This window comes from Microbacterium sp. B35-04, from assembly GCF_010634885.1.
Classification (GTDB): domain Bacteria; phylum Actinomycetota; class Actinomycetes; order Actinomycetales; family Microbacteriaceae; genus Microbacterium.
The window spans coordinates 1-56,769 of the sequence record NZ_MWLP01000023.1 but is presented as its reverse complement, the minus strand read 5'-3'; the positions used below and the strand labels follow the sequence as shown (position 1 = coordinate 56,769).

The window sequence follows — 56,769 nt, the reverse complement described above, 5'->3', positions numbered from 1 at the left end:
CCTGGTTGCGCGTGAGGAAGCCGCTCACACGATGCGCCCGTGCACTGCGCCGGGGGTGGATCAATCGCACCCCGGGCTCGCGCTGCTCCGCGGCCATCGTCTGGAGTGAGTCGAGGTAGCGCCGTGCGAGAGCGGCGACCCGATCGGGCACCGACGGGGCGAGCGCGGCCAGCGTGTAGTACACGGCGGGCTCGAGCTTCAGCACGCGGGTCGGTCCCGCGGCGCGACCGCTGGCGGGGAACGGCGTGCTCAGCGTCATCGGCACCTCGCCGAAGAACCGGCCGGGCCTGCGCGTCCCGATGACCCGCTCGTCGCCGTTCACGATCTTGGTGATCTCGGCGAGACCCTCGACCACGACGAAGAGCGACCGCTCGTCGCCCTCGTGCGCGAAGTACTCGCCCGGGACGAGCCGGATGTCCTCGACGGCGCCGGCGAGGTAGGTCAGGCCCTCCTCGGGCACCCCTTCGAACACGCGCATCGCGCGCAGACCGTCGACGGTGATCATGCGGCTCCCAGCAGCCAGGCGGGAGCGCGTGCGCACCCGGCGACGCGATGCGCCACGGGGCGAAGCTACCGGGGCCGTCGAGCGCCGGTCAACCCGAACCCCAGGCCGCGCAGACGCTCGCGTGGGGAACGAAGGCCTCCTGTTGCGTGACGCGGTGACCTGCCAGGTCCACTTCGCAACGGGAGGCCTTCGCGAACGGCTCAGCCGCTCGAGTATCGGATCAGCCCGGCAGCTGACCGCCTCCGCTCGCATGACCCGGCATCCCCGGAACTCCGGCGTGATCAGGCGGGCCTGGCACCCCCGCGTGGTCGGGCGCGTGGCCGTGGCCGCCACCCGGTCGCGACGGGTCGGAGAGTCCGCCGTGCGTGAGGCTGAGGTGCGGCGCCGAGTGGATCGTCGTCATGGCACCTTCCTCGGCGAGCAGAGCGTCGAGGATCGTCGAGGGGAAGTGGTTCGCGGCGAGCTCGAAGTAGCTCATGCTGTGGGCGGTGACGCCGACCGCTCGGAGATAGTCGATCGTCCGCACATTGGCGAGCTTCGCGATGTCGCCGGTGTAGTACGGGAAGCTCTCCGGCGCCGCGACCCACGAGCTGGCGGCCTCCACCGCGTCGCCGAGACCGGCCCCGTTGGCGTTGACGTACGAGTGCAGCTCGAATCCGTGGCCCTCGAGCGTCTCAGCCGTCAGCAGAAGCGGCAGCAGCGAGAAGTGCGTGTACCAGATCCCGTAGTCGCCCACGCCGTTGTTGCGCGTGACCTCCTCCGGCATGTGCCCGTTCGCGTCGATCTGGTGCTCGATCAGCTCGGTGGACCGCGTGTACGCCGCCTCGATCGCCGCCGAGTCGTCCAGGTACGCCGCGCTCGCCGTGGTCAGCTCGAGAGCCCAGCTGCCCCAGTTGTTCATGCGATGGAGGATGGACCCTGCGACCGGAGTCGCCGTCTCCGCAAGGAAGCCTGCGAACGCACGCTCTCCCTGCTCCGACCACGCCGGCGTGCCGCGGAGCAGCTCGGCGGCGAACACGAACGCGGGGAAGTGGTAGCTGAACGCCAGCGCGGAGTCCTCGCTGGTGCGCACGCAGTCGACCGTGCCCATCCACGCGTCGATGAACCGGGCGGCGTGTGAGCCGTAGCTCTCGTCGCCGGTGAGCCGGTACGCCAGCGCCAGCTGGTAGGCGGTGTTCGCGTCGTTCTGCAGTCCGTCGCGCGCCGCCCGGTGGGCGGTGGGGTTGTTGTAGAAGAACGGCACGAAGAAGACCTCCGGCGGTGCCGGCGTGCGCGCCATCCCGGCAGCGACGTCGGCCATGAGCAGATCGAACCCGGATGCCTGAGGCTCGACGCCGCGGTCCACGCGACGGGCGACCTCGGCGATGCGCTCCGGGCTGTTCAGGACGAGCCCGCGCTCGGCCGCCGCGGCGGGCTCGCCCGACCACGCGACGCAGTCCGCGGGTGCCGGCTCGTCGCGCTGCGCAACGCCGGTCAGCTCGACGGAGTCGACGACCATCCGAAGGTCGCGGTGCGCGGCGAGCGAGAAGCCGCCGTCGTCGAACGACGAGTCCGTCACGGAGAGAAGCGGCTGCGCCGCCCCGCCCAGCAAGACGTCCAGCCGGGCGCCGTCCAGGCGAGCCGTCACCGTGACCCAGTCGGTCCCAGGCCGTGCAGCCGTCGTTGTCGCGCCCAGGTACGTCACGCCCGAGTTGCCGGCCGCCTTGATCACCGCGAGCTCGCCGTTGTTGCGGAGCAGGACGGTGTAGCCCGACTGCGTGTAGTCGTCGGTGGTGCCGGCGCGGTGCACGGTGAAGCCCGCCCACGCCGTCGCGCCGCCGCCTTCGGTTCGGAAGGTCGCGGTCGCCGTGCTGACGGGCTCGAGGTCGAGCTCGGTCAATGCCAGCACCGATCCGCGCGTCGAGCCCGGCGTCACGACGCGGGCGGCGCCGTCGGCCGCCTGCCAGTCGCCGGCGGCGCTCGTCCACGCGCTGCTGAGCGTGTCGAAGTCGTCGCGGAACGTGCTGTCCTCGCCGGTCTGTGCGAGCGCCGGCTGCGCCGCTCCCACCAGCGCGAGCACGGCGACAGCGGCGAGCGAAGCTCGCCATCGAGCCTTCATCATCGGTTTCCTCCTTCTGTTCGGCTTTTCGAGCTGTTCGGCCTTTCGAGGTTGCGAGCTCGAGTACGCGGCGGTCCGCGCCGGTTCAGTAGACGCGGATCGACACCACCCGCGCCTGCGGGGCGCCGTTCGTGGCGAGCACGCGCAGGCGGAGCGCCTGCACGTCGTCGGCGGATGTCTCGTGCACCCGCTGCCGGCGTCGGTTGGCCTCGACACGCACGATCTCGCGCCAGGCGCCGCCGCGCTCACGCGCCTCGAGCACGTAGTCCCGCACGAGTTCGGGGAAGATGCGATCGGGCGTGCGGTGGTGGTGCAGGGTGTTGAGCTCCACGTCCGTGTCGTCGTCGAAGACGAGACGGATGCTGCGCACCCGCTGCGGCTCGGACCATTCGAGCGTGAGCGACTCCGCGGCCTCCGGCTCGGCGCCGCTCGGCAGCGACATCCAGAGGTTCGGGCCGCCGTAGAAGCGCTGATAGCCGGCGACGGCAAGGGACTCGTCGAACGCGGCGGTCGCGGGGCTCACCCGCACGCGGGGCGTGCGGCCGCGCAGCGGGATGGCGGGCCAGGCGATGACGCTCTCGGACTCGTCGACGGCGACGTTCGCGTCGCCGTCGGCCTGCGGGCGGTGGGGGAGAGCGAGCACGCCCGGAATCTGCGCCTCGCTCAGCACGACCGCCACGCCCTCGGCGGCCTCGAGCACCACTACGACGCTCTCGGGCTCATCCGGGTTCCAGCTGAGCGGGAGACGTACCCACTGAGGTTCGGGCGAAGCCGCGACCCCGACTTCGACGCGCGCGCGCTCGTCGATCGGCACCGCGTTCTGCGGGTGCCCCGTCGTCCACAGCGACGCACCGAGCGTCACGTCGCGCTCCGCGTGCAGCAGGACCTCGACGTGGTCCAGTCGAGGGTCGACGGGCAGCAGGATCCCGAGATCCCGCTCGAGCGCGAACGGCGCCTCGCCGGCGCCCGGCACCAGCTCTGCCGGGTCGAGCGTGCGGGCGGTGCTCGACGCGGTCACGACGGCACGGCGGGAGAGATCGGACGGATCGCAATTTCGGATGCCGAAGACCGAGGCATCCTGCCGCAGCATCGTCTGGCGGAGGGTCTCGACGTGCGCCGTCGCCAGCTCGCGCGGACGCACGCCGAGGTCGAGGGCCAGCGACGCCCCCGTGCCCGCCGCCTCGCCCCCCGCGCCGCAGGTCGCCATGACGCGCGTCGAGCCGAAGGCGACGTGCGTCGCCGAGATGTCGCGGCCGGCCAGGAGCAGATTGGCGATGTTGCGCGAGTAGTAGCTGCGGAACGGGATGCCGTAGATGCCGTTCGAGTAGCGCTGATGAGCGCCGGCCTTCGTGGCGTACATCCCCTCGACCGGGTGGAGGTCGATCGACCAGCCGCCGAAGGCGACGGCGTCCGGATGATCGACCTGGTCGAGGATGTCGTTCTGCGACAGCACGTGGTCGCCGAGGAAACGGCGGTACTCCCTCTTGCCCGGAAGCGAGCCGACCCACTCGAGGTCCAGGTTCGCGGCATCGAACTTCCCGGAGTTCTTGATGTAGTCCCAGATGCCGAAGATGACCGAGCGCAGCTCGTCGCGGATGATCTCGTTGTCGTGGACGGTGTCGAGATGACCGCCCCATTCGATCCACCAGTAATGCGCGCCCTTGTCGCCCGAGCGCAGGATGCGCGACGTGGGGATCGGGGTCTTCGTGATGTCCTTCGCGGAGTCCGGGGCGACGAAGTCGACCGGGCGGCCGAGATCCTTCGTGTAGAAGAGGATCGTCGAGCCGAGCAGCTCACCGTCCGCTTCCTCGGGTGCCCACGACTCGCCGAACTCGTGCGACGCCTCGCGACCGATCCGGTACTCGGCGCCGGAGAGGTGGCCGACGAGGCCGTCGCCGGTGCAGTCCAGGAAGTAGGGGCTCGTGAAGGTCGTGAGAGTCTCGGATCCCATCGTCCATCCGTGCACCGCGGTGACGACGCGCTCGCCGTCGATGTCGGCGGCATCGACCTCGCGCACGTCGGTGTTGAGGAAGACGGTGATGTTCGGCTCGGCTCGGACCGCGTCGAAGACGACCTCGTCCCAGATGATCGGGTTCCCCTCGGGGTTGCGGTACTGGTTCTCGACGTAGAGCTCGCCGATGACTCCGCTCTCGCGGGCGAACCGCTGCACCCCGTGTCCAGTTGCGCCCACGACCCAGACGCGCACCTCCGACGACGAGTTGCCGCCGAGCACCGGTCGATTCCCGATGAGCGCCACCCTCTTGCCGAGGCGCGCCGCGCTGATCGCGGCGCAGACGCCGGCAAGGCCGCCTCCGACCACGGTGATATCGGCTTCGACGTTCTGAGTGCGCATGGTTCCTTCGGCGGGTTGCGGGGCAGGGGAGGTCGCCGGCCCGGGGACGAGCCCGGGCCGGCGTGGAGGAGGGGTATTCAGATGAGGCCGTTGATCGTGTCGCCGGCGGTCTTCATGGCGTCGGATGCCGACTTCTGGCCGATCAGGACCGCTTGGACCTGCTCGGCGATCGCGGTCTCCATCTGCGCGTACGACGGGTACTCCCATAGCGGGCTCGGCTTCGCGGTGGAGGTGACGGTCTCGGTGAAGGCCTGGACGAACGCGTTCGCGGTGACCGTGTCGGAGGCGAGTGCCGCTTCGGTTGTCGGTGGCAGCCCGAGTGCCGCGAAGTAGTCCTCGCTCTGCTGCGGGTCGCTGGTGAGCCACTGCGCGAAGTCGGCGGCGGTGCCGGCACCCTCGCCGTCCACGACGACGACGAGATGGCCCCACAGCACGTGCTGAGGAGTGGACCCCGCCTTGACGACGGGCCGCGCGATGGGGGTCATCTTGTCGCCGAGCGTCGCGTCGGGTGACTGCGACACGACCGACGACTTGCCGACCGGCGCGTCGTCGTAGAGTGCGGTGGCGCCCTGCGAGAAGAGGGTGCGGGCTGCCGCGCGGTCGACGTCGGCCGCGATCAGGCCGTCGTCGTACAGCTTCTTGTACCACTCGACGGCTTCGACCGACGCGTCGTCTCCGATCGTCGACTTGCCGTCCTCGATGATCGGCGAGCCGAATGTCTGCATCCACACGACGATGTCCTTCAGCTGCGCGGCCTTCGTGCTCGCCGCGTAGGGGATCAACCCGATGCCCTTCAGTGCGCGGAGGCCATCCTCGAACTCGTCGATCGTGCCCGGCGTGAGCGAGGCTCCCGCCTTGTCGAACAGCTCGGCGTTGCCGATGAGGCCGATCGCTCCGATCGTCCAGGGGAGTCCGAGCTGCTTGCCGCCCGACGTGCCGGCCCCCAGTGCGGCATCGGTGTAGCCGCGGCCGCCGGTGTATGCCGACAGGTCGGTCAGCTTGCCGAGTGCCGCGATGGCCGACAGCCACGCGACGTCGAGCTGTGCCGCACCGGAGAACTGCCCGCCGCGAACCTGCAGGGTGAGCTGATTCAGATACTCGTTGTACGGGTACGCGCTGGTGTCGATCGAGATGCCCTCGGCGCTCGAGAAGCTCTTGAGCGCCGCCTCGATCGTGGGCTTCGCCGCCTCCTCGGACAGGCTCCACGACGCGAATGCGAAGTCGGTCGGCTCCGCTGTACCGGGAGTCGTGACCGGCGCGCCGGCGCCTCCGGTCGAGCAGCCCGCGAGGCCGAGCAGAGCGGCCCCGCCGAGCCCCAACACGGAGTAGCGCAGCAGAGACCGCCGCGAGATGTCGTTTGCCATGATTTCTCCTTCGAAACAGTGCGATCGGGTGGTGGTGGGAGAGGAACAGCAGGGAGATTCAGCCCTTGACGGCACCGGCGGTGATCCCGCCGACGAGGAAGCGCTGGAGCAGGATGAAGGCGATGCAGACGGGAACAGAGACCACGAGCGAGGCCGCCATGAGCGCGGGCCACGACGTGCTCGCTTCGGAGATGAAGGTGTTCACGAGGCCCGGGGGAAGGGTCTGCCGGTCGGGACCCGCAAGGGTGAGCGCGAAGATGAAGTCATTCCATCCCCGCACGAAGGCGAACAGCCCTGCCGCGACCAGTCCAGGAGCGGCGAGCGGAAGGACGATCGAGTGGAAGATGCGCCACGGGCCGGCGCCGTCGATGCGGGCGGCTTCGATCAGGTCGTCAGGAAGCGCATCGAAGAAGCCCTTCAGCATCCAGACGCACAGCGGGAGCGTGAAGGTGGTGAACGAGAGGATGAGTGCGAGGTAGGTGTTCAGCAGGCCGAACTGTGCGAAGACGAGATAGAGCGTCACGAGCAGCAGCGCCTGAGGGAACATCTGGCTCGACAGCACGAAGTACATGAGGGACTTGCGGCCGGCGAAGCGGTACTTCGAGAAGGCGTAGCCCATGTACATCGACACGATCACCGAGAGCACGGCGGTGATCACCGAGACGATCACGCTGTTGCGGAAGTAGACGAAGATCGCCTCGTTTCCGAACACCGTCGCGTAGTGGGCGAACGTCACCTCCTTCGGGAACAGCGTCGGCGGGAACGCGAACACCTGATCGCTGGGCGTGAGCGAGGTGGCGAGCAGCCAGTACACCGGCGCGAACCCGAAGAGCGAGATCACGGCGAGAGTGATCCAGGTTCCCCAGCGGATGCGACGGCGCCGACGCCGGGCGGCGGGAGGCGGCGTCTGCTCGGCGAGCACCGTGATGGGTGTGGCGGTGATGGTGGTCACCGGTGGGCTCCCTTCTCGCCTCGCTCGGAGAGCCAGACGTAGACGACGACGAGGACGGTCAGCAGCGCCATCCAGAGGATGCCCAGCGCGCCCGCGTGACCCAGGTCGTACCCCTTGAAGGCGGTGTCGTACACCTCGGTCGCGAAGGTGTTCGTCGTACCCGCCGGTCCGCCGCCCGTGAGGACGAAGATCGTGTCGAAGTGCTGGAAGTTCCAGATGAACTCGAGCAGCACCACCAGTCCTGCGACGCCGCGGATGTGCGGCCAGGTCACCGTGAAGAAGCGCCGCACCGTGCCGGCGCCGTCCATCGCCGCCGCTTCGTGGAGCTCGGCGGGGACCGTCTGCAGCGCGGCGAGGAGCATCACCATGATCCAGGGGAAGGTGTTCCACGTCTTCGCGACGATCAGCGCGACGCGCGCGGTATCGGTCTGGAACAGCCAGGCGATCGGGCTGTCGATGGCCCCGATGCTCAGGAGGATGCCATTGAGCACGCCGTAGTTCGCGTCGAAGATCCACATCCAGAGGAAGGACACGACGACGCCGGGGATCAGCCAGGGGATGAGGAACGCTCCGCGGAGGAACCGCTGACCGCGGAAGGTCTGGTTCAGCACGAGCGCGAGCGCGAGTCCGATGACGAACGGCGCCACCGTGGCCCCGACGGTGAAGATGAGGGTCTGCGTGAGCAGCGGGCCGAACTCGGTGGTGAGGACGCCGATGATGTTCTGCATTCCCACGAACGTCATGCCGGGGTACAGCAGGTTCTCGTCGAAGAACGCCGAGATCAGGGAACGGATGAGCGGGTAGAGCACGATCGCGCACAGCAGCACGATGCCGGGGAGCAGCAGGAAGGCCAGGAACGTGCGCTCGCTGAGCGGGGTGCCTCGCGTGCGCCGAGCGGCGGCGGGAGCTGCCACGCGGGAAGTGGTCATCGTCGTCCTTCGCAGAGTCGGACCGGTGCGTCATCTCTGAGCCGCCGGCGGGGCGTCATCCTTCGACGCCGCCTACAGAGTGCACGAGCCGCGCACTATTCGCAACTGCTGTGCACTATGTGCATGGGTGTGCTTTACTGAGCGCACGGGCCGACGACGAACCGGAGGACACATGGCTGCTGACAAGGGCGCGAACCAGAGCGTGGAGAAGGCGATCTCCGTGCTCGAGTCGTTCGCCAGCGGCGAGCCGATGCGCGTGGGCGATGTGGCCCGCGCGGCCGGCATCGGCCAGTCGACCGCCTCCCGCCTGCTCGCCACCCTGGAGGCGGGCGGCCTGGTCGAGCGCGATGCGCAGACGACGCTCTACTTCCTGGGTTCAGAGCTGCTGACGCTGGCGGGCATCGCCATCAACCAGAATCGCGTCCATCGGGTCGGTCGTCAGATCGCCCAGGGGCTTGCCGGCAAGCTCGGTCTCGGCGTCAATCTCGCGCTGTTGCGCGGCGCCGAACTCATCTACCTCTGCAACTTCGAGGGTCCGCTCTCGCCCAAGTCGCACACCCTCATGGGGCAGCGGGTGCCGCTGCACGCCACGAGCATCGGGAAGTCGACGCTCGTCGGCACATCGCGAGACTCCCGTCACGCCCTGCTCCGCGAGCTCGTCGGCTACACCGAGGCGACCATCACCACTCACGAGGCCCTCGACCGGGAGGTCGCCCTGATCGCCCGCCGGGGATACGCCACCGAGGTCGAGGAGTTCGTGCTCGGCCGGGCGTCGGTCGCGGCGCCGATCCTCGACCAGTCCGGACGCATCGTGGCCGCGGTATCGATCTCGGGGCCGCGATCCACCATCGATCTCGAGACCCGTGAGGCGGAGCTCGGCCGGATCGTCATCGAGACCGCGGACCGCATCAGCTCCGGCCTCGGGTACCAGGGCCCCGCCGGCTGAGTCCCGCCCGATCCCGGTGTCGCCGACCGGGCGTACATTGAACCAATGCGCGCCGAACCGACCACCCGGAGCGCGCGGGCACAACTCGCCGCTCTCGCCGATCCCGCCGGCGACCGCCGACCGTTGATCGACCTGCCGCCGGAGCCCCGCGCCCGGCCGGCCGCGGTGCTCATGCTCTTCGGTGTGCTCGACGCGTTCCCGAGCGGCCACGACGCCGAGGCGCAGGCGGTGTCGCGCGATCTCGACGTGCTGCTCCTCTCGCGAGCGACCACGCTGCGGGCGCATCCCGGGCAGGTCGCCTTTCCCGGTGGGCGCGTCGACCCCGGAGACGACGGCCCGGTCTCGGCCGCGCTCCGCGAAGCCCGCGAAGAGACCGGCCTCGATCCTGCCGGCGTCGACGTGCTCGGCGAGCTCACCGACATCTCTCTCGCGTTCTCGCAGCACCTCGTGACGCCGGTGCTGGGTTGGTGGCGGCATCCGTCTCCCGTCCGCGTCGTCGACGAAGCCGAGTCTGCCGCCGTGTTCCGGGCACCCGTCGCCGACCTCCTGAACCCCGCCAACCGCGGCGTGACGGTGATCCGCCGCGACGGGCGGGAATGGCGCGGCCCGGGATTCCTCGTGCGGCATGCGACGGGGGAGCACCTCGTCTGGGGTTTCACCGGAATGGTGCTGGACGGGCTGTTCGACCGCCTCGGGTGGAGCGAGCCGTGGGACGACACCCGCGAGCTGCCCCTCGTGCTCCCGGGATGAGGGCGCGGGTCAGCGGTACCGGTAGTGCTGCGCGCTCGTGTTGACCCAGGCGATGAAGCGCCGGGCCTCCGTCTCGTGCGCGGTGGGATAAGGCGCGACCCAGACCTGCGCACCCCCGATCACCACGTGCGGCGCCATGCGGTTGATCGCACGGTTGATGGTGCGGGGCGTGATGGGCCCGGCTGCGCCGAACATCCGCCGCTCGACGGCCGCTCGCGTGAAGGCGGGACGCCGCAGCAGCGCATCGCCGGAGTCGACGGATGCCTCGACCTCGGCGACCGGCTGGCTCAGGTCGCCGAAGTGGATCCACCGCCCATCGATGACGATGCCGGCGAAGTCCTGCTCCTGACCGCTGTACCGCACATCGGCCGTCCAGCGGCGTCCGTCCCACCACCGCGTGCGTCCGCGCTGGTCGTCGTACCAGCCGGGCAGCGCGGGTCCGGCCGCGGCGGGCCCGGCATCCGTCCGCAATTCGATGTCGGGCGCGCGCAGATCGATGTACTGCTCGGTCCAGTGCGTGCCGTCCCACCAGCGCTGCTTGCCCGAGCCGTCGTCGTACCACCCGGGTGCGGGTTGCGTCGCCATGAACCGAGAGTAGTTCGTGACACGGAACCTCGGCGAGCGGCCTCGAGGCGCCGGGGCACGCCAGACTGGACCCATGCCTTCCGTCGACGACATCCTCCCCGCTGACCGACGCCGTCTCCTCGATCTCCCGGTGTATGCGCACCTCGGAACCGTCCGGCCCGACGACACCGTGCAGGTGAACCCCATGTGGTTCGAGTTCGACGGCGAGCACGTCAGGTTCACGCACACGAACTACCGGCAGAAGTACCGCAACCTCCAGCACAACCCGTCGATGTCGCTGTCGATGGTCGACCCCGAGCACCCCTTCCACTACCTGGAGGTCGCCGGCCGGCTGGTAGAGGTCGTCCCCGACCCGGAGGGCGCGTTCTACGTGCGACTCCAGAACCGCTACGGCAACCCGAGCCAGACGCCGCCGCGCGACAAGGCGGACCGCGTGATCCTCGTCATGTCGATCGAGCGCGCGACGAAGCAGTAGCGACGAGGCGGTAGCGACGAGGCAGCAGCGGATCAGCCGCGGTTCTCGGCGGCCCCGTAACCGGATAGCATCGTCCGGTGTCGACGAAGACCCCACCCGAACCCTTCCACCCCGACCTGGCCGCCGCGAGATGGCTGCCGCTCTTCAGTGCCGGACCGCGCACTCTGTGGATGTTCCGGCTGACGCCACCCGGCATCCAGCCGGAACCCGACGTCGACGTCTCGACGGTGCCTTTCCGCACGCCTGCCGGCGAACGGCCGTACCGGGTCTTCCGGCCGCGGCAGGCGCCTGACTCAGCAGCGGCAGCACCGTTGCCGGCGCTGTTCTGGATCCACGGTGGCGGACTGATCCTCGGTACGCCGCAGCAGGACGACGGCACCAACCTCGCCCTCGCGCGCGACCTCGGGATCGCCGTGTTCTCGGCGTCCTACCGCCTCGCCCCCGAGCATCCGGCACCCGCGGCGCTCGACGACCTCGTCGCCGGGTTCCGCGAGGTCGTCGCTCGTGCCGCCGAATTCGGCATCGACCCGAGCCGCATCGCCGTCGGGGGTGCGAGCGCCGGGGGCGGCCTGGCTGCGGCGCTCGCGCAGCGGCTGCATGACGAGGGAGGCCCACAGCCGGTGTTCCAGCTGCTGGCCTATCCGATGCTCGATGACCGCACCGTGCTGCGCGACGACATCGACACGCGCCACCTGCGCATGTGGTCACCGGCGAGCAACCGGTTCGCGTGGTCGGCCTATCTCGGCGCGGACGCCGGTGCGGCGGACGATGCTGCGGGTGCCGGCATCCGCTCGTCCGTCGTTCCCGCGCGGCGCGACGACCTGAGCGGGCTGCCTCCGGCGTGGATCGGGGTCGGCACGCTCGACCTCTTCCACGACGAGGACGTCGCGTACGCGAATCGCCTGGTCGCGGCCGGTGTGCCGTGCGAGCTCTCCCTCGTGCCCGGGGCGTTCCACGGCTTCGACGCGGTGTTCCGCAAGGCGGGGGTGTCCCGGGCGTTCCACGCAGAATGGGCGCGCGTGCTGCGCGGCGCATTCCAGCTCGAGACGGAGACCGCCGGCTGACGTCGCGGCCGTTCAGGCGCACGACCTGACTGCATCTCCCCGTCGGTCGATGCGTCAGGAAGCCTGGCCGGGCTACGGTCGGGGGATGACCCCGCATCGGCTCACCCGCGACCAGGCGCGCCGTATCGTGGTGCGCGCGCAGCTGCTCGATGCCGAGCGGCCTGGTGACGTCGTCGAGGTCGCCGAGCAGCTGGGGTACATCAAGATCGACCCCACCGCGACGATCGCGCCGTGCGAGCAGACCGTGCTGTGGTCGCGCATCGGCTGGTCGTACGAGCCGGGTCAGCTGCGCAAGGTCGTCGAGGACGACCGTCTGCTGTTCGAGTTCGACGGCACCTTCCGCCCCATGAGCGTGCTGCCGCTGATGCTCCCGGGCATGCGGCAGTGGCCGCAGCGCGAGAGCAGCCGGCAGTGGCTCGAGGCGAATGCGGGGTTCCGCGCCGACGTCCTCGCCCGACTGCGCGCCGAGGGGCCCCTGCTCGCGAGCGACATCCCCGACACCGCGCAGGTGAGCCGGGCACCCGACGGCTGGTCCGGTGCGAACCAGGTGCCGCACATGCTCGACTTCCTGCTGCGCCAGGGCGAGGTGGCCATCGTCGGACGCGAGGGTCGCCGCCGCCGGTGGGATCTCGCCGAGCGCGTCTACCCGCGGAACATGCCCGAGTACGACGACGAGGAGGCCGCCCGGCTGCTCGCGGAGCGCCGCCTGCAGTCGGCCGGGCTGGCCAAGCCGCACTGGTACTGGAGCGGCGTCGCGAAAGACACCGGGGAGCCTGGCGTCGTCGAGGGCAGCACGACGGCGTACCGCGTCGATCCCGAGGCGCTCTCTGCGCTCGACGACGACTCCGGCGGGCGGGTGGCGTTCCTCAACCCCTACGACAGCCTGCTGTTCGATCGTCGACGCCTCGAGGAGCTGTTCGAGTTCACCTACGTGCTCGAGCAGTTCAAGCCGAAGGCGCAGCGCCGGTACGGCTTCTTCGCCCATCCGATCCTGATGGGCGATCGCTTCGTCGGGATGCTCGACGCCGAGGTCGACCGCGAACGCGAAGTGCTCAAGGTGAACGCGGTGCACGAGTTCCTGCCCCTCGAGCCGGAGGAGTCCGACATGGTGCGCGCCGAGATCGCCGAGCTGGCCGAGTGGCTCGGCGTATCGGTGACCGGACTGCCCTGAACAGGACGGATGCCGCCCCGCGGCGGCGAGCGGCAGACGCGGCGCGGGGGCGAGAGGTGCGGCTGCCGTCGCCCTCTCGGTACGCTCGAAGACGTGACTCCTCGTACGCTCGCCGGTGGCGCCATCCTTCGTGAGGCCCGCTCGGGTGACGAGCCGGGGATCCTGGCATGCATTCGTGCGCTCGCCGTGTACGAGCGCGAGCCGGACGCTGTCGAGAACACGGTGGGCGCCCTCGAGGCTGCGCTGTTCGGCGACGAGCCGCGGGTCTTCGCCCACGTCGTCGAGCGGGACGGCGAGATCGTGGGCATCGCGATCTGGTTCGTGACCTACTCCACGTGGACCGGGCGGCACGGCTTGTGGCTCGAGGACCTCTTCGTCGACCAGCACCAGCGCGCCTTCGGCTACGGCAAGTCGCTGCTCGCCTCGCTGGCGGCCGTGTGCGTCGAGCGCGGATACTCGCGCTTCGAATGGACCGTGCTCGACTGGAACGAGCCGGCGATCGGCTTCTACCGCTCGATCGCCGCCGAGCCGATGGGCGACTGGACGACGCAGCGTGTCACCGGCGAAGCGCTCGCCGCACTCGCGGCGACGCTCGACGCCTGACCGGCGCGCGTCAGTCGGTCACGGCACGCGGTTCGACACGGTCAGCAGGACGACCGAGTCCTCGAGCGCGGCGAGGCTGTGACGTTGCGGCGGCACGGTCAGGTGATCACCGGATGCCCCTTCCCACGCATCGTCGCCGGTGATCAGACGCACGTGGCCCTGGAGCACCTGCAACGTGGCCTCGTGCGGGCTGTCGTGCTCGGAGAGTTCGTGCCCGGCGAGCAGTGCGATCACGGTCTCCCGAAGGGCGTTCTCGTGGCCGCCGCGGATGGTCCGCGCCGCGCGGCCGCTGGACGCCACTCGCGCCTTCGCCATGAGGTCGTCGATCAGGTCGGCCAGATCCGTGCTGTGCATCGTCATGCCTCCATCGCCTCGGATGGCCGGAGTCTACCGGTGCGGATCGTCCCAATGACAGGGAACCGACGGAGCGGCTCAGCCGAGCATCTCGGATCCGCCGTCGTCGGGCGGCTCGGCGACGACCTGCAGCCCGACCGGCGAGTTGGCCGTGCGCATCAGCGCCTCGAGCCAGGTGCGGTTGATCTTGGCCGTCCGGCCGCCGTAGTAGGTGAAGACCAGGCTCGCAGCCGCGTGCACCCAGACAGTCGTCCGTCCGCCGCCCGTGCTGACGTCACCGTGCCACGTGAAGTAGAACGGCTCATTCCGGCGGAGCTTCGTGCCGATGGCGACCTGGAGGTGCGAGAGCACGCGATCGTCGAACTCCGTGCGGACGCCGCCCTCGTAGATGAACTTGCCCACGTGCCTCCTTCGGCGAGCGGCGTGCCCGCTCCAAGAGACTCTGCGACAGCCCGGTCGACGCCGGCTCCCCGCGGACCGCCCTGCGAAAGCGGAGCACGGAAAGCGAAACCTCACGCGGCCGCCGTGGAGGGACTTCAGCCGCCGTGCAGTGTCTGCCGCGGCGACCTCCCGTACGCGTCGCGGTAGTGCTTGGCGAAGCGCGAGGCGCTCGCGAAGCCCCAGCGCCGCGCGACCTCCGACACGCTCGCGGGCTTCGCGTGCTGCAGTTCGGCATGCGCCCCGGCCAGCCGTTCACGGCGGAGGTACTCCGTGGGCGTCTGATCGAGGGCGCGACGGAAGGCGTACTGGAGTCCCCTCGACGAGATCCCGGGTGCCGCGGCGACGTCATCGATCGTGATCGGCTCGTGCGCGTGCTGCTCCATGTAGGCGATGGCCCGCCGGACGCTCCGCGGGGCGGCACCCCGCTGGGACGAGCGTTCGAGGGCGGCGCCGAAGGCGGGTGAGAACGCCGCGAGGGTGGCGTGCAGCGCGTGGCGCCGCAGCTCCACCTCGATCATCGGAGTGCTGAGCCCCGGCACGAAGAACGACCCGGCGACGTGCTGGAACACGCGCTCCCAGTGCGCGGCGAGGTCCCGGTCGATCGGAGCGGAGCTCGTCGTCGCAGCGCGCAGCGTGAAGCGGTCGTCGCCGGCCAGACGCCGTGCCTCCTCCTCGGCCGAGGCACGGTCGAACACGAACGCGCGCACGTCGGCGCGCGTGTGCCAGCGCGCACTCGTCGGCCCGTCCAGCGCGAGCCACGGCAGCCCGGCATTCAGATCGCCGCGGGGTGTTCCCACCCAGCCGCCGCGGGAGGCCACACGACAGCCCATCAGCTGACCGTCCGGTTCGATGGCGGACTGCACCGAAGCGTTCAGCCGGTACTTCACGACTGAGAAGCCGGGTGTCGCGGCGGACGTCCACGAGAACGCGAACGTGCGAGGATCCACTCGCTGCAGGGCGGCCGAAGGCACGAACTGGCGCCACGTCGACTCGACATCACCCACGTCCCGCGACGCGAGCGTCAACACTTCGCCCAACTGCCCCTCCCGGCATCCCGGGCACATGTCGCCGTGTCCGGTCCGGACACTCTAACCTGCGCGCGCGGGACGACCGGAATCACCCTGAGCACGCAGCGGCAGACGCGACGCCGGGCCGCGGCATCCGGGAATCCTGTTGCTCCCGGTGCGGTTGGATGATCATTGCACCGAAGGGAGCCCGCATGAATGGACTCGAGGTCACCGTCCTGCTCGGAATCACCGTCCTCACCGGTGCGATCCTGGCCCCGAAGCTCAGAGTGGCCGTCCCACTGCTGCTCGTCGTCGCGGGACTCGCGCTGGGGTTCATCCCGGAGGTGCGCGAGATCGAGCTGCCGCCCGAGACGGTGCTGCTGCTCTTCCTGCCGGTCCTGCTGTTCTGGGAGAGCATGACCACGTCGCTGCGTTCGATCATCCGGGACTTCCGCGGCATCGTCCTCATGAGCACGGCGCTCGTCGTCGCCAGCGCTTTCGCCGTCGCCGGCGTCGCCTACGCCCTCGGGCTGCCCTGGAACGCCGCGCTCATCCTCGGCGCCGCGGTCGCCCCGACCGACGCGACCGCGGTCGCTGCGCTCGGGCGCATGCTGCCGCGGCGCAACTTCATGAACCTCAAGGCCGAGAGCCTCACCAACGACGGGACGGCGCTGGTCATATACGGGGTCGCCGTCGGTGTCGCCGCGGGCGGCCAGTACACCCCGCTCGACGTCACCGGCCTGGTGGTGCTGTCGTACGTGGGCGGTGCGGCGGCGGGTGTCGTCGTCGCGGGTCTCGCTTACCTCGTGATGCGACGCGTGCGCAACACGCTGAACCTCAACATCGCCCTGCTGCTCGTGCCGTTCACGGCGTTCCTGCTCGCCGAGCTCGTCCACGCGTCGGGTGTGCTGGCGGTCGTCGTGGCCGGACTCATCGTGGCGTACATCACGCCGCGGATCAGCACGGCGGCGTCGCGGCGTCAGGCGGCGTGGACATGGCCTCTCGGCTCGTTCCTTCTCAACGGCTCTCTGTTCGTGCTCATCGGCTTCGAAGTGCAGGCCGTCGCGCATGAGATCCCCGGGCGCGAGATCGGCTGGCTGGTGGTGGTCACCCTGGCGTCGTGGCTGGTGCTGCTCGTAGCCCGGTTCGTGTTCCAGACGACGTCGGTCATGATCATCCGCATGCTGGATCGCCGGCCATCTCAGCGACTGCGCCGGACCACGTACCGGGCGCGGATCGTGAGCGCGGTCGCCGGCTTCCGTGGCGCGGTGTCGCTGGCGATCGCGCTCTCTGTGCCCCTTACGACGACGGCCGGAGATCCGATGCCGGGGCGCGACGAGATCATCTTCGTCACGGCGGGCATCATCCTGCTGACCCTCCTCGTGCAGGGACCCATCCTGCCTGCGGTCGTGCGGTGGGCCCGCCTCCCCGAGGACATGGCGATGCAGAGGGAGCTCGAACTCGCCGAGCGTGCGATCACCGGCGCGGCGCTGACGGCGATGAAGGATCTCGCCCACGACCACGGTGTCAGCGAGGAGACGCGCGACCGCCTCACGCGCGACTACTATGACTACCTCGAGCGCAACAACGAGCGCGTGCAGGCGCGCGAGCAGGCCGAGGTCGACCGCAGGATCGTCGATCTCGACTCGATGATCGGGGCGACGGATGCCGAGGCCGAGGCAGCCGCGACGGCCACTGCCGTGCTGGATCCGCCCGCTCCGCTGCCTTCGCCGCGCGAACGCGACGAGGAGTACTCGCGACTGCGGATCGCGCTCCTGGACCGCAAGCGCGAGGTGCTGTATCGGCTGCGCCGCGAGGGCGCCGTCGACGATGCCGTCGTGACACAGATCCAGACCAGGCTCGACGTGGAGGAGCTGCGCATCACGGGCATCGAGGTGCTCGACTGATTCTGCGGCCGATGGCGCGGCCGCCCGCCGCGTGAGGAAGGAGTTCAGGCCGCGGGTTCGCGCAGGCCGGCCGAGATGAGATCGGCGAGTGCGGGCAGGTCGGCGGCATCGGCCGGGCCGGCGAGCTCGTCGCCCGCCTCGAGCTCCTCGTCTGCCGAAAGGGCCGCGAGCGTCGGGGTCGTGATGATCGCGACCCAGGCCTCCGCGGCGATCCGCACGCGCCGTGCGGCGATCGGATGCAGGATGCTCGCGCCGAGCACGCGTTCGACGATCGCCTGCAGCTGGCTGCGGTAGTCCCGCAGCCTCGCGCGCACCTCGGGGTGCGTCCGGTGCTCGCGCCACACGATGACGCGGCGCACCGCCGACTCGCCCTGAAGTTCGCGGAGCCTCCCCGTGACGTTGAGCAGCGACTGCGCCGGGTCACCCTCGGCGATCAGCGCGGAGGTGTCGATGGGATCGAGATCGAGCCGTTCGCCCATCAGCGCGCGCAGCAGATCTGTCTTGCTGGGGAAGTAGTAGAAGAGCAGCCCCTTGGGCACGCCGGCCAGGTCGGCGATCGCCCCGGTCGGGGTGGCGTCGAAGCCGCGCTCGGCGAAGAGGCGCTCGGCCGCATCGAGGATGAGGATCCGGCTCTCCCGGCTTCGCGTCATCTCGGATCCTCAGGAAAGGCGCTGGGGCCGCCGGCGGTGTCCGGCGCCCCCGTCTCGACGGCGCACGTCAGTGGGGAGGGCACCCTCAGTGCGGGAGGGAACGGTCGTGCATCTGCATGGCCGGTCGGATGGCGAGGGCCGCGACGATCACCGCGACCGCCCCGCCGATCCAGCAGATCCAGGCGGCTGCGGAATCCATGCTGGCGTAACCACCCAGCCACGGAGCGACGAACAGCACCGCACCGAGCGCGAGCTGCACGTACTCCATCGCGACCATCCCCGGCATCGCGAGGTTCATGACGCCGGCGGCGATCAGCAGGATGCCGACGATCAGCATCCATGGCATGGAGGCGCCCATCGGCGGCATGAACAGCGCCGCCACTGCGGCGACGAGGCCCACGACCACGGCGACCCAGTCCTCCCAACGAGTCCACTTGTTCATCGGAATCTCCTCCTTCGGAGGCGGTGATGGCTCCCGATCGGGGGTCGATTCCACGGTATTCCTGACTGACCGACCGGTCAAGATCCCTCCCGAACGCTCCCGTTGCGCTCCGTACGGCGGCGTCACACGCGGGTGGGCTGCCAGCCGAGCGCGGGGGCGACGTGCTTCGCGAACGACTCGACCATCCGCAGGTTGAACTCGACGCCGAGCTGGCTCGGGATCGTGAGCATGAGCGTGTCTGCCGAGGCGATGGCGGCGTCGTTCTGGAGTTGCTCGACCAGCTCGTCGGGTTCCCCGGCATAGGTCTTGCCGAAGGTCGAGCGGATGCCGTCGATCACGCCGATCTGGTCGCCGTCCTGGCGTCCGCCGAAGTACATGCGCTCCTCGGCGGTGGTGATCGGGAAGATCGAGCGGCTCACCGAGACGCGCGGCTCGCCGGCGTGACCCGCCTCCCGCCACGCGGCGCGGAATCCGTCGATCTGCTCCGCCTGCAGGATGTCGAACGGCCGCCCGTCCGCCGAGGTGAGCAGCGTCGACGACATCAGGTTCACGCCCGTACGGCCCGCCCACTCGGCGGACTCGCGGTTGCCAGCGCCCCACCACACGCGGGAGCGGAGCCCGGGGGAGTGCGGCTCGATGCGCTGCAACCCCGTGCCCCCGCCGCCGAACGGCGAAGAGTCGTCGCGCTCCGCCAGGCCTTCGCCCTCGATCGCACGCAGGAAGAGGTCGAAGTGCTCGCGGGCGGTGTCCGCGCCGCGGGGGTCGTCTGACCCGGTGTATCCGAAAGCCTCGTAGCCGCGCACGACGGTCTCGGGTGACCCGCGGCTCACGCCGAGCGCGAGCCGGCCGCCGGAGATGAGGTCGACCGCGGCGGCCTCCTCCGCGAGGTACAGCGGATTCTCGTAGCGCATGTCGATCACCCCGGTGCCGACCTCGATGCGCTCCGTCCGTGCCGCGATAGCGGCGAGCAACGGCATCGGCGACGCCTGCTGACGCGCGAAGTGGTGGACGCGGAAGTACGCGCCGTTCACGCCGAGCTCGTCCATGCCCTGGGCGAGGTCGATCGCCTGCAGCATCGAGTCGGCGGCAGTGAGCTGCCGCCCGCCGCCCAGCGGGCCGTAGTGTCCGAACGAGAGGGTTCCGAAGCGCTGCATGTCGACTGCAACGGTACGCGCGCAGCATCCATTCCGGTGAATGCAGTGCCGCGGCCTCGTCCCGCCGCGCACGTAACCGGGAAAGCCTTGTCGGCGCCTCGTGGTTGCCTGGACCTCAGAAGCGCACCGACGGAAGGACGAAGCATGGCACATCTCCTGGTGTTCGAATTCCCCTCGGCGGGGCCGTTCGGCGCGGAGGCGGTCGCCGCGTTCGGCGAACTGGCCGGCGACATCGCGGGTGAGAAGGGCCTCGTGTTCAAGGTCTGGACCGAGGATGCCGAGAGCGGCATCGCCGGCGGCGCCTACCTCTTCCAGACCAAGGAGGATGCCGATCGCTACCTCGCCTTCCACAGCGAGCGGCTGCGGGGCTACGGCGTGACGGACATCGAGGTGAGGAGCTACGGCGTCAACGACGGTCTGTCGGCGCTCACCGGCGTTCCGCCGCGTTGAGCGGCGCACGGGGTGCCGCGTCGTGTCAGTCCCGATGCACCACCTCGGCGAGCGCCCGCGTCAGCTCGGCGCGTGAGCCGATCCCCAGCTTCGTATAGGCCTTGCGCAGGTGGTATTCGACGGTCTTCGGGCTGAGGAACAGGGCGGCCGCAGCTTCGCGGGTCGTGCGGCCCTCTGCGAGCAGCACGCTGACCTGGAGTTCCTGCGGCGTGAGGTCCTCGACCGCGTTTCCCGACGTGGCGCGGACGTGTTCGCCGGTCGCGGTGAGCTCTGTCGCGGCGCGGTCGCGCCACACCGACGCCCCGAGCTCGGTGAAGTCGTCGAATGCCGCGCGCAGCTGAACGCGCGCGTCTTTCCGCCGACCCGACCGGCGAAGGCGCTCGCCGTACGCGAGGCGGGTGCGCGCCGTCTCGAACCGATCGAGCGTCTGCTCATGCCAGTCGAGCGCCGACGCGAACAAGTCGTCGGCATCGTCTTCGGCTGCGGCGATCCCCATCGCGCGGTCGCCCCGGGCGCAGGCCCACGGCTGCCCCTTCGCCGCGGCGCGCGTGCGGTACAGGGTCGCCGTCGCCAGCGCATCTTCGCGCCGCCCGATGCGCATGAGGGCGTCGCCGTACTCGGGACCGGGCCAGAGGTCGACATCGTCGAGCCCGAGGCGTGCGAGCAGCACGATGAGATCTGCGAAGAGCTCCGCCGCGATCCCCGGGCGACCCAACGAGAGCTCGAGGTCACCGAACGCGTGGCCCACCCAGGCCTCGCCCACGTGGATGTCGCGCGCCGCGCAGTGCGTCCGTGCCGCCTCACCATGGGCGCGGCACGCGTCCGCTCGGCCGGCACGGGAGTCGAGTCGCGCGAGCCCCGCCAGCGACATCGCGAGCTCTGTCGTCTGACCCGTTTCGGTGGCGAGCCGGATGGCCTCGGCGAAGTTCGCCTCTGCCCGCACCCAGGACGCGGACGTGGTGGCCTCGTCGACCGCGACGTGGAAGAGGAGCGCAGGCAGGGCTCCGATCCCGGCGGCGCCGCGCACCTCGTCGACGAGCTCCCGAAGCCGCACCCCGCTGGTGGCGTCGCGCAGGTACAGGGGCGCCAGCATGAGCCACGACAGGCGGCGAGGATCCCGCCCCAGCTCCGGATCGGTCTCGAGGAGCGGCACGGCGGCACGGATCTCGTCGGCTCCGCCGAGGCCTGCGAGCGTCTTCGCCATCCCGGAGGCCATCAATCCGAGTGCATGAGCACGCGTCGTCGTCACCTCAGGTCGGAGTCCGGCGATCCGATCGGCCAGCGCCGACGCAGTGCGCGCGTCTCCGAGGTAGTAGGTGGCGTGCACGGCGTCCGCCAGCGCGACGGTCGCTGCATCCGCCGATGCCGCGTGATCGGCCGCACGCAGCAGGATGTCGAGCGCCTCCCTCAGCGATCCGGTGCGCGCCGCCACCGACGCACGCAGTTCGATCTCTCGGACGTCGTCAGCAGCAGACCCGACCTCGACGCCGGCCGGGGCCTCGACGCGGCCGGCCACCTCCGAAACGGCGTCCCGCCCTCGCCGGTCCAGGAGCGAGACGGCGCGCTCGCCGTCGCCGGCTTCCCAGGCGGTGTCGGCGGCACGGAGCAGCCGTGCGGCGCGCGTGCCGGCTTCAGGAGTGAGACGTGCCGAGCGCTCGAACGCACCCGAGGCGACGGAGTACGCGGCCCGTGCGACGGCGTGGTCGCCGGCCTCGGCGAGGAGGCCGGCGATCGCGGCGTCGGGGTGCGAGGTCGCCTCCGACAGGTGCCAAGCCCGCCGGTCGACGTCGCCGGGTGACGCGGCTTCGGCGGCGGCGCGGTGCGCGGCACGGCGTTCATGTGCGGACGCCCCGGAGTACACGGCGGCGCGCAGCAGCGGATGCCGGAACCCGACGTGCCCGTCGCGCACCGCGATCAGGCCGGCGTCCTCCGCCGCGTCGAGTCGGGCCACGTCCACCCCGTGCGCTTCGCAGGCGTCGGTCACGAAGCGGAGGTCGGCGCCGCACACAGCGGCGACGAGGAGGGCTGAACGGCAGCCGGCATCCAGCGTCGACAGCCGCCTGCCGAACGCGTCTATGACCGCACGCGGCACCCGTAGGGGAAGCCCGGTGTCGAGGCTCTCGACCACACCGAGATCGGCGGCGCGCAGTTCGAGCATGGCGAGCGGGTTGCCTTCGGTGGCGCGGTGCAGCACGCGGACCCGTTCGTCGGCGACCGCGGCGCCGGGGGCATGCTGGAGGATCGTCCGCGCGGACTCGAGGTCGACACCGCCCAGTGTCAGCGTCCGAAGGCCGGCGACGAGCCCGTCTCCCTCTGGGCTCCGCGAGCCGAACAGCGCCACCACCGGGTCCGCGGCGAGCCGTCGGGCGGCGAAGACGAGGGCGCTCGACGAGGGCGCGTCGGCCAAGTGCAGATCGTCCACGACGACGGCGACCGGTCCATCCTCCGCGAACCGGCAGACCAGGCTCAGCACCGCCGCACCGATGGTGAATCGGTCGCGCCCGTCGGCTGGTCCTGACGCTCCCGGAAGCGCGAGCGCCGCCGCGAGGGCATCGGCCTGCGTCGAGGGGATGCCCCCGAGCGCCCCGAGCGCGGGTCGCAGCAGCTGCAGCAGCGTGGCGAAGGCGATCTCACGCTCGGACTCGAGCCCGGTCGCGCGCAGCACCTGCATGCCGTCCAGTTGCGAGACGGCGTCGTCGAGGAGTGCGGTCTTCCCCACGCCGGCCTCGCCGCGCACGGCGAGCACGCCGCTCGTCCCCAGACGCGCAGCCGCCCCGAGCCGAGCGATCTCCTGCTGCTCGGCCCGCCGACCCACCAGCATGGAGCCGAGTCTACGACCGCGGTCGGGACTAGGGGGGTCCCCGGATGCGGCGGCCGGCTCCGCATTCCTACCGTCGAGGTGACGGCGGATCACGCCGCACACCACCGACCGAAGGAGCCGCTGATGTCTCTCACCGCCCCACCCGCCCAGATCGACACCGACAAGCTGATGAGCTTCGTCTTCCGCGCCGTCGACGAGGTCGGCGCGACCCTCAACGCCGCACTCGTCGTGATGGGCGACAAGCTCGGGTACTACCGGGACCTCGCCGAGTACGGAGCGAGCACACCGGCCCAGCTTGCCGAGCGCACGCAGACCGCCGAGCCGTACGCGCGAGAGTGGCTCAACGCCCAGGCCGCGGGGGGCTACGTCACCTATGACCCGGCCACGAAGCGCTACACGCTGCCGCCTGAGCACGCGCTCGCGATGACCGACCCCGACAGTGCCGCGTTCCTTCCCGGGTTCTTTCAGATCGCGCTCGGCACGGTCCATGACACGCAGCACATCGTGGACGCCGCCCGCAGCGGCGCCGGCTACGGCTGGCACCAGCACGGCTCGGACGTCCACGTCGGCTGCGAGCGCTTCTTCCGCCCGAGCTATCACGCGAACCTCGTCGGGTCCTGGATCCCGGCGCTCGAGGGTGTCGAGGAGAAGCTCCGGACCGGCGCGCTCGTCGCCGATGTGGGCTGCGGGCACGGGGCATCCACGGTCCTGCTCGCGCAGGCCTTCCCCGACTCCACGTTCGTGGGCTCGGACTACCATGCCGAGTCCATCGAGACGGCGCGCGCCCGTGCCGCGGAGGCGGGCGTCGACAACGCGCGCTTCGAGGTCGCGTCCGCCCGGGAGTTCGGGGGCCGCGGCTACGACCTGGTCACGATGTTCGACTGCCTCCACGACATGGGCGATCCCGTCGGCGCCGCACGCAGGGTGCGCGAGGCGATCGCCGACGACGGCACCTGGATGATCGTTGAGCCGATGGCCGGCGACCACGTCGAAGACAATCTGAACCCGGTCGGCCGCGCCTACTACGGCTTCTCGACGCTGCTGTGCACGCCGTCCTCGCTCTCGCAGGACGTCGGTCTCGCCCTCGGCACACAGGCGGGACCGGCACGGATCCGCGACGTGACCTCGACGGCCGGGTTCACCCGGTTCCGCACGGTCGCCGAGACGCCGTTCAATCGCGTGATCGAGGCGCGGCCCTGACTCCGCGCGACGACAGGGGCAGACTGAGGGAATGGCCGCCATGGGCAACCGCCATACCTGGGTGCGGGCGCAGCGTCGTCCGCGCAGGGCACTGTTCCTGTCGTCCCCGATCGGGCTCGGCCACGCCCGCCGCGACGTCGCCATCGCGCAGGAGCTCCGGGCACTCCACCCCGATCTGCAGATCGACTGGCTGGCGCAGCATCCGGTCACGCGCGTGCTGGCGGATGCCGGGGAACCTGTGCACCCGGCATCCGCCCTCCTTGCCAACGAATCCGCCCACATCGAGGACGAGTCGGCCGACCATGATCTCCACGCCTTCCGGGCGATCCGGCGCATGGACGAGATCCTCGTGAACAACTTCATGGTCTTCAACGACGTCGTCGACGAGACCTACTACGACCTCGTGATCGGCGACGAGGCGTGGGACGTCGACTACTTCCTGCATGAGAACCCGGAGCTCAAGCGGTTCGCGTTCGCGTGGCTCACGGATTTCGTGGGATGGCTGCCGATGCCGAGCGGCGGGGATGCCGAAGCCGCGCTCACCGCCGACTACAACGCCGAGATGCTCGAGCAGCGGGCGCGTTACCGGCGGCTGCGCGACCGCTCGATCTTCGTCGGCAACCCCGACGACATCGTGGACGAGTCGTTCGGGCCAGGGCTCCCCGGCATCCGCGAATGGACGACGGCGCACTTCGACTTCGCGGGGTACATCACCGGCTTCGTGCCGCCGACCGACGAGGAGCGCGCCCGGACGCGCGCAAGGCTCGGCTACGGTCCCGATGATGTGCTGTGCGTAGTGACCGTCGGCGGTTCGGGTGTGGGCCGTGCACTGCTCGGCAGGGTCATGGATGCCGTGCCCCTCGCGCGCCGCCTGCTGCCGGCGCTGCGGTTCCTGGTCGTGACGGGTCCCCGGATCGATCCCGCGTCACTGCCGCGCAGGCAGGGCGTGCGGGTGCGCGGATTCGTCCCGGATCTCTATCGGGCGCTGGCCGCCTGCGACGTCGCGATCGTCCAGGGTGGGCTCACGACGTGCATGGAGCTGGCCGCGGCCCGGCGCCCCTTCCTCTTCGTGCCGCTCGAGAACCACTTCGAGCAGAACTTCCACGTGCGTCATCGGCTGGAGAACTACGGCGCCGGGCGTGGCATCCCTTATTCGGAAGCCAGCGATCCCGACGCGCTCGCCGCGGCACTCGTGGCCGAGGTCTCGCGCGACGTCTCGTATCGCCGCGTGGAGACCGATGGGGCGGCGCGCGCGGCCGCGATGCTGGCGGAGCTGATCTGATGCGCGCGCTCGAACCCACGACGAGCGGTTTCGTCGACCGCGACGGCATCGCCGTGCACTACGAGGTGTACGGCGACGGCGCGCCCACCGTGTATCTGCTCATGCCCGACGTGATCGTGCACAGCCGGGCGTGGAAGGCGCAGATCCCGTTCCTGGCGCGGCACTTCCGTGTGGTGGTGAGCGACCCGCCGGGCAACGGGCTGAGCGGCACGCCCACCTCGCCCGATCAGATGGACGATGGCGTGGTGATCGCCGGCCAGTGGGCCGTGCTGGATGCGATCGGCGCGGATCAGGCGGTGCTGGTCGGGGTGTGCACGGGCGCCGGGCACGCGCTGATCATGGCCGGCCAGCGTCCCGGGCGGGTGCTCGGGGCGTGCGCGATCAACCCGGGCGTGCGGCTGACGGAGCCGCTGCCGCACCGGATCGCGTTCGACTTCGACGCGCAGCGCGACTCGTATGAAGGCTGGCAGAAGCAGAACCGCCACTACTGGAAGCAGGACTGGGCCGACTGGTCGCAGTTCTTCTTCGGGCAGATGTTCCCTGAGCCGCACTCCACGAAGCAGGTAGAGGACTGCGTGGACTGGTCGATGGGGGCCGGCGCCGACATGCTGCTCCTCGAAGACGCATCGACGTATCTCGCCGCGGACATCCCTGCGTCGCGGGCGATCTGCGAGGCGGTCCGATGCCCGGTGCTGGTGATCACGGGGTCGCTCGACATGTGCCAGGACCCGCGGCGCGGGCCGATCGCCGCCGAGATCACCGGGGGCGACCTCGTCGTCATCGACGGCGGGGGACATCTGCCCCAGGCGCGCGACCCGGTGAAGGTCAATCTGCTGCTGCGGGAATTCATCACACGCCTGTGACCCCTCTGTCCGACTGCGGCCGGCCGAGCCTACGATGGCCAGACGAAAGATGACGCAGACGGATGCCGCGGCGAGAGGAGGCGCGTCATGGTCCAGGTTCGCGTGGCCGGCGTGGCGCTCGATGCCTCCGGGCAGCACGTCCTGCTGCTCAAGCCGGTCGATCAGATTCCGGGCGACGGGCTCGTGCTGCCGATCTGGATCGGGCAGCTCGAGGCGACCTCGATCCTGGTCGCCGTCGAGAATGCCGACGTTCCCCGCCCCCTCGCCCACGACCTGATGGGCCTGATGCTCACCGCGCTGGATGCCTCGGCGACGCGCGTCGAGGTGACCCGCATCGAGGACGGCACGTTCTTCGCCGAGATCACGCTGTCCACCGCGCTGGGCGACCGCATCGTCGATGCACGGCCGTCGGATGCGATCGCGCTCGCCTCGCGCGTGGGTGCGCCGATGTGGGTCGCGGACGAGGTGCTGGCCGAGGCCGGCGTGCCCGACGTGCTCACCGAGACCGACGCCTCGCAGCGTCTGGACGAGTTCAAGCGCTTCCTCGACGAGGTCGAACCCGAGGACTTCGAGAGCTGAGAAACCGTCGTCGCCCATGTATCTGGGGTGACGTGCCGTGCTCATCAGTGGGGTGGCCCGCGCCCGATGCGCCGGGCCCGACGACGGAGCCGGTCGATACCCTCCGTCGCGATCCGCTCACCGAAAGGCATCCCCATGTCCCTCAACGACCTCGCGATCGACGTCCCTCAGGCTGCGGCCGGAGCGGCGGCAGCCGAGTTGCGAGCCGCGCTCGGCGACCGGGTGCTGCTTCCCGGCGACGCCGGGTTCGACGCCGCGCGCACGCCCTGGAACACCGCCGTGGCGCAGCATCCGTTCGCCGTCGCGCTTCCGGCGTCGGCCGAGGACGTCATCGACATGGTGCACGCCGTGGCACTGTCGGGGCTGCGCATCGCGCCGCAGTCGACCGGTCACGGCGCCGGGGCGCTCGCCGGCACCGACCTGCGCCACACCGTGCTCGTCTCACTGCGGGAGCTGCGCGGCGTCGAGGTGGACGCCGCGGCGCGCACCGCGCGGGTGCTGGGCGGCTCGCTCTGGAACGACGTGCTCGAGGCGGCCGCGCCGCTCGGGCTGACCGCACCGCACGGGAGCGCCGGCGACGTGTCGGTCGTCGGCTACATGCTCAGCGGCGGTCTGTCGTTCTACGCCCGGGCGCACGGTCTCGCCGTCAACGCGGTGCGCGCCGTCGAGGTCGTGACGGCCGACGGCACGCTGGTGCGGGCGAGCGAGGACGAGCACCCCGACCTCTTCTGGGCGCTGCGCGGTGGCTCCGGCGCCTTCGGCGTCGTGGTCGCCATGGAGATCGACCTGCTTCCGATCGCCGAGATCTTCGCCGGCATGCTGCTGTGGGATGCCGCGCGGGCCGCCGAGGTGTCCCGTGCGTGGGCGGAGTGGACGAAGTCCGCACCCGAGACCGCGACGACGACCCTCCGCATCCTGAACCTGCCGCCGCTGCCTGACCTCCCGCCGTTCCTCTCAGGACGCTCGGTGGTCGTGATCGACGGTGCCATCGAAGAGACGGATGCCGCGGCATCCGCTCTGCTCGAGCCGCTGCGTGCGCTGCAGCCCGAGATCGACACGTTCGCGCGCATTCCCGCGCCCGCGCTGGTCGGCGTGCACATGGACCCGCCCGAGCCGACGCCGTCGGCCAACCACCACGCGATGCTCGGCGACCTCCCCGACGCAGCCGTCGAGGCATTCGTCGCTGCGGCGGCGACGCCCGGCATCTTCGTGCAGGAGCTGCGACACCTCGGCGGCGCCGCGGCCCGTCGCCCGGTCGGCGGCGGCGCGATCGCGTCGCTGGCGGGCGATTACCTGGTGCACGCCGTCTCGATGGTGCCGGTTGCGGAGGCGCTTCCCGCCGCCACGGCTGCGGTCCACGCGGGCGTCGCGGCGCTCGAGCCGTGGCGCATCGATGCCCTGGCGCTGACGTTCATCGAGGGGCCGGACGCTGACCGCTCGGCCGCCTTCGGCCCAGCATGGGCGCGCTTGCGTCAGCTCAAGCTCGCGTACGACCCGGCGAACCTGTTCACGGCCGCCCGCCCGGTCTGACCCGGGGCCCGCTGTGGAGCGGAGCGGCTCAGGCCGCTCCGCTCCGCACAGCGGCCGCGACATCCGCCGGCGAACCCTGCCACGGCGCGCCGTGGCCGGGAAGGACCCACGACGCCGACACGCCGGCGAGGCGGTCGAGAGACGCCGATGCCTCGTCGGGGTCGTCGGTGAACGGGGCGGCTTGCATGCCTTCACGACCCGTCAGAACGTGGCGGGTGGTGAGCGCGTCGCCGACGAAGACGGCGTCGACGAGGGGCACGTGGACGGCGATGCTGCCAGGGGAGTGCCCCGGCATCCCGATGACCACCGGGGACCCCGGCAGGTCGAGCACGTCGCCGTCGTGGACTTCGACGACCTCCGACACGTAGGTCGTCGGCATGGCGCGCTTGCGCAGCGCGTAGGCGAAGAAGCCGACAGTCGGGCCGAACTTCATCGGGCCGGCGGAGACCTTGGGCTTCTCGCCGGTGCGGGCCCGCTCGGCGTCGGCCTCGTGCACGTAGACGGGCACGCCGTGGTCGCGGCGCAGGCGCTCGGCGAACCCGATGTGGTCGCTGTCGCCATGGGTCAGGACCACGCCCTTCACGTCGTCGGGCGACAGGCCCAGACCGTCGAGCTCGCGCACCAGGTCCTTCCAGTGACCGGGAAGACCGGCGTCGACGACGGTGACCCCGTCGTCGGTGACGACGAGATAGGCGGCGACGATGTCGTTGCCGATGCGGTGCAGGTGGGGTGCGAGCTTCATGGCGCATCTTTCGGGAGTGAGGGTCCGGGTAGGCATGGCTACGATAGTTAGCTATGATGGCTATTGTCAATAGCCGATGGAAGGATGCCGCATGCCGACGCCGGTACGCACGTCATATGCCGAGATCGTCGCCACCGGGCGCGACATCCTGGAGGAGTCCGGACCCGCGGGGCTCACCATGCAGCGGGTCGCGGAGAAGGTCGGTGTGCGTGCGCCGTCGCTGTACAAGCGGGTCCGCGACCGTGACGCTCTCGTCGAGGCCGTCGCCGGCGCCACCGTCGAGGATCTGACACGCCGGCTCGAGGCATCCGATCGGTCCCTCGAAGGTCTCGCGCGCACCTACCGGGCGCTCGCGCACGAACGCCCCGAGGGCTTCCGCCTGATCTTCGCTGCGGCGGCGCCGCAGCAGCTGGTCGATCGCGCGGGTCTCATCATGGTGGACACTGCCGCCGGGGTCGCGGGGGAGGCGCACGCGCTCGACGCCGCACGCCTCGTCACGGCGTGGGCTACGGGCTTCATCCACATGGAGCTCGCCGGGGCGTTCCGCCTCGGCGGCGACGTCGACGCGGCCTTCGAGTACGGCCTCGCAGCGCTGCGGCGGGGGCTCGGCGGCTGACGGACCGGACTGTCAGCCGTGCGCGACGACCGGCTCGGGAACCGCGACCGGGAAGAGCACGCGGACGACGCCCCATCCCACGGCAGCGCCGAGAAGCTGTGCGGCGATGAACGGCAGAGCCGAGGCCGGGGCGATGCCCGCGAACGTGTCGCTGAACATGCGACCGACGGTGATGGCGGGGTTTGCGAAGCTCGTGGATGACGTGAAGAAGTACGCGGCACCGATGTAGGCGCCGACCGCCGGTGCCGCGAGCTGACCGCGGCCGGTGCGCACCAGAGCGAAGATCACGACGATCAGCCCCGCTGTCGCGACCGCCTCGGCGAGGAGGAGGTGCCATCCGGAGCGGTCGGTCGTGCTCCAGGCGACCGCGGGCTCCGCGAACATCAGGTTCGCCAGAACGGCGCCGGCGATGCATCCCAGCACCTGACTGGGCAGGTAGACGGCCGCTGTCGACCAGCTGCGGCGATGGAGGAGGATGTCCACGACCGTCACGACGGGATTGAAGTGGGCGCCGGAGACGGAGGCGAACACGAGGATCAGCACCATGAGCCCGAGTGCCGTCGCGAACGCGTTCTCGAAGAGCTGTAGTCCGACATCGCCGGGCGACAGCCGCTGTGCGGCGATGCCCGATCCGACGACGACCGCGGCCAGCCCCGCGCTGCCGAGGAACTCGCCCAGGGCGGCGCGCGCAGTGCCGCTCACGACGCGACGAGGAGCTGCGAGATGCGGTCGAGGGCGCCGGGCACGAGCTTGAAGTACGCCCAGGTGCCGCGCTTGCTGCGTGTCAGGAAGCCGGCGGTGGTGAGGATCTTGAGGTGGTGCGAGACCGTCGGCTGGCTGAGGCCGACGGGCTCGATCAGGTCGCACACGCAGGCTTCGGAGTCTTCGGAGGCGGCCACGATCGACAGCAGACGCAGTCGTGCGGGGTCGGCCAGTGCTTTCATGGTCGTAGCCAGTTGCTCCGCCTCCGCCGCGGTCAGTGGTTCGCGCACCAGAGGTGTGCAGCAGGCCGCGGCGGTGACATCGGTCACCTCGAGCGTCGTGGTCATATATCGAGGGTAGTCGATATTGACAGGTGTCGATAGATGGGCTCACAATCAGTATCGACGTTCATCGATATCCGTTGGAGGATGCTGTGACTCTGCTTGATCTGACACCTCGCGTGGTCGAACCCGATCGGCTTTCGACGCTTCCCGTCGCCATCATCGGCGCCGGCCCGATCGGCCTGGCGGCCGCCGCGAACCTCGTCGAACGCGGCATCGACTTCGTGGTCTTCGAAGCGGGCGCGGAGGCCGCGGCCAGTGTGCGTGCGTGGGGGCACACCCGCCTCTTCTCGCCCTGGAAGCACCTGGTGGATCCGGCATCCCGTCGCCTGCTGGAAAGGAGCGGGTGGGAGCTCACCGATCCGGAGCGCGCTCCGAGTGGCGCCGAGCTGGTCGAGAAGTACGTGGCGCCCCTGTCCGAGGTCGACGAGATCGCCGCGCGTGTGCGCCTCGGCGTCGAGGTGATCGGTGTCACGCGTGAAAGCATGGACCGCACGCGGACGCGATCGCGCGCGGCCACTCCGTTCTCCGTGCGCATCCGCACCGGGGACGGCGAGGTCGAAGACGTTCCCGCCCGCGCCGTCATCGACGCCTCCGGAACCTATCTCTCGCCCAACTCGCTCTCGTCGAGCGGGCTGGAGCTGCTCGGCATGACCGAGATCACGGATGCCGTCACCCCGGCGCTGCCTGACGTCCTCGGGCGGGACCGCGCCACGTTCGCGGGCCGCCACACGACGGTCGTCGGTGCCGGTCACTCCGCCGCCAACACCCTCCTCGCGCTCGTCGAACTCGCCCGGGAGGAACCCGGCACCACCATCACGTGGGTGATCCGCAACGCGCAAGCGGTCCGCGTGTCGTCCTCCGCCGATGACGAGCTCGCAGACCGCGCGCGCCTGGGCAGCAGAGTCGATCGGGCCGTCGCGGACGGCCGGATCACCGTGCTCGACGGCTTCGAGATCATCCGCGGCCGTCGCGCCGCGGGTGGCGTCGAGCTGGTGGGGCACCGCCACGGCGAGGTCGTTGTCCACGCCACCGACGTGGTGGTCAACGCCACGGGATTCCGCCCGAACCTCGACATCCTTCGGGAGATCCGGCTGGATCTCGACGAGATCGTCGAGGCGCCCCGACGGCTCGCGCCGCTCATCGATCCGAACGTCCATTCGTGCGGGACTGTCGAGCCGCATGGCTTCCGCGAGCTGACCCACCCCGAGCAGGGGTTCTTCATCGTCGGCATGAAGTCCTACGGCCGTGCGCCGACCTTCCTGCTGGCGACGGGTTACGAGCAGGTGCGCTCAGTGACCGCCTGGCTGGCGGGCGACACGGCATCCGCCTCGAACGTGGAGCTGGTCCTCCCTGCGACAGGCGTCTGCTCGACCGACGCCGGCAACGGGGGTGGATGCTGTTGATGATCGGTGTGCGCGAGATGACGCCGGCGGATTGGCCGGCAGTCGAGGCGATCTACGCACAGGGGATCCAGGACGGCGAGGCGACGTTCGAGACGGCTACGCCGGCGTGGGAGGCGTTCGATGCGGGCAGGCTTCCCGACCTGCGGTTCGTGTCCGTCGATGCGGACGGCATCGTGCTGGGCTGGATCGCGGGTTCGGCGGTCTCGTCGCGTCCGGCGTATCGCGGCGTGGTGGAGCACTCGGTGTACATCGACCGCGGTGCGCGCGGCCGGGGCATCGGCCGGATCCTGCTGGACGCGTTCATCGCCGCCGCCGAAGCGGCGGGCGTCTGGACGATCCAGTCGAGCATCTTCCCCGAGAACGGCGCGAGCCTGCGCCTTCATGAGGTCACCGGATTCCGGGTCGTCGGCCGACGCGAGCGGATCGCCCGTTCCGGAGCCGGCCCGCACGCCGGTGCGTGGCGGGACACGCTGCTCATCGAGCGTCGGAGCGCTGCGGTCGAGAGCGAGTGACGATGGATGACGCGGCGATGCGTCGCTACCCCAGCGGGCACGGACGCGGGCGATCGAACGCTCGTGCCTCGTTTCGCCGATTCCGCGCACGGGCGTAGCCTCGGCTCATGATCGAGGCCGGAGGTGGCATGGATCCCGCACACGCCGCCGCCGAGCAGTGACCATGAAGATCGCCATGCTCGGACCGATCGCGTGGCGCACGCCGCCGCGCCACTACGGGCCGTGGGAACGGGTCACCAGCCTCTTGACCGAGGGGCTGGTGCGCAGGGGCGTCGACGTCACACTGTTCGCGACCGCCGACTCCGAGACGTCGGCGACGCTCGACTTCGTGGCACCGCACGGCTACGCCGAGGATCCGCAGATGGATGGCCGGGTGTGGGAGGCGCTGCATGTCGCCCGTGCGATGGAGCGGTCCGCCGAGTTCGACATCGTCCACAACCAGCTCGATTGGCTGCCGCTCGCGTTCGGTGCGCAGTGGGCGGCGCCGATGGTGACGACGATCCACGGCTTCTCGGGAGCGGCGATCCTGCCCGCGTACGAACGGTCGGCATCCGCCTTCGTCTCGATCTCGGATGCCGACCGCTCGCCGGCCCTCGAATACGTCGCGACGGTCCACCACGGCATCGACATGGCCGAACTCGACAGCTCGGCGTCGACCGGCGACGACCTCGTCGTCTTCGGGCGCATACACCCCGACAAGGGCATCGCCGACGCGATCGAGATCGCCGCACGCGCTGGGCGTCGGCTGGTGATCTGCGGGATCGTGCAGGATGCCGCGTACTTCGCGCAGCGGATCGAGCCCCACGTCGACGGCGACAGCGTCGTGTACCGCGGATCGGTGGGCCCGGACGAGCGGGCAGACGTGCTCACTTCTGCCGCGGTGCTGCTGCATCCCATCCACTTCGACGAGCCGTTCGGGCTGTCGGTCGTGGAGGCCATGGCGTGCGGGACGCCCGTCGTGGCGTACCGGCGCGGATCCATGCCCGAGGTCATCGATGAAGGCGTCACCGGCTTCGTCGTCGACGATGTGACCGCGGCCGCCGACCGCGTCGCCGCTGCGGCGGCGCTCGATCGGCGCGCCGTCCGCGCGAGGGCCCGCGAGCGGTTCGACGTCGAGCGAATGGTGGACGGCTACCTCGAGGTCTACGACAGGGTCCTCGCTTCGCCCCGGAGTCCCACATGAGGGTGGTGTAGGGTGCGAACCAAAGCGCGGCCATGTTCACCGGTCGCGTAAACCGGACCGCGGCGACGCTGGCGTAGTTCCACGAGGGATGCCGTCGGCAGACGTCTCGAGTCCTCGGGGTCGATCGACACCGGGCCGATAGAGATGGTCATCATGACCCGATTCGGTTTCCTCTCCACCTATCCGCCCACCCGCTGCGGTCTGGCCACGTTCACCGAGGCTCTGGCCGGTGCGCTCGCTGTGGGCGAGCCGCACACGCCCACGATCGTTCGAGTGCTCGACGTCATGGACAGCCGTCGGGGTGCTGAAGAGATCGGCCGGATCCCGAGCACGGTCGAGCTGGTTGCACGCAATCGGGTGACCATGCGCGCGGCCGTCCGTGCGCTCGATGAGTGCGACGTCGCGATCGTCCAGCATGAGTACGGGATCTACGGCGGCCCGGACGGCGACGAGATCATCCCGTTGCTCCGGTCGCTGAACACACCGGCGATCGTCGTGCTGCACACGGTGCTCACCGCACCGACCGCCCATCAGCGGGTCGTCCTCGACACGGTGTGCAAGCTGGCCGCGATCGTCGTCGTGATGACCGACAACGCCAGTGAGATCCTGATGCGCACCTACAGTGTCAAGCGATCCAAGGTCCGCGTCATCCCGCACGGCGTGCCGGTGTCACGTGGGGCCCATGTGACGAAGGACGGCGGGCCGAAGCGCGTCCTCACGTGGGGGCTCCTCTCGCCCGGCAAGGGGATCGAGTGGGGCATCCGCGCCTCGGCCAGGTTGCAGGATGCCGGCGCCCCGGTGGAGTACGTCATCGCCGGTCAGACACACCCCAAGGTGCTCGCCCGTGAGGGCGAGCGCTACCGCGAAACGCTGCAGCGGCTGATCGACGAACTCGACCTCACCGACGTCGTCACACTCGACGACCGTTACCTCGACGACGCCCAGCTCGCCGAGCACGTCGCCCGAGCCGACGTCGTCCTGCTGCCTTACGACTCGCGTGACCAGGCGACGTCCGGCGTGCTGATCGAGGCCGTGGCTGCGGGAGTGCCCGTCGTGGCGACAGGCTTCCCGCACGCCGTCGAGCTGCTGAGCAGGGGAGCGGGCATGATCGCCCGGCATCAGGACCCGCAGTCGATGGCAGAGGCCCTCCGAACGATCCTCGGGGCGGAAGCGACGGCGCGGCAGATGCACGACGCTGCGCTGCGCGACACGCAGGATGCCTCGTGGCCGGCGGTTGCCGAGCAGTACCGCGCACTGGCCGACCGTATGGTGGCGATCGCGGCATGACCGGTCACGACAGCCACCGCGACGCGTCCGGCGCGCCGACCTTCGCCCACCTCCTGGCCATGTCGGACGGTCACGGCCTCTTCGAGCACGCGCTCCTGGATGAGCCCCGCCGGAATCACGGCTACTGCGTCGACGATGTCGCTCGCGCTCTCGTCGTTCTGCTGCGTGAGCCGGAGCGCACCCCGGAACTGGAGCGGCTGGTCAGCACGTATCTCCGATTCCTGGAGGCCTCAGTCGACGTCGACGGCCGGGTGCACAACCGCATGGATGCCGGTGGCACGTGGACAGACGATGCCGGGCTCGGCGATTGGTGGGGTCGCGCGGTGCGCGCGCTCGGCGCGGCATCCGTCGATCTTCCGACTGCCTCCGATCGCTCGCGCGCCCGGATCGCGTTCCACCGCGCCGCGTCCTCGAGATCACCGCACGGGCGGGCGATGGCGTTCGCGACTCTGGGAGCGGTGGACGTGCTCAGCGCCGACCCCGACGATCTCTCCGCTCGCGCCTTGCTGCTGGACGGGGTCGCTTCGATCGGAGTCCCGTCCGACCCCCGCTGGCCCTGGCCCGAGCAGCGCCTGCGCTACGCCAATGCGGCGCTCCCCGAGGCCCTCCTCGCCGGGGGTGCGGCCATGGACGACCCTCGGGTTGTGGCTCGCGGACTCGCGATGCTGCGGTTCCTGCTCTCTGTGGAGACACGTGACGGCCACCTGTCGGTCACGGGTGTCGGAGGCCGCGGCCCCGCGCAGAGGTCGGTGCAGTTCGATCAGCAGCCCATCGAGGTGGCGGCCATCGCGGATGCGTGCGCCCGTGCCTTCGACCTCACCGCGGACCCTTCGTGGCGGGACGGAGTCGCGGCGGCGTGGGCGTGGTTCACGGGCGACAACGACGCCCTCACGCCCATGATCGATCGAGAGTCGGGAGCGGGCTTCGACGGGCTGGAAGCAAGAGGGCGCAACGAGAACCGAGGGGCGGAATCCACACTCGCGGCCCTCGGCACGTACCAGCAGGCGGCGCGCCTCGGGGTGCTGGAACGGGTGGCGCCGTGACGATCCGCGAGCATCCTGCGGGCCTCGATCACGATCCGGCCCGTGTCGTGGCACGGTTCTTCCTCCCGGGCGAGGGACTGCGCTCGTCGCACTCGCGCGTCGCGCAGATCATCGCTCGAGTGCTCGCGGGACCGGCCGCCCTGACGGAGCGGATGGCGGCCGACGTCGTCCGGGAGCTCTCGGCCAGGCACGCTGGTGTCGCAGAACTCCTGGCCGCGAATGCTCGAGCTGTCGCCAGCCGCATCGTGGGCCACGCGGCTCTGACGGATGCTCAGGGAGCCGTGCTGGGGGCCGCCTTCACGGCGGAGTATGCCGTCGAAGGGGCGGCGCTCTGCAACCCCAGCGCCGTTGAGCATCCCTCGCAGGACGGGCTCGGTCCGAACGAACTGCGGGTGGCCATCGCCTTGCGCTGCATCGGAGAAGGGCACGTCTCGTCCATCGGGTTCGCCGAAGCAGTGATCGATGCCGATGGTGGCTGGACGTTCGAGGAACGCTCGACGCCCCTGACGCTTCCCCACGTGCGGGCCGCCGAGTGGTCGCGACAGCACTTCGGCCGCGCGCTCGAGCATGAAGGCCACCTCACCGACCTGGCCAGCGCGGTGCTCAGCAATCTTCCCGAAAGGTTCAGCGTGGCCGAGCTGGAGTACGCCCTCCTCGAGCTTCCGGACCAGCTCTCGACCCGTCCCGACAGTCGCTGGCCGACGCAGGCGATGCGCGACATGGCGGCGTCCGCATACCGGGCCGATTTCCCGTCCGCCACGCCGCTGAGCGGACGGATGCTCCTGCCCGTCGATGCCGAGGAGAACCGCGGCATGGAAGACGCGCGGTTCGTTCGCTTCACCGGTGCCGACGGCGTCACCGGCTATCGCGCGACCTACACGGCGTACGACGGACGCGACATCGCGCCTCGCCTGATCACATCGCCGGATCTCGGCGAGTTCACCATCCACCGCCTGACCGGCAGTGGAGCCCACAACAAGGGGATGGCGCTCTTCCCCCGCCTCGTCGGGGGCCTCCACCTCGCCCTCAGCCGCACCGACGGTGAGAACATCTCCCTCGCGACGTCGGTCGACGGCGTCATCTGGGACGATGCCGGCATCATCCATCGACCTACCGAGCTGTGGGAGCTCGTCCAGCTCGGAAACTGCGGAGCGCCGATCGAGACCGAGAGCGGATGGCTTGTCCTCACACACGGCGTAGGGCCGTTGCGCACCTACTCGCTCGGAGCGATCCTGCTCGACCTCGATGACCCGTCTCTGGTGGTGGGACGGCTGCGCGAACCGCTCCTGCAGCCGGCCCGAATGCTGCGGGACGGGTACGTCCCGCGGGTCGTGTACTCGTGCGGCGCCATCGCACATCGGGGAACGCTGTGGATTCCCGTGGGCGTCGGGGACGACCGCATCCGGGTCTTCTCGGTCGGGATCGATGAAGTGATCGCCTCCCTCCGTCCGTAAGCGCCTCCACGGCGCTGGGCGACCGCCCACCCACACGCGTGGGAGAGGCAGGAGTAGCCTGAGGGCATGCTGACGGTGATCGTGATCCTCCTCGTGGCCTGGGCGATCCTCGCGGTCGTGGGGTTCGCTCTCGAGGGACTGTTGTGGCTGGGCATCATCGGCGTCATCCTCTTCGTCGGCACCCTGATCTTCGGTTTCGTGCGACGCGCGGCAGGCCGCCGCAACAGCAGTCCCTGACCGACGGTCAGGGATCTGCGTGGCCGGGGCCGACCTGCCGGACCACGCCGCCGGATAGACTGCTGTCTATGGATCCGATGGGGAGCCTCACGTCGCTGGGCGATCCGACGCGTGCCCGCATCCTCCGGCTGATCCGCGAGTCCGAGGATGGGAAAGCACTGGTGAGTCGAATCGCCGATGCGCTGGAGCTCCGGCAGCCGACCATCAGTCACCATATGAAGTCGTTGCGCGACGAGGGCATCGTCGTCCGTGAGCCTGATGGGCGTCGGGTCTGGTACTCGATCGCTCCGGATTATGCGGCCCGTGTCGACGCCCTTCTCGGCGATGGGGCACGGCCGGCGCCGGATCCCGACCTGGGGCGGATCGCAACGGATCTCACCCTCAGATATCGCGGCGTCTTCGGTCCGGAGACCGTTCGCGCCAAGCTCGTGGAGAGCTACGAGCTGCTGGCCGGCCGGTCGCGGTCGCCGATGCTGGCTAGTCGGACGGCCGCGTTCACCGCGGCTCGACTCGACGCTCTGAAGCGGTCTCAGGGGACGCCGGGCGCCGTGCCCTCCGTCCTGTTCGTCTGCGTGCAGAACGCCGGTCGATCGCAGATCGCGGCCGGGATCCTTCGCCAGCTCGCCGGTGATCGAGTGCTGGTGAGGACGGCCGGGTCCGAGCCGGCAGGAGATGTGCGCAGCGCCATCGTGGGCGCCCTCGATGAGATCGGCGTCTCGCTCGGGGACGAGTTCCCCAAACCCCTGACCGACGAAGCGGTGCGCGCGGCGGACGTCGTCGTCACGATGGGGTGCGGCGACGCCTGCCCGATCTACCCCGGCCGGCGCTACGTCGACTGGGAGCTGGACGATCCGGTCGGCAAGTCGCCCGCTCAGATTCGCGTGATCAGGGACGACATCGACGGGCGAGTGCGCACGCTGCTCCAAGAACTCGTCGCCGAGCGTTCATCTGCCGGCCTCACCGAATGAATAGATGGTGGTCTATGCTTCTTGCAAGAGAAAGCGAGGCCACCGTGACCGAGAAGCCCACCGTCCTGTTCGTCTGCGTGCACAACGCCGGCCGCTCCCAGATGGCCGCCGGCTACCTCAGCGCCCTCGGCGGCGACGACGTCGAGGTGCTGTCCGCAGGATCCGCGCCCAAGGATGCCATCAACCCGGTCGCCGTCGAGGCGATGGCGGAGGAGGGGATCGACATCGCGGGCAACACCCCCAAAGTGCTCACCGTCGACGCCGTCCGGGAATCCGATGTCGTGATCACGATGGGCTGCGGTGACGCCTGCCCGATCTTCCCGGGCAAGCGCTACGAGGACTGGGAACTGGACGACCCGGCGGGCCAGGGCATCGAGGCGGTGCGCCCGATCCGCGACGAGATCCGTGGTCGGGTGGAAGCGCTCCTCACCGAGGTCCTGCCCGCGCGCGGTGCCGCATGACAGGCGGCGCGCAGGGAGTGCTTCTCTCACCAGTGCCGGTTCTGCACCGCGCCGCGGAACGTCTCGCAGCGGTTGAACAGCTCGTCGGCGAGCTCCTGCCCAGCTGATCGCGCACCGCTCCGCTCCGACGCGAGGTCGGCAGGGCACGCGGCCCGTCGTTGACCCGACGCGATCGCCGTCTGCGGCGGATGTGTCAAGGGAGCGCGTGGCGACCGGAGATCGACTAGTTTCGCTGATGCCCGCGTTCCGCGTTGCGCGGTGGGAGGAACGATGACAACCGACGACAGCCAGGAGGCGGCCGCGTTGCTGGATGGCCGATATCGGCTGGGTGAGTGCGTCGGCGAGGGCGGCATGGCGCGGGTCTACCGTGCGGAGGATGTCGTCCTCGGTCGGACGGTGGCGATCAAGCTCATCCGCCCCGGTGTCGACGGAGCCTCGTCGGAGCGGGCTCGCAGTGAGATGACCGTCCTCGCCTCGCTCAATCATCCGTCTCTCGTGACGCTGTTCGACGCTCGCCTGGTACCGGGCCAGCCGGAGTACCTCGTGATGGAGTTCGTCGATGGGCCCACGCTCAGTTCTCGGCTCGCGGCGGGTGGGCCGCTGCGGCCCGATGCGGTGGCGCACCTGGGCGCCGAGCTCGCGGAGGCGCTGCACGTCGTGCATCAGGCCGGTGTCGTCCATCGCGACATCAAGCCTTCCAACGTCCTGCTGAGTCCGGCTCAGCTTCCGGGCTCCCGTCCGCGCGCGAAGCTCGCCGATTTCGGCATCGCCTATCTGCTCGATGCGTCGCGACTGACGTCGCCGGGACTGGTGGTCGGGACCGTCGCCTATCTCGCTCCCGAGCAGATCCGTGGCGGCGAGCCCGCTCCGGCGTCTGACATCTACTCACTCGGCCTCGTGCTCCTGGAGGCGCTCACCGGCGAGCGAGCCCATCCTCACGGCGGTGGGATGGCCGCTGCGGTGGCGCGCGTCGAGAACCCGCCGGCGATTCCCCCGATGCTGCATTCCCGCTGGCGTGACCTCCTCATGCGCATGATGGACGCCGAGCCGCAGAGCCGGCCGACTGCGGCCGAGGTGGCGGCCGCGGCGGGCACGCTCACCGATCCGGCCGGCGCGGTCGCTGTGCCGGCGCCCGCCACCGACGTCACGGTACCGCTCACCGCTGCCACGCTGGTCGCGCCCGCGGCGGGGGTGCTCGCGGGTGGTGCGCCGGCCACCGCTGGCGCCCCGCCCCCGCCGGCCGCACCGGCGGAGAATGGCACGCCCGTGCGCGGCGGTCGGCCGGCGCGTCTGATGGCCATGATCGGCGGCGCACTCGCCGCCGTTGCTGTGGGGATCGCGGTGGTCATCGGTGCGACTGTGCCGGGCGGGCGGCAGGACACGCCTGCGCCCGTGCCCGCTGTCACCGACCCGTCCGATTCTCCGCCGCCGGCGGACGACACCGGCAACGACACCGTCGTCGATGACCCCGGCATGACCAAGGAAGAGCGCAAAGCGGCCGAAGAAGCTCGGAAGGAGGCTGAGGAAGCGCAGAAGAAGCTGGAGGAGGAGCAGCGCAAACAGGCCGAGGAGGAGCAGAAGCGCCTCGAGGACCAGCAGAAGCAGGGCGACGACGAACAAGGCGACGAACAAGGCGACGACTGACCGCCGCCACTCACCGCGCCCAATCTGTGGGGCGTGCGGCTCCACCGCCGTCCCCGCTGCCGCTCGGCCCGGACTCTCACGGGTTCGGACGCGCTCCGCGGTCCCTTACGCCGTATCGTGGTCCGGGCTCGGTGGGAGTGGGGCCTCGAAACTGAAGCGGTTCTTGCCGGCACCCTTCGACTCGTACATCGCACGGTCGGCGCGCACGAGCAGCTGCTCGGGTGTGGGGTGGGGGTGCGCCCCGGCGTGGAACATCGAGACGCCGACGCTGACGGACGCGGAGATCTGCCCCGCCGCGATCATGATGGGCTCGTTGGTGAGACGGAGGATGCGCTCGGCGATGGCGGTCGCCGCATCCTGATCCGCGTTCGCGCAGATGGCGACGAATTCGTCGCCGCCGATCCGTCCCACCACGTCTTCGGAGCGCACTCCGGCGCTCAGTCTGACAGCCAATTCCACGAGGATCATGTCGCCGACGGCGTGGCCGAACCGGTCGTTGATCGACTTGAACTCGTCGACATCGAGGAACAGGACGGCGAGTGGTTCGTTGCGCGCGGATGCCGCTTCCAGGGCATCGGCGAGGCTCTGCTCGAGAAGCTGTCGGTTGGCGACGCCGGTGAGCTGGTCGTGGAGGGCCAGGAACGCCAGTCGGCGCTGCAACCTCACGCGCACCAGCGTCTGCGAGGCTTGGCGCCCCAGCGCCTTCTGCAGGGCGAAGAACTGGTCGTCGAACCGCCGGGCACGCCCGAAGAAGCAGACCAGGATTCCCAGCCGCCGACGGTCGTCCAGCAGGGGCATCACGCTGACCGCCGCCAGCCGTGTCGCGCGCAACGCGACGGCGAGCTCGGGGAATTCGCCGGCGGCGGTCTCTTCGTCGACGACGACGACGTCCGGACTGTTGCGCAGGCTGACGATCGGCGGAACCAGGCCGGCGAGCGGGTTGGTGCCGCCGACCAGAGTGAGTTCGCCGTCGTCGTCGAGCAGCAGCACTCCGGCGTCGCGCGCGGCGAACGCGGTTCTGGCGACCTCGGCGAAGGAGTGCGCGACGTCCTCGTCGCTCGCGCTGACACCGAACGTGCGCGACACCTCTTGCAGCACCCGCACCTGCGCCTCGGACGATTCAGCCGCCCGCCGCGCGTGCAGGAGATCCCGCTCGTACTCGATGCGCCCGGACGCATTGAACACCGCGATCCGGATCATCCCCGCCGCCGCGTCGCGGATCGAGTTGATCAGAACGTGCAGCGGGGTGCCGTCGGCGCGGAGCATCGTGAGCGCGACCTCGTTGAGCCGACCTTGCAAGGGCAATGCCTGCGCGTGCCTGGTCTCGTAGAACAGCTGGCTACCCGGATCCAGGAGCGACGCGAACGATCGGCCCTCGACCTGCGCCGCGCTGTAGCCCGACCAGTCGAGCATCGTGCCGTTCGCCTCGAGGATCAGACCGTCGAGCGAGGTGGCGATCAGGCCGCAGGGCGCGTTGTGGAACCACCCGGGGTCGCTGGTAGGCGTCACTCGAGGTACCCGCGAATCTGAGCGACCACCTCATCGGGTGCGGACAGGATCGGCACGTGCCCGGTGGCCTCCAGCACCGACAGAGTGCTGCCCTCGATCGCCGCGTGCATGTATCGCCCGACCTCGAGGGGAGCGATCGCGTCCGCGCTGCACTGCAACACCAGCGTCGGCACGGTCACCAGCGGAAGGTCGGCGCGATTGTCGGAGAGGAAGGTGACGTGGGCGAAGTGCCTCGCGATCTCCGGATCGATGGCGCAGAAGCTCGCCGTGAGCTGATCGCCCAGCTCGGGCCGCTGCGGATTCCCCATGATGACGGGGGCGATGGTGCGGGACCAGCCCAGGTAATTGCTGTCTAGGGAGTCCAGCAGCGACGTGATGTCGCCGGGCTCGAACCCGCCGCGATACGAGCCGTCGTTCACGTACCGCGGTGACGGACCGACGAGCACCAGCGCGCCGAAACGTGACGGGTCGCGGTTCGCGGCCAGGATGCCGATCATCGCGCTGACGGAGTGTCCGACGAACACCACATCCGTCACGTTCAGCGTGTCGAGGATCTCGAGGACGTCCTCGGCGTAGCCGTGCAGCGAGTCGTACTTGCCCGGATCATAGGCCGACAGATCCGATCCGCCCGCGCCGACATGGTCGAACAGGATCACCCTGTGGTCCGCCTCGAAGTGCGGAGCGACGAGATCCCACGTCGCCTGACTGCACCCGAATCCATGCGCGAAGATCATGGCGCGGCCGCCGGCGGCGCCGGAAACCGTCACGTTGTTGCGCTGCAGCGCATCGCGCGTACCGAGGACCGACATGTGTGCTCCAGGTCCGTGTCGCCGTCGCGCCGGAAGGACGCGCCCAGCAGAATCGTAGACGCTTGCCCGTCGAACAGCCGCTTCGGTGTGCGACGAACTGCGTCCGGAGATCGAATCGGGGAGCGCCGTGAAACACGCGGACCGCAGGCCGACACTCGTTGTTCATGGCAGTCCGACCGGCCAGGGCGGCACAGCCTCGAGAAGTGACATCCGCAGGATTCGCTGCGGTCAGCCCGGTCTGCGCACGCTGAAAGGAGTGTGCGAGGCTACTGCTCGGTGGAGTTCGAGGGCGTCGGAGCAGGGCTTTCAACTGGCTCTGCTGGTGCGAGGCCCTCGATGGCCTGCCGCAAGGCGCTGACAGTGGCGGCGTCCACGGCGCCGGTGGGCTCCACGCCCAGCTCGATCTGGAACGCCTTCACCGCTTCGGTCAGGGCCGGGGTCCACACGCCGTCTACTGGTCCATCCCAGAAGCCGGCCAGCTTGAGGGTCTGCTGGACCGCTGCGGTGGTCGCGATCGACTCCTGCGCCGCGGCGCCACCGAGCGCCAGCAGCTCCGCCTGGAGGGCGGCAGAGGTCGCAGCGTCCACGGAGCCGGTGACCGGCAGCCCATTCGCTTCTTGCAGCGCTTCGACCGCTCCGACCGTCTCGGGGCCGTACACTCCGTCGATTGCACCCGAGTAGTAACCGGCGTCAGCAAGGTCTTGCTGCAACGCGGTCGTGTACGCACTCACCGAGGCCTGAGCGTGCACCGCTTGCTCATCGGGGATGCACCCGGCATCGGCGAACAGGCGCAGCCAGGCGAACTCGAGCGCGACGACGGCGCTGTTGAACCGCTCGGAGGCGTCTGCCAACGGTGTGTCGTCGGTGATCGCACCCTGCGCGGCCGCGAACTCCGATTCCGCCTGCTCCACCCGATCGACGGTCGCGGCCGGTGCCAGCGGAGCCGCGGTCGCTTGCGGTGTTGCGGGTGAGCTGGGCGTGGCTGAGGCGCTCGCCTTCACCTGCTCGAGCGCCTCCCGCGCCTCCGCCAATTCCTGCTCTGCGTCCACCACCTGCTGCTGGGCATCGACGGCCGCCTCGGCGCCCTCGAACGCGTCGTCCCGTGGGTCCGCGAGATCGGCCCCGGCCGCCCTGACATCGCCGACGGTGGGCGCTGTCTCATTGAGCACGTCCCCGTACCGATCGAGCGCCAGAATGTACGTGTTGCTCGCGTTGCAGAAACTCGCCGATGCGCTGGTCAGCTGTGTCTGGGCCTCAGCCAACGCCTTCTCCTTGGCGGCGACCCTCGACTCCGCCCGGTCGAGGCTGGTGGTCTCAGACGCGCAACCGGCGAGACCGATTGCCAGAATCGCCACACCCATCACGAACCCACGACGAAGACTCCGCCGCTGCGTGGTCTCGATTTTCACAGCAGCCTCCATTGAAGCGGTCGGTCGCATCTGGCCGCTTGCGCCGCGGCGGCGAACGTGGACTATCCCTGTCGCGGACCCGAAAGACTCGCCGAGTTCAGACGATATCAGTGAGTCCGCCACGCGCCTCAGTCTCTTCGTGTGATCGCAGCCCGCGGCGCCGATCGCATCTCGGGGGCCTATCGCGACAGCCATCTGCGATGCCAACATGAGTGGTTGATGGCGTGGATGCGCATGAACCTGACGCGCCCCTGGCGCAGGACTTTCCTGTGCGCCGCCGCCAGCGCGCCCCTCCTCCTCCTACTCCTCGGCGCCGACAGTCAGGCGACGGCATCCCCGCCTTCCGAGAACGGGGCCGCGCAGGTATCGCTCACCGTTCCCGGCGCGCCCGCTCCCTCGCCCACGCCCACGCCGACGCCGACTGTCGAACCGACGCCGACACCGGCGCCGACGCCGACGCCGACAGCGCCGGGCCCGGCTCCCACGCCCACGCCGACGGTCGAGCCCACTGCTTCTCCCGATCCGACGCACGTTCCCTCCGCAACCGCGACGCCGGAGCCGACGGTCACCTCTCAGCCGACGGCGCCCGCTGTGCCGGCGATCCCACCGGCAGCAGCGACCTCGACGACGCCCCTGCCGACGCTCTTGATCGCAGTGGGCGTACTCCTCGCCGCCGGCGTGATGCTGTTGCTGTTGCTGCGGCGGGAGCCGGCGCGAAGCGCGGCGGACGCGGGCAGCGGCCCGGTCGGCACAGATCCGGCACCGGTCGTGCTGGATGCGATGGCGTCCTTGGGCACCGCGATGATCGACAGCGGCTATCCGGTTGGACTCGTCCGCAGCGCGCTGGACGACATGGCGAAGGCGAGCGGTCTGACTGCCGCGGAATCCGTCGTCTTCCCGACGTCCATACTCGTTTCATCGGGCGATGCCGGGGCTGTGGAGACGCGCGCCGTCACCGCCGGCGACAGATCGTCGCTGCTGTACCAGGTGGATGCGGTGGATCGCATCGTCGGTGTGGCCCGCACCCGAGCGAGCAGCGCGCGCTGGGTGCGCCGGCAGCTCGCCCGCGTCGACACCCTGCCGCCGCCCTTCACCCGCGCGCAGCGGATCGGCGCGTATGCGCTGCTGTCGGCCGCGCTCAGTGTCCTCCTCGGCGCCTCGTGGACCGGTGTCATCGCCTCGGGGGTGCTCGGGATCGGTGTCGGGGCTCTGCTGCTGGCGACGGAACGGCTCGCCGCGGCATACCAGGCACTCATCGTCGTCACCGTTTCACTGGGAGTGGCGATCGTGGTTCTGGCCGTCGCGCATCTGTTCGATCCCGGCGCGCTGCCCGCGATCGTCGCACCCCTGATCATGCTGCTGCCCGGCGGCCTGCTGACGATCGGGGTGATCGAGCTGGCGACCGGGAACATCGTCTCCGGCGGTGCCCGCCTCGCTGCGGGAGCGATGCGACTGCTTCTGCTGGCGACAGGGATTGTGGCCGCCGCCGCGCTCCTCGGCGTGCCGGCGCTCACCGCGACTCGATGGCCGCTCGGGCCGGTCGCGCCGTGGGTGGCTGTCGCCGTCTTCGGCGTCGGCATCGGCATCTATCAATGCGCGAAGCCGTCGTCCATCGGCTGGATCATGATCGTCCTGTACGTCGCGTACGGCGCCCAGGTGATCGGCGATGTGCTCTTCGACGGCGTGCTCTCGGCACTGGTGGGCGCCGCCGCGATGACCCCTGTCGCAGTCGTCGTGGCCCGTCAGCGCACCGGACCGCCGGCGCTGGTGAGCTTCCTTCCAGCGTTCTGGCTGCTCGTGCCCGGAGCGCTCGGGCTCATCGGGGTCGCCAACGCCCTCGAGGGCGATTCGTCGGGCATGAGCACGATCATCACCACGATCGCCACCATGGTCTCCATCGCGCTGGGCGTGCTGCTGGGCCTGGTCGCGACGGGCTCAGCACGAGGATTTCGGAATGCACCCGCCGCCGACTGGATGCTCGACGATCTCGACGACGAACCGGAATGACGGATGCCGCGGCCGGCGAAGCCGCATGACGAAGCCGCATGACGAGGCCACCGCGCCGACACCGGTCGCGGGTCAGGTGGCAGTCCCGTAGGTGCGGAGGAAGATCGCTTCAGCGATGGCCAGCTTCTCGATCTCGCCGGGGTCCACGCTCTCGTTGGGTGCGTGAATGAGCGCGAGCGGCTCTTCGACGCCCATGAGGATGATCTCGGCTCCTGGGTAGGCGTCGGCGAGCACATTGCACAGCGGGATCGACCCGCCCTGTCCGAGAGTCGTCGGCTCCACGCCGTACGCCGATCTCAGCGAGTCGGCGAAGGTGCGATACGCCGGGCCGTCGGTCGCCGCGCGGAACGGCTCGCCGACGGCTTCTGTCTCGACCTTGACATGCACGTTCCACGGTGCGTGGCTGCGGAGGTGCGCGACGAGCGCATCGTGGGCGTCCTGTGCACGCGTTCCCGGTGGCACCCGCAGGTTCAGGCGAGCCGAGGCGCGCGGGACGATCGACGCGGTCGAGCCCACGACCGGCGGGCAGTCGATGCCGAGAATCGTCAGCGCGGGCCGCGCCCACAGCTCGTCGGCGACGGAACCGTCGCCGAGCAGGTCGACGCCTTCCAGCACGCCCGCGTCCCCGCGGAACTGCTCAGCGGCGTAGGACTCCCCGGTCCACGATTGAGTGCTGCCGAGCCCGTCGATGACGGTGCTGCCGTCCTCATCGCGCAAGGATGCCAGTATCGCCACGAGCGCCGCCAGTGCGTCGGGCGCCGGGCCGCCGAACATGCCCGAGTGGACCTCGGATGCCAGGGATTCGACGTGCACGATCACGTTCGCGAATCCTCGCAGCGAGATCGTGGCCGCCGGGCGCCCGACGGCGGCGTTGCCCGTATCGCATACCAGGATGACGTCGGCAGTCAGGACCTCGGGGTTCGCCTCCACGAAGCGTTCCAGCCCGCCGGTGCCCTGTTCTTCGCTTCCTTCGACGACCAGCTTCAGGTTCACCGGGACGTCGTCACCGAGTGCGCGCAGCGCGAGCAGGTGCATCAGGATGTTGCCCTTGCAGTCCGCGGCGCCGCGACCGGCCCACCGTCCGTCGACGTCGGTGAGTTCGAACGGGGGCGTCCGCCAGGCGGATTCCTGCAGTGGGGGTTGTACGTCGTAGTGGGCGTACAGCAACACGGTCGGAGCGTCCGGACGCGTCGTCGAACGCGTGCCCACCACGGCATCGCTGCCATCGGGGGTGCGTACCAGGTGCGCGTCGGCGAAGCCCACCTCTGCGAATCGCGCACGCACCCATTCGGCGGCCTTCGCGCACTCCTCAGGCGGGAACTGGCGGGCATCTGCCACCGATCGAATCGCGACGAGCTCGGCCAGCTGGTCGCGCGCGGCCGGCATCATCGCGTGGATGCGGTCGCGGATCTGCTCGGTCACGTTCCGTCGCTCACCGTGTCGAGGCTGTCGATGAACTCCTGGAACTCCTCCGCCTCCTCGGGACAGTACGTCTGGATGATCAGCAGCTGCCCCTGGAGCAGCCGCGACTCCACGATCGTGGCACGAAGTCCCGGCCCTCCTGCCCCATTGGACAGCCCCGCGAGGAGGGTCGAACGGGCCAACGCGGAGTTCGGGTCTGCACAGGTCGCACCCCCATCGTTGCCCAGCACCTGCGCGACCTGGTCGGGCGTGAAGGAGACGGCGATGCCGGCATCCGCGAAGGAATCCAGCAGTTGCTGCGCCTTATCCACGTCACGGGCTTCCTGCCGAGCACCGACGAACAGGATCGTCGCGATCACCGCAAGCACGACGAGGACGGTGATGGCCACGATTGAGATCACCGAGCGTTCGCGCGGGCTCTGGGTCTCGTTGGCGGTGCTCATGATTCACTCGCCTCCACGTGGGCAGGCTGCTTCCACGACGGCTTGCGGAAGCGGTAGAACAGGAACGGCACCAGCAGTCCGAGCCCCAGCGCGCCACCGCCCACGATGACCAGGTAGATCCACGGGCTCCCACCCGCGAACTGCGACGGCGGGATGAATCCGACCAGCAGCGCAGCGAGTGAGGCAGCGAAGCCGACCCCGCACAATGCCACCAGCATCGGCGCGCGGTAGCCACGCGGGTGCTCCGGATGCTTCCGCCGCAGCCGGACCGCGGCAACGAACATCAGCAGGTACATGATCAGGTACACCTGCGTGGTGATGACCGAGAAGATCCAGTACGCGCTCGAGACATTGGGGATGAGCGCATACCCCAGGGCGATGATCGAGGTGACGACACCCTGCGTGACCAGCAGGTTCTGCTGCACGCCGTTCTTGTTCAGCTTCTGCAGGAATGGCGGCAGGTAGCCCTCCTCGCGGGAGATGAGCAGCAGACCCTTCGAGGGCCCTGCGAGCCAGGTGAGCATGCCGCCGAGAGACGCGGCGACCAGCATGATTCCGACGATCGGCGTCAGCCACGTGATGTCGAACGTCGCAAAGACCGCCTCGAACGCCTGCATGATCCCAGCCGTGAGCGAGATCTGCTCGGCAGGAACGACCCAGCTGATTGCGAGCGCGGGAAGGATGAAGATGAGAAGCACCAGTCCCATGGCGAAGAAGATCGCCTTCGGGTACTCCTTCCCAGGGTTCTTCAGCGACGAAACGTGAACAGCGTTCATCTCCATTCCGCTGTAGGAGAGGAAGTTGTTCACGATCAGCACGAGGCTCGCGAGGCCCGCCCACTGCGGTAGGAGATTCTCCGCCGTCATCGGCGCAGCGGAGGGGTTCCCCTGCCCGAGGAAGAGCGCCCCGAGCAACACGAGAACGGCGCCGGGGATGAGTGTGCCGATGATCAGTCCCCAGCTCGCGAGGCCTGCGACACCCTTGGTCCCTCGTGACGAGACGAAGACGCCCGCCCAGTAGCAGACCATGATCACGAGCGCCGTCCACACACCGTTCGATGCGAGTTCGGGATTGATCACATAGGCGAGCGTCGAGGCGACGAAGCCGAGCAGAGTGGGGTAGTAGAAGATCGTCATCGCGAACTGGCACCAGATCGCGAGGAAGCCCATGGGCTTGGATATGCCCTCGGACACCCACTTGTAGACCCCGCCCTTCCATCCGGACGCCAGCTCAGCGGCAACCAGCGACGTGGGCAGCAGGAAGACGATCGCGGGGACGAGATAGAGGAAGATCGAGGCGAGCCCGTAGACGGCCATCGTCGGCGCCGGTCGCAGGCTCGCCACGGAGCTCGTCGTCATGAGCGCAAGGGCGATCCACGAGATCCAGACCGGCGCTGGAACTGCCGCCGCCCGCGAACGGACCGGCTTCGATCCGGTCCCCGACGAACTCATGATGGGCCACCGCGGTAGTTGACTGTTTTCGACATCACAACTTCCTTCCAGCGTCATTGCCTTCGTGAAACCCGATGAGCTCGTGATGAGACTAGCGCTGGTAAGGCCGGCGGCGCATCGGGTTCACGCCTCTGCAACGACGATGGCGTCGGCATCCCGGTGCGGCACCGTGATGCGTTGCGGAGCCGCGCCTCGTCACTCGACCATGACGAGCCCGCGATCCGTGTCGTTGAACCGCTGTCCGCCGTCCGCGGTGACGGTGACGATATCTTCGATCCTCACGCCGAATGCGTCCGGAATGTAGATTCCCGGTTCGATGGAGAAGCACATGCCGGGGACGGTGGGGCGCTCCTCGCCCTCGACCATGTAGGGAGGTTCGTGGGTCGTCATGCCGATTCCATGGCCGGTGCGGTGGATGAAGCGCTCGCCGTAGCCGGCCTCGGTGATGAGCCGGCGCGCGGTGCGGTCGATCTCCTGACAGGCGACACCGGGGCGTACGGCCTCGAAGGCGGCCTGCTGCGCAGCACGGACGATGTCGTGCACCTCACGCATCTGCGAAGTCGGCTCTCCGACGCACACCGTGCGCGACGTGTCGGAGCCGTATCCGTACATCAGCCCGCCGAAGTCCAGGACGACCATGTCGCCGCGGAGGATGACGCGATCGCCCGCTTCGTGGTGAGGGTTGGCGCCGTTGGGGCCCGATCCGACCACCGTGAAGTCCACCTGCTCATGTCCGAGCTCCCGGAGCAGCTGCGCAAGGTCTGCGGCCACCTCCGTCTCCTTGCGGCCGGAGAACTGCGTCTTGACGATCTCGCCGAAGGCCGCGTCCGCAGCTGATCCCGCAGCCGCCATTCTCGCGAGTTCGTTCTCGTCTTTCACTGCCCGCAACATCGGCAGGCGCTCCGTGACCGCGAAGAATCGCGCTCCTTCCACCCGCCGTTGAAGACCAAGGAGATGCATCGCCCATGCCGAGTCCGATACGGCATAGCTCGCGCCGGGATCAAGCAGTCGAGCGGCGACCTCGTAGGGATCATCGCCGTCACGCCAGTCGCTGATCTTCATCACCCCTGCCCCGACCGCCGCCTCGGCATCCGGCCGCTCCAGCTTCGGCACGAGCAACTGGGGATCGGCGTCGCCGCCGAGCACGAGCAGGGTGAGTCGCTCGGTGATGGCGGTGGGCTGGTAGCCGGTGAGCCACAGCAAGTCGGGCCCGGGGGTCACGAGCAGCCCGTCGAGACCCTCTGCCGCCGCGTCCTGCGTTGCTCGCGTCATCCGAGCGCGGAAGTCTTCCGCGGTGAAAGCGATCGGCGTGAGAGCCATGACGCACCTTCCTCTTTTGGTGACACCCTGCACTGGGCCAAAGCGCGAGTCAATGACCGGCCTCGGCCAGCCCGCGCTATAGCACAGCGCGAGTTCGCAGACCAACCCGTATGCCATCGGCGGCTCAGCGAGCGAAGCTCATGAGCATGTGGCCGACAACCTCCACGAAGCGGGCCATCGCGCTCGCCACCGTCCCCTTGGCGCTCACGCTTGCCTTGGCCGGATGCGGCAGCCTCGACGGCGATGAGTCGCCGCCCGGGATGAACCGCGATGGGGGAGAAGGGCCGGCATCGCCGACGGCCGAGACGGTCGGCGAGTTCAATGACGCCGACGCGACGTTCGTGACGATGATGATCCCGCACCACGAGCACGAGGTGGAGATGAGCGAGGAGATCCTGGCGAAGGATGGCGTCGACGAGCGGGTGCTGGCACTCGCCGAGCAGATCCGGGATGCGCAGGAGCCCGAGATCGAGCGGATGGAATCCCTGCTGGACCAGTGGGAGATCGACGACGACGCCGAGCCTGACGATGACGACGACGGCGGCTGGATGTCGGAAGACGACATGGATGCACTCGAGGCCGCGGACGGCTCGGCAGCGGAACGGCTCTACCTCGAAGGCATGATCGAGGGCCACGAGGCCGCGGTGGAGATGGCCCAGACCGAGATGGATGAGGGAATCAACCCAGACGCCCTCGAGGTGGCGCAGGGGATCATAGATATGCAGACCGCCGAGCTCGCGACGATGCAGGATCTGGTCACCGAGATATGACGCACGCGGCGATCGCGAAATCGCTCAGCGGTTCAACGTGGTGAGTTGCTCCGCCTCGACGTGGAGGCCGTGCCCGAGCGCGGACACGTTGTCACGCTGCAGGAGCTCGGTCCCCTCGAAAATACTGGGGTCACAGTGGCGGAGGATGGGGGATTCGAACCCCCGAGGGCTTGCACCCAACACGCTTTCCAAGCGTGCGCCATAGGCCACTAGGCGAATCCTCCAGGAGGCCCCGGAGGGCCGCCGACCATCCTACCCTGCTCGGCTACCGTGCCCGAACCGGGGCGGCGCTTCCCGCGTAGACGCTGCCGGGGCGGATGATGAGCGATCGCGGCGCGAGCAGTGCGAGGATGCGGCGCGACGGAGGCACCGAGGTCAGCAGCGCCACGCGCACGGAGCCCGCCGCGTCGGCAGCGGCATCCCCCATCCACAGCGAGCGGGTGCCCGCACGCGAGTAGCTGGCGCGCTCGATCGCCAGGACGACCGTGTTCATCTCGGATGCCGGAGCTCCGTGCTGCTCGACCAGGCGACGCGCGAACGCGCGCGGCGTCTCGCTGGCCGGCACCGCGATGCCCACGTCGATCGCCGCCTCCTGGACGGACTGCCAGGCAGCGGCCGCGTCGCCACCCCGGGCGGCGGCGTCCTGCTGGCGGCGGCGGAGTTCGCGAATGAGGAAGGGGAGCGCGAGCAGCACCACCAGCGCCGCCACGACGCCCAGGATCGGGAGCGGGTCGAGTCCGTTTCGCGCACCTCCGCCGGCCGCGTTCTGACGCTCCTCTTCGAGGGCGATCTGGGCCTCGTCGCCCGGCGCCGTGGGCGTGGCGTTGGACTGCGGGGTCACGGCATCCGGATTCGTGGACTGGCCAGGCAGCGCCGCCTCGGACGAGAACGTCGTCGGCACGCCGAGGCCCGACGTCGGCTCGAACGGGATCCAGCCGACGCCGTCGAAGTACACCTCGGGCCAGGCGTGCAGCTGCGAGCTGTACACCGAGTACACCGGCTGACCGTCGATGCTCTCGGTCGTGGGCGTCCCCGGCAGGTAGCCGACGACGATGCGCGACGGCATGTGCAGGGTGCGGGCCATGAGCGCGAACGCCGATGCGAAATGGATGCAGTAGCCTGCGCGCACCTCCAGGAACTGCGCGACGGCCTCGGCGCCGCTGCCGTCGAAGCCCTCCTCGACGGGGGCGTCCAGCGAGTACTTGAAGTCGCCGCCGCGGAACCAGCGCTGCAGCGCCGTCAGCCGGTCGTAGTCCGTGGTGGCATCGGCGGTCATCTGCAGTGCGAGCTCACCGATGAGCGGAGGGATGTCGGAGGGCAGCTCCGTGGTCTCATCGCGCACCTGCGATCCCACCGATGCCGTGTTGCGCACCTGCTCGAGCGAGGGTCGCGCCGGGGCATAGGCGACCTCGTACGCCTGCCCCTGCGTCGAGCTGTTCGTGGAGGCCACCGTGTGGTTGTAGGGAACGGCGCCCCAGACGCCCGCGCTGAGCCCATCGACACCCACGGCCGGGTACGGCACCGGCGCCCAGGGCGAGTCGAGGTTGACCACGTCGATCTTCGCCGTGTAGTCGCCGAGGCGGACTTCGGCGTCGGCATCCACCGCGCCGAAGGCTCGCTCGGAGCCGAGCGAGATCGTCTGGGCGCGGTCGGGCTCCCACACGCCGCCCTCGAAGCGCGACAGCGTCGTCGCGCGCAGGTACGGCACTGACGGGGCATCGGTGCGCACGCGGAGCACCTCGGCCTCCTGCGGGCGGCGCAGATCGTCGCCGAGTTGCAGCGTGGCGTCGATCCCGGGGCCCGGTCCCACCCCGGTTCCGGCCCGCGCACCCGGCTGGGGCAGCACCGGCGTCGCGACCACGGCGACGACGATCGCGATCGCACCGATGCCGAGCGCTGTCGCAGGGACTCCCGCGGTGCGCTCCGCCTCGCGCTCGAGCGGCTTCTCGCGGGAGCGCGTCTCGGATCGGATGAGGAAGAGGATCGTCACAGCGAGGAACACGAACCCGATGATGTCGACGTCGCTCGGCGCGGCGATGGCCGGGATGAGCGACACCGCGACGATGCCGACGGAGGCGAGCAGAGGCATCCGTGCCGTCACCGCGACATGGTCGACGATGATCGTGAGCAGGCCCATCGCCCCGACCACGACGAAACCCAGCGACAGCGTCGGCTCCAGCGGCGCCGCGCCCACGGTGATCTCCACCATCGCCGCCTCGACCAGCTGAGGGACCACTCGGAAGGTGTCGGTCGTGGGGATGATCCAGAGCAGGGCGGTGTCGCGCAGGAACACCAGGGTCATGAACGAGACCCACACCGCTGCCTCGATCAGGCTCACGGCGACGGCCGGAAGGCGATACCGGCGGGCGGTGTAGCCGGCCGCGAGCACCATCGCCGCCAGCAGCAGCGCTCCGATGAGCCACCATCCCGGCTCGATGACGCGCACCACCGGCAGCAGTGCCGCCAGCAGCGCCGCGAGGATCGAGATCGTCAGCAGGCGCTCGCCGCCGCGTCCGCGGGCGAGCCGTGCGGCCTCAGCCGAAGACATGGTGCACCCCGCGTCCGATCGCATTCGCCCACGCGACGCCCAGGTCTCGGTCCGGGCCGAAGCTGGCGACGTGCCAGCCGTGGTCGGCCGCGATGTCGAGCGCGTCGCCCATGGGCGACGCCGTCAGCAGGAGGGGCAGGGTGCTGTGGTGGGCGACGGGTCCCAGCGCCACGGCGTCGGCCGGATCGAGCCGTCCGGCGATGACCACGACGGGTCCCGTCGACAGGCCGGCGAACAGACGCGACAGCTGGGGGAGCGCGTCGTCGCGGTGCGCCGTCACGGTCGCGAAATGGACGAGCATCGCATCCACCTCGGTCATGTCGCCGCCGTCGATGCGGTCGGCGAGCACCGTGCCCTCGGAATCGAGCACTTCGACGGCGTAGCCGTCGTGCACGAGCCGGGCGACCGCCGACACGCATGCCGAGACCCCGGATTCGAAGCCGGCGTCGGCGCCCGGCGCGCGCAGGGCCTCTGGCGACCAGCGCAGCGCCGCTCGGTCGAGCACGACCGTCGCCTCGGGCGTCGACTCCTGCTCCTCCTGCCTCACCATGAGCTCGTCGCGGTGCGCGGTGGCGCGCCAGTGGATGCGGCGCATCGAGTCGCCGGAGGCATACGGCCGAGCGACCAGGTTGTCGGCGCCCTGACCGGGCTGATCCGTCGTGGTGTGCAGCATGCCGCCGGTGGCACCGGCGTAGTCGATGAGCGGTGGCAGGTCGACGACCGCCGGCGCGACGGTGACCGGCGTGCGCTGGCTGAAGACGACGGTGCGCCGAGCGAGCCCGAACGGGTCGGAGGTTCGCACCGTGAGCGGGCCGATCGAGTGGACCCCGCGGCGCGCGCCGGTGAAGGTGTAGGCCAGATCGATGCTGCGGACGCCTCCGCGCTCACCTCCGCGCAGGCCTGAGCCGAGCGCCGGGAAGGCACCCTCCGCTTTGCCGCGGAGACCCTTCGGCAAGGTGTCGCGCCAGGTGCCCGGCGCCGTGGGCAGTGCCGTGCGCACTTCGACGCGCACCGACACGCGCGCGTCGCCCCCGACCGACGCGACGTCCGGCGTGAGCGAACGTGTCACGGCGTCGGTGCGACGCCCGACGTACAGCGATCCGACGCTCGCCGCGACGACGGCGAGCAGCAGGATCCCGAAGTACATCAGCTCGGCGATCCCGGCCTCGTTGGCCACGATGAAGCATGCGATCGCAAGGACCAGCGCGCCGGTTCCCCGGACGGTCAGCGGCCACAGGCGTCTCATCGTCGGCTCACTGACGGGAGGCGATCGGCACCCGCACGTTCGCCGCGATGCGCTCGAGGATCGTCGCGATCGCGTCGGCCGCGCTGCCGCCGCGTGCGCCGCCCGCGGCGCGCGTGGGGATGAGGCGGTGGGCGAACACCGCCGCCAGGAGCGCGGTGATGTCGTCGGGGATGACGAACCCGCGCCCGTCGAGCGCCGCCCAGACCTTCGCGGCGCGGACGAGCTGCAGGGTCGCGCGAGGGCTCGCGCCCAGTCGCAGGTCGCTGTGGGTGCGCGTGGCCTGGGCGAGGGCGACCGCGTAGTCCTCGATCGCCGGGGCGACGTGCACGGCCCGCGCCCATCCGATCAGCCCCGACACCTGGTCGGCAGAGACGACCGGTGCGAGCTGGTCGAGCGGGTTCGCGGTGTCGCGCTGACGGAGCATGAGCGCCTCGGACCGCGCGTCGGGGTAGCCCATCGAGATGCGCATCATGAAGCGGTCGCGCTGTGCCTCGGGAAGGGCGTAGGTGCCCTCCATCTCGAGCGGGTTCTGCGTCGCGACGACGAGGAACGGCTCGGGCACGAAGTGCGTCCGGCCGTCGACGGTCACCTGACGCTCCTCCATGGCCTCGAGGAGCGCGGACTGGGTCTTGGGGGATGAGCGATTGATCTCGTCGGCGATCACGATGTTGGCGAAGATGGCGCCGGGTTTGAACTCGAATTCGCGATCGACCGGATTGAACACGCTCACACCGGTCACATCTCCCGGCAGCAGGTCGGGCGTG

The 56,769-nt window shown here is 69.9% G+C and carries 53 protein-coding genes and 1 tRNA gene (1 of these 54 only partly in view); 26 read left to right on the top strand and 28 right to left on the bottom strand.

Annotated features, from left to right (window positions below; translation table 11 throughout):
* From B1729_RS06955 to B1729_RS06930, 6 genes are all read right to left on the bottom strand, one after another.
* Window positions 1-505 carry the 5' end (the start) of a cyclic nucleotide-binding domain-containing thioredoxin-disulfide reductase gene (locus B1729_RS06955; RefSeq protein WP_163631500.1) on the bottom strand. The gene continues 1,115 nt to the left of window position 1, outside the view, so the window shows 505 of its 1,620 coding nt (coding positions 1-505); the start codon lies at window positions 503-505; its stop codon lies off the left edge, out of view.
* 220 nt (window positions 506-725) lie between these two features.
* On the bottom strand, window positions 726-2,606 hold the full coding sequence (locus B1729_RS06950; RefSeq protein ID WP_163631498.1) for an alginate lyase family protein: 1,881 nt from the start codon (window positions 2,604-2,606) through the stop codon (window positions 726-728).
* Between the two features lie 82 nt (window positions 2,607-2,688).
* Complete coding sequence (locus tag B1729_RS06945; protein WP_163619194.1) at window positions 2,689-4,956, bottom strand: FAD-dependent oxidoreductase; 2,268 nt, start codon at window positions 4,954-4,956, stop codon at window positions 2,689-2,691.
* A gap of 77 nt (window positions 4,957-5,033) precedes the next feature.
* Window positions 5,034-6,320, bottom strand: a complete 1,287-nt coding sequence (locus tag B1729_RS06940) for an extracellular solute-binding protein (protein ID WP_204260144.1) — start codon at window positions 6,318-6,320, stop codon at window positions 5,034-5,036.
* A 58-nt stretch (window positions 6,321-6,378) separates the two neighbouring features.
* A complete protein-coding gene (locus B1729_RS06935) occupies window positions 6,379-7,272 on the bottom strand; it encodes a carbohydrate ABC transporter permease (RefSeq protein WP_163619196.1) in 894 nt (297 codons plus the stop codon).
* Window positions 7,269-8,201, bottom strand: a complete 933-nt coding sequence (locus B1729_RS06930) for a sugar ABC transporter permease (RefSeq protein WP_163631495.1) — start codon at window positions 8,199-8,201, stop codon at window positions 7,269-7,271. Before B1729_RS06930 ends, B1729_RS06935 begins: the two co-directional genes overlap by 4 nt.
* 172 nt (window positions 8,202-8,373) lie before the next feature.
* On the opposite strand from B1729_RS06930, the gene B1729_RS06925 reads away from it, so the two are divergent.
* A complete protein-coding gene (locus tag B1729_RS06925) occupies window positions 8,374-9,147 on the top strand; it encodes an IclR family transcriptional regulator (protein ID WP_163619200.1) in 774 nt (257 codons plus the stop codon).
* Window positions 9,148-9,192: 45 nt separating this feature from the next.
* On the top strand, window positions 9,193-9,897 hold the full coding sequence (locus B1729_RS06920; protein ID WP_163619202.1) for a CoA pyrophosphatase: 705 nt from the start codon (window positions 9,193-9,195) through the stop codon (window positions 9,895-9,897).
* 9 nt (window positions 9,898-9,906) lie between these two features.
* Here the strand turns inward: B1729_RS06920 and B1729_RS20575 are convergent, their stop codons facing one another.
* The gene (locus B1729_RS20575; protein ID WP_204318880.1) at window positions 9,907-10,482 is read right to left on the bottom strand and encodes a DUF2510 domain-containing protein; all 576 of its coding nucleotides are present in this window, start codon (window positions 10,480-10,482) and stop codon (window positions 9,907-9,909) included.
* 73 nt (window positions 10,483-10,555) lie between these two features.
* Between B1729_RS20575 and B1729_RS06910 the strand changes: the two genes are divergently transcribed.
* From B1729_RS06910 to B1729_RS06895, 4 genes are all read left to right on the top strand, one after another.
* On the top strand, window positions 10,556-10,957 hold the full coding sequence (locus tag B1729_RS06910; protein ID WP_163631492.1) for a PPOX class F420-dependent oxidoreductase: 402 nt from the start codon (window positions 10,556-10,558) through the stop codon (window positions 10,955-10,957).
* Between the two features lie 77 nt (window positions 10,958-11,034).
* A complete protein-coding gene (locus tag B1729_RS06905) occupies window positions 11,035-12,021 on the top strand; it encodes an alpha/beta hydrolase (RefSeq protein ID WP_163631490.1) in 987 nt (328 codons plus the stop codon).
* Between the two features lie 85 nt (window positions 12,022-12,106).
* Window positions 12,107-13,192, top strand: a complete 1,086-nt coding sequence (locus B1729_RS06900) for a crosslink repair DNA glycosylase YcaQ family protein (RefSeq protein ID WP_163619208.1) — start codon at window positions 12,107-12,109, stop codon at window positions 13,190-13,192.
* 93 nt (window positions 13,193-13,285) lie between these two features.
* Window positions 13,286-13,795 carry a GNAT family N-acetyltransferase gene (locus B1729_RS06895; protein WP_239526082.1) on the top strand — a complete coding sequence of 170 codons (510 nt, stop codon included), beginning with the start codon at window positions 13,286-13,288 and terminating at the stop codon, window positions 13,793-13,795.
* Between the two features lie 18 nt (window positions 13,796-13,813).
* On the opposite strand, the gene B1729_RS06890 is transcribed toward B1729_RS06895, so the two are convergent.
* The 3 genes from B1729_RS06890 to B1729_RS06880 form a co-directional block, all read right to left on the bottom strand.
* Window positions 13,814-14,155 (bottom strand): cupin domain-containing protein, encoded by a 342-nt coding sequence (locus B1729_RS06890; RefSeq protein ID WP_345770784.1) that lies wholly within the window; start codon window positions 14,153-14,155, stop codon window positions 13,814-13,816.
* Window positions 14,156-14,227: 72 nt separating this feature from the next.
* Window positions 14,228-14,551, bottom strand: a complete 324-nt coding sequence (locus B1729_RS06885; protein WP_163631487.1) for an ATP-dependent DNA ligase — start codon at window positions 14,549-14,551, stop codon at window positions 14,228-14,230.
* Window positions 14,552-14,685: 134 nt separating this feature from the next.
* Window positions 14,686-15,594, bottom strand: coding sequence for an AraC family transcriptional regulator (locus B1729_RS06880; RefSeq protein ID WP_239539473.1), 909 nt, complete (start codon window positions 15,592-15,594; stop codon window positions 14,686-14,688).
* A 215-nt stretch (window positions 15,595-15,809) separates the two neighbouring features.
* On the opposite strand from B1729_RS06880, the gene B1729_RS06875 reads away from it, so the two are divergent.
* Window positions 15,810-17,504, top strand: a complete 1,695-nt coding sequence (locus B1729_RS06875; protein WP_163619212.1) for a Na+/H+ antiporter — start codon at window positions 15,810-15,812, stop codon at window positions 17,502-17,504.
* Between the two features lie 44 nt (window positions 17,505-17,548).
* Here the strand turns inward: B1729_RS06875 and B1729_RS06870 are convergent, their stop codons facing one another.
* The 3 genes from B1729_RS06870 to B1729_RS06860 form a co-directional block, all read right to left on the bottom strand.
* Window positions 17,549-18,154: a TetR/AcrR family transcriptional regulator gene (locus tag B1729_RS06870; RefSeq protein WP_163619214.1), complete on the bottom strand. Its 606-nt coding sequence runs from the start codon at window positions 18,152-18,154 to the stop codon at window positions 17,549-17,551.
* An 85-nt stretch (window positions 18,155-18,239) separates the two neighbouring features.
* Window positions 18,240-18,596, bottom strand: coding sequence for an SPW repeat protein (locus B1729_RS06865; protein ID WP_163619216.1), 357 nt, complete (start codon window positions 18,594-18,596; stop codon window positions 18,240-18,242).
* Between the two features lie 122 nt (window positions 18,597-18,718).
* Window positions 18,719-19,750, bottom strand: coding sequence for an LLM class flavin-dependent oxidoreductase (locus tag B1729_RS06860; protein WP_163631484.1), 1,032 nt, complete (start codon window positions 19,748-19,750; stop codon window positions 18,719-18,721).
* A gap of 144 nt (window positions 19,751-19,894) precedes the next feature.
* On the opposite strand from B1729_RS06860, the gene B1729_RS06855 reads away from it, so the two are divergent.
* A complete protein-coding gene (locus tag B1729_RS06855; protein WP_163619220.1) occupies window positions 19,895-20,200 on the top strand; it encodes a YdhR family protein in 306 nt (101 codons plus the stop codon).
* A gap of 25 nt (window positions 20,201-20,225) precedes the next feature.
* On the opposite strand, the gene B1729_RS06850 is transcribed toward B1729_RS06855, so the two are convergent.
* On the bottom strand, window positions 20,226-23,021 hold the full coding sequence (locus B1729_RS06850; protein WP_163631481.1) for a helix-turn-helix transcriptional regulator: 2,796 nt from the start codon (window positions 23,019-23,021) through the stop codon (window positions 20,226-20,228).
* Window positions 23,022-23,144: 123 nt separating this feature from the next.
* Between B1729_RS06850 and B1729_RS06845 the strand changes: the two genes are divergently transcribed.
* The 5 genes from B1729_RS06845 to B1729_RS06825 all read left to right on the top strand — a co-directional run bounded on the left by B1729_RS06845 (window position 23,145) and on the right by B1729_RS06825 (window position 28,475).
* Entirely contained in the window at window positions 23,145-24,221 is a 1,077-nt protein-coding gene (locus B1729_RS06845) for a class I SAM-dependent methyltransferase (protein WP_163631478.1), read from the top strand.
* Window positions 24,222-24,252: 31 nt separating this feature from the next.
* Complete coding sequence (locus tag B1729_RS06840) at window positions 24,253-25,503, top strand: glycosyltransferase (RefSeq protein WP_163631476.1); 1,251 nt, start codon at window positions 24,253-24,255, stop codon at window positions 25,501-25,503.
* The gene (locus B1729_RS06835; RefSeq protein WP_163619228.1) at window positions 25,503-26,366 is read left to right on the top strand and encodes an alpha/beta hydrolase; all 864 of its coding nucleotides are present in this window, start codon (window positions 25,503-25,505) and stop codon (window positions 26,364-26,366) included. Before B1729_RS06840 ends, B1729_RS06835 begins: the two co-directional genes overlap by 1 nt.
* Window positions 26,367-26,453: 87 nt before the next feature.
* Window positions 26,454-26,945, top strand: a complete 492-nt coding sequence (locus B1729_RS06830; protein ID WP_163619229.1) for a bifunctional nuclease family protein — start codon at window positions 26,454-26,456, stop codon at window positions 26,943-26,945.
* Between the two features lie 135 nt (window positions 26,946-27,080).
* Window positions 27,081-28,475, top strand: coding sequence for an FAD-binding oxidoreductase (locus B1729_RS06825; RefSeq protein ID WP_163631473.1), 1,395 nt, complete (start codon window positions 27,081-27,083; stop codon window positions 28,473-28,475).
* A 28-nt stretch (window positions 28,476-28,503) separates the two neighbouring features.
* On the opposite strand, the gene B1729_RS06820 is transcribed toward B1729_RS06825, so the two are convergent.
* Window positions 28,504-29,217 carry an MBL fold metallo-hydrolase gene (locus B1729_RS06820; RefSeq protein WP_163619232.1) on the bottom strand — a complete coding sequence of 238 codons (714 nt, stop codon included), beginning with the start codon at window positions 29,215-29,217 and terminating at the stop codon, window positions 28,504-28,506.
* A 91-nt stretch (window positions 29,218-29,308) separates the two neighbouring features.
* On the opposite strand from B1729_RS06820, the gene B1729_RS06815 reads away from it, so the two are divergent.
* Window positions 29,309-29,833 (top strand): TetR-like C-terminal domain-containing protein, encoded by a 525-nt coding sequence (locus B1729_RS06815; RefSeq protein ID WP_163631470.1) that lies wholly within the window; start codon window positions 29,309-29,311, stop codon window positions 29,831-29,833.
* 12 nt (window positions 29,834-29,845) lie between these two features.
* Here B1729_RS06815 and B1729_RS06810 read toward each other — a convergent pair whose 3' ends face one another.
* Together B1729_RS06810 and B1729_RS06805 are read right to left on the bottom strand one after the other, a co-directional pair.
* Complete coding sequence (locus B1729_RS06810; protein ID WP_163619236.1) at window positions 29,846-30,535, bottom strand: MIP/aquaporin family protein; 690 nt, start codon at window positions 30,533-30,535, stop codon at window positions 29,846-29,848.
* Window positions 30,532-30,882, bottom strand: coding sequence for a metalloregulator ArsR/SmtB family transcription factor (locus tag B1729_RS06805; RefSeq protein WP_163619237.1), 351 nt, complete (start codon window positions 30,880-30,882; stop codon window positions 30,532-30,534). Before B1729_RS06805 ends, B1729_RS06810 begins: the two co-directional genes overlap by 4 nt.
* Window positions 30,883-30,968: 86 nt before the next feature.
* Here B1729_RS06805 and B1729_RS06800 point away from each other — a divergent pair, with 86 nt between their 5' ends.
* From B1729_RS06800 to B1729_RS06760, 10 genes are all read left to right on the top strand, one after another.
* A complete protein-coding gene (locus B1729_RS06800) occupies window positions 30,969-32,282 on the top strand; it encodes an NAD(P)-binding domain-containing protein (protein WP_163631467.1) in 1,314 nt (437 codons plus the stop codon).
* Entirely contained in the window at window positions 32,282-32,794 is a 513-nt protein-coding gene (locus B1729_RS06795) for a GNAT family N-acetyltransferase (protein WP_204318882.1), read from the top strand. The genes B1729_RS06800 and B1729_RS06795 overlap by 1 nt, the downstream gene beginning before the upstream one ends.
* 163 nt (window positions 32,795-32,957) lie before the next feature.
* The gene (locus tag B1729_RS06790) at window positions 32,958-33,977 is read left to right on the top strand and encodes a glycosyltransferase family 4 protein (protein ID WP_163631464.1); all 1,020 of its coding nucleotides are present in this window, start codon (window positions 32,958-32,960) and stop codon (window positions 33,975-33,977) included.
* 153 nt (window positions 33,978-34,130) lie between these two features.
* Entirely contained in the window at window positions 34,131-35,264 is a 1,134-nt protein-coding gene (locus B1729_RS06785; protein WP_204260146.1) for a glycosyltransferase, read from the top strand.
* Entirely contained in the window at window positions 35,261-36,307 is a 1,047-nt protein-coding gene (locus B1729_RS06780) for a glycosyltransferase (protein WP_163631461.1), read from the top strand. The genes B1729_RS06785 and B1729_RS06780 overlap by 4 nt, the downstream gene beginning before the upstream one ends.
* Window positions 36,304-37,761: a glycosylase gene (locus tag B1729_RS06775; protein ID WP_204318879.1), complete on the top strand. Its 1,458-nt coding sequence runs from the start codon at window positions 36,304-36,306 to the stop codon at window positions 37,759-37,761. The genes B1729_RS06780 and B1729_RS06775 overlap by 4 nt, the downstream gene beginning before the upstream one ends.
* A gap of 66 nt (window positions 37,762-37,827) precedes the next feature.
* Window positions 37,828-37,998 carry a hypothetical protein gene (locus B1729_RS20570; RefSeq protein ID WP_204260148.1) on the top strand — a complete coding sequence of 57 codons (171 nt, stop codon included), beginning with the start codon at window positions 37,828-37,830 and terminating at the stop codon, window positions 37,996-37,998.
* 68 nt (window positions 37,999-38,066) lie between these two features.
* Window positions 38,067-38,966 (top strand): metalloregulator ArsR/SmtB family transcription factor, encoded by a 900-nt coding sequence (locus B1729_RS06770; protein WP_239539471.1) that lies wholly within the window; start codon window positions 38,067-38,069, stop codon window positions 38,964-38,966.
* Between the two features lie 44 nt (window positions 38,967-39,010).
* Window positions 39,011-39,427, top strand: coding sequence for an arsenate reductase ArsC (locus tag B1729_RS06765; protein ID WP_239539469.1), 417 nt, complete (start codon window positions 39,011-39,013; stop codon window positions 39,425-39,427).
* Between the two features lie 270 nt (window positions 39,428-39,697).
* Window positions 39,698-41,071 (top strand): serine/threonine-protein kinase, encoded by a 1,374-nt coding sequence (locus B1729_RS06760; protein ID WP_163631455.1) that lies wholly within the window; start codon window positions 39,698-39,700, stop codon window positions 41,069-41,071.
* 105 nt (window positions 41,072-41,176) lie between these two features.
* Here B1729_RS06760 and B1729_RS06755 read toward each other — a convergent pair whose 3' ends face one another.
* From B1729_RS06755 to B1729_RS06745, 3 genes are all read right to left on the bottom strand, one after another.
* Complete coding sequence (locus tag B1729_RS06755; protein WP_239539467.1) at window positions 41,177-42,580, bottom strand: diguanylate cyclase; 1,404 nt, start codon at window positions 42,578-42,580, stop codon at window positions 41,177-41,179.
* A complete protein-coding gene (locus B1729_RS06750) occupies window positions 42,577-43,389 on the bottom strand; it encodes an alpha/beta hydrolase (protein WP_163631452.1) in 813 nt (270 codons plus the stop codon). The genes B1729_RS06755 and B1729_RS06750 overlap by 4 nt, the downstream gene beginning before the upstream one ends.
* Window positions 43,390-43,655: 266 nt before the next feature.
* Window positions 43,656-44,921: a peptidoglycan-binding protein gene (locus B1729_RS06745; protein ID WP_239526091.1), complete on the bottom strand. Its 1,266-nt coding sequence runs from the start codon at window positions 44,919-44,921 to the stop codon at window positions 43,656-43,658.
* Window positions 44,922-45,032: 111 nt separating this feature from the next.
* On the opposite strand from B1729_RS06745, the gene B1729_RS06740 reads away from it, so the two are divergent.
* Window positions 45,033-46,805 (top strand): threonine/serine exporter family protein, encoded by a 1,773-nt coding sequence (locus B1729_RS06740; RefSeq protein WP_163631450.1) that lies wholly within the window; start codon window positions 45,033-45,035, stop codon window positions 46,803-46,805.
* Between the two features lie 72 nt (window positions 46,806-46,877).
* Here the strand turns inward: B1729_RS06740 and B1729_RS06735 are convergent, their stop codons facing one another.
* From B1729_RS06735 to B1729_RS06720, 4 genes are all read right to left on the bottom strand, one after another.
* Window positions 46,878-48,227, bottom strand: a complete 1,350-nt coding sequence (locus B1729_RS06735) for a dipeptidase (protein WP_163631447.1) — start codon at window positions 48,225-48,227, stop codon at window positions 46,878-46,880.
* Window positions 48,224-48,670, bottom strand: a complete 447-nt coding sequence (locus B1729_RS06730; RefSeq protein ID WP_163631444.1) for a hypothetical protein — start codon at window positions 48,668-48,670, stop codon at window positions 48,224-48,226. Before B1729_RS06730 ends, B1729_RS06735 begins: the two co-directional genes overlap by 4 nt.
* Window positions 48,667-50,121, bottom strand: coding sequence for an APC family permease (locus tag B1729_RS06725; RefSeq protein WP_163619259.1), 1,455 nt, complete (start codon window positions 50,119-50,121; stop codon window positions 48,667-48,669). Before B1729_RS06725 ends, B1729_RS06730 begins: the two co-directional genes overlap by 4 nt.
* A gap of 195 nt (window positions 50,122-50,316) precedes the next feature.
* Window positions 50,317-51,441, bottom strand: coding sequence for an aminopeptidase P family protein (locus B1729_RS06720; protein WP_163631442.1), 1,125 nt, complete (start codon window positions 51,439-51,441; stop codon window positions 50,317-50,319).
* A gap of 146 nt (window positions 51,442-51,587) precedes the next feature.
* On the opposite strand from B1729_RS06720, the gene B1729_RS06715 reads away from it, so the two are divergent.
* The gene (locus B1729_RS06715) at window positions 51,588-52,211 is read left to right on the top strand and encodes a DUF305 domain-containing protein (protein WP_163631440.1); all 624 of its coding nucleotides are present in this window, start codon (window positions 51,588-51,590) and stop codon (window positions 52,209-52,211) included.
* A 136-nt stretch (window positions 52,212-52,347) separates the two neighbouring features.
* Here the strand turns inward: B1729_RS06715 and B1729_RS06710 are convergent.
* From B1729_RS06710 to B1729_RS06695, 4 genes are all read right to left on the bottom strand, one after another.
* A tRNA-Ser gene (locus tag B1729_RS06710) sits at window positions 52,348-52,435 on the bottom strand.
* 41 nt (window positions 52,436-52,476) lie between these two features.
* Window positions 52,477-54,759, bottom strand: coding sequence for a DUF3488 and transglutaminase-like domain-containing protein (locus tag B1729_RS06705; protein ID WP_163619264.1), 2,283 nt, complete (start codon window positions 54,757-54,759; stop codon window positions 52,477-52,479).
* Window positions 54,746-56,005, bottom strand: a complete 1,260-nt coding sequence (locus B1729_RS06700) for a DUF58 domain-containing protein (RefSeq protein ID WP_163619266.1) — start codon at window positions 56,003-56,005, stop codon at window positions 54,746-54,748. The genes B1729_RS06705 and B1729_RS06700 overlap by 14 nt, the downstream gene beginning before the upstream one ends.
* 7 nt (window positions 56,006-56,012) lie before the next feature.
* The coding region (locus tag B1729_RS06695) for an AAA family ATPase (RefSeq protein WP_163631438.1) at window positions 56,013-56,769 on the bottom strand (757 nt) is incomplete at its 5' end.

Excerpts from the sequence above, each read along its gene's own strand:
- B1729_RS06890 (WP_345770784.1), bottom strand. The coding sequence starts at position 14,155 with ATGACGATGCACAGCACGGATCTGGCCGACCTGATCGACGACCTCATG.
- B1729_RS20575 (WP_204318880.1), bottom strand. The coding sequence starts at position 10,482 with ATGGCGACGCAACCCGCACCCGGGTGGTACGACGACGGCTCGGGCAAG.
- B1729_RS20570 (WP_204260148.1), top strand. The coding sequence starts at position 37,828 with ATGCTGACGGTGATCGTGATCCTCCTCGTGGCCTGGGCGATCCTCGCG.
- B1729_RS06720 (WP_163631442.1), bottom strand. The coding sequence starts at position 51,441 with ATGGCTCTCACGCCGATCGCTTTCACCGCGGAAGACTTCCGCGCTCGG.
- B1729_RS06860 (WP_163631484.1), bottom strand. The coding sequence starts at position 19,750 with ATGCAGCGCTTCGGAACCCTCTCGTTCGGACACTACGGCCCGCTGGGC.
- B1729_RS06835 (WP_163619228.1), top strand. The coding sequence starts at position 25,503 with ATGCGCGCGCTCGAACCCACGACGAGCGGTTTCGTCGACCGCGACGGC.
- B1729_RS06780 (WP_163631461.1), top strand. The coding sequence starts at position 35,261 with ATGACCGGTCACGACAGCCACCGCGACGCGTCCGGCGCGCCGACCTTC.
- B1729_RS06910 (WP_163631492.1), top strand. The coding sequence starts at position 10,556 with ATGCCTTCCGTCGACGACATCCTCCCCGCTGACCGACGCCGTCTCCTC.
- B1729_RS06870 (WP_163619214.1), bottom strand. The coding sequence starts at position 18,154 with ATGACGCGAAGCCGGGAGAGCCGGATCCTCATCCTCGATGCGGCCGAG.
- B1729_RS06725 (WP_163619259.1), bottom strand. The coding sequence starts at position 50,121 with ATGAGTTCGTCGGGGACCGGATCGAAGCCGGTCCGTTCGCGGGCGGCG.
- B1729_RS06740 (WP_163631450.1), top strand. The coding sequence starts at position 45,033 with ATGAACCTGACGCGCCCCTGGCGCAGGACTTTCCTGTGCGCCGCCGCC.
- B1729_RS06805 (WP_163619237.1), bottom strand. The coding sequence starts at position 30,882 with ATGACCACGACGCTCGAGGTGACCGATGTCACCGCCGCGGCCTGCTGC.
- B1729_RS06795 (WP_204318882.1), top strand. The coding sequence starts at position 32,282 with ATGATCGGTGTGCGCGAGATGACGCCGGCGGATTGGCCGGCAGTCGAG.
- B1729_RS06815 (WP_163631470.1), top strand. The coding sequence starts at position 29,309 with ATGCCGACGCCGGTACGCACGTCATATGCCGAGATCGTCGCCACCGGG.
- B1729_RS06850 (WP_163631481.1), bottom strand. The coding sequence starts at position 23,021 with ATGCTGGTGGGTCGGCGGGCCGAGCAGCAGGAGATCGCTCGGCTCGGG.
- B1729_RS06845 (WP_163631478.1), top strand. The coding sequence starts at position 23,145 with ATGTCTCTCACCGCCCCACCCGCCCAGATCGACACCGACAAGCTGATG.
- B1729_RS06730 (WP_163631444.1), bottom strand. The coding sequence starts at position 48,670 with ATGAGCACCGCCAACGAGACCCAGAGCCCGCGCGAACGCTCGGTGATC.
- B1729_RS06945 (WP_163619194.1), bottom strand. The coding sequence starts at position 4,956 with ATGCGCACTCAGAACGTCGAAGCCGATATCACCGTGGTCGGAGGCGGC.
- B1729_RS06750 (WP_163631452.1), bottom strand. The coding sequence starts at position 43,389 with ATGTCGGTCCTCGGTACGCGCGATGCGCTGCAGCGCAACAACGTGACG.
- B1729_RS06715 (WP_163631440.1), top strand. The coding sequence starts at position 51,588 with ATGTGGCCGACAACCTCCACGAAGCGGGCCATCGCGCTCGCCACCGTC.
- B1729_RS06820 (WP_163619232.1), bottom strand. The coding sequence starts at position 29,217 with ATGAAGCTCGCACCCCACCTGCACCGCATCGGCAACGACATCGTCGCC.
- B1729_RS06830 (WP_163619229.1), top strand. The coding sequence starts at position 26,454 with ATGGTCCAGGTTCGCGTGGCCGGCGTGGCGCTCGATGCCTCCGGGCAG.
- B1729_RS06950 (WP_163631498.1), bottom strand. The coding sequence starts at position 2,606 with ATGATGAAGGCTCGATGGCGAGCTTCGCTCGCCGCTGTCGCCGTGCTC.
- B1729_RS06790 (WP_163631464.1), top strand. The coding sequence starts at position 32,958 with ATGAAGATCGCCATGCTCGGACCGATCGCGTGGCGCACGCCGCCGCGC.
- B1729_RS06705 (WP_163619264.1), bottom strand. The coding sequence starts at position 54,759 with ATGTCTTCGGCTGAGGCCGCACGGCTCGCCCGCGGACGCGGCGGCGAG.
- B1729_RS06875 (WP_163619212.1), top strand. The coding sequence starts at position 15,810 with ATGAATGGACTCGAGGTCACCGTCCTGCTCGGAATCACCGTCCTCACC.
- B1729_RS06940 (WP_204260144.1), bottom strand. The coding sequence starts at position 6,320 with ATGGCAAACGACATCTCGCGGCGGTCTCTGCTGCGCTACTCCGTGTTG.
- B1729_RS06825 (WP_163631473.1), top strand. The coding sequence starts at position 27,081 with ATGTCCCTCAACGACCTCGCGATCGACGTCCCTCAGGCTGCGGCCGGA.
- B1729_RS06930 (WP_163631495.1), bottom strand. The coding sequence starts at position 8,201 with ATGACCACTTCCCGCGTGGCAGCTCCCGCCGCCGCTCGGCGCACGCGA.
- B1729_RS06865 (WP_163619216.1), bottom strand. The coding sequence starts at position 18,596 with ATGAACAAGTGGACTCGTTGGGAGGACTGGGTCGCCGTGGTCGTGGGC.
- B1729_RS06700 (WP_163619266.1), bottom strand. The coding sequence starts at position 56,005 with ATGAGACGCCTGTGGCCGCTGACCGTCCGGGGAACCGGCGCGCTGGTC.
- B1729_RS06920 (WP_163619202.1), top strand. The coding sequence starts at position 9,193 with ATGCGCGCCGAACCGACCACCCGGAGCGCGCGGGCACAACTCGCCGCT.
- B1729_RS06900 (WP_163619208.1), top strand. The coding sequence starts at position 12,107 with ATGACCCCGCATCGGCTCACCCGCGACCAGGCGCGCCGTATCGTGGTG.
- B1729_RS06840 (WP_163631476.1), top strand. The coding sequence starts at position 24,253 with ATGGCCGCCATGGGCAACCGCCATACCTGGGTGCGGGCGCAGCGTCGT.
- B1729_RS06770 (WP_239539471.1), top strand. The coding sequence starts at position 38,067 with ATGGATCCGATGGGGAGCCTCACGTCGCTGGGCGATCCGACGCGTGCC.
- B1729_RS06760 (WP_163631455.1), top strand. The coding sequence starts at position 39,698 with ATGACAACCGACGACAGCCAGGAGGCGGCCGCGTTGCTGGATGGCCGA.
- B1729_RS06925 (WP_163619200.1), top strand. The coding sequence starts at position 8,374 with ATGGCTGCTGACAAGGGCGCGAACCAGAGCGTGGAGAAGGCGATCTCC.
- B1729_RS06855 (WP_163619220.1), top strand. The coding sequence starts at position 19,895 with ATGGCACATCTCCTGGTGTTCGAATTCCCCTCGGCGGGGCCGTTCGGC.
- B1729_RS06785 (WP_204260146.1), top strand. The coding sequence starts at position 34,131 with ATGACCCGATTCGGTTTCCTCTCCACCTATCCGCCCACCCGCTGCGGT.